Origin of the sequence: Akkermansia massiliensis, from assembly GCF_018847375.1 — a bacterium.
GTDB classification, from domain to species: Bacteria; Verrucomicrobiota; Verrucomicrobiia; order Verrucomicrobiales; family Akkermansiaceae; genus Akkermansia; species Akkermansia massiliensis.
This window is the reverse complement of the sequence record NZ_CP072036.1, coordinates 2,360,261-2,417,931: the sequence shown is the minus strand read 5'-3', so window position 1 is coordinate 2,417,931 and position 57,671 is coordinate 2,360,261. Positions and strand designations below refer to the sequence as shown.

At 59.9% G+C, this 57,671-nt stretch carries 44 protein-coding genes (2 of these 44 running past the window's edge); 26 read left to right on the top strand and 18 right to left on the bottom strand.

The features are described 5' to 3' along the window. Positions 1 to 455, top strand: partial view of a YggS family pyridoxal phosphate-dependent enzyme gene (locus J5W70_RS10035; RefSeq protein ID WP_022398063.1) — the 3' portion only. It extends 241 nt beyond the left edge of the window; only the last 455 of its 696 coding nucleotides appear in the window; its start codon lies beyond the left edge, outside the window; it ends in the stop codon at positions 453 to 455. An 86-nt stretch (positions 456 to 541) separates the two neighbouring features. Further along, complete coding sequence (locus J5W70_RS10030) at positions 542 to 2,209, top strand: GTPase family protein (protein ID WP_022398064.1); 1,668 nt, start codon at positions 542 to 544, stop codon at positions 2,207 to 2,209. Between the two features lie 73 nt (positions 2,210 to 2,282). Here the strand turns inward: J5W70_RS10030 and J5W70_RS10025 are convergent, their stop codons facing one another. The 3 genes from J5W70_RS10025 to J5W70_RS10015 are packed head-to-tail and all read right to left on the bottom strand — an operon-like array spanning position 2,283 to position 5,069. Then, the gene (locus J5W70_RS10025; RefSeq protein ID WP_180975182.1) at positions 2,283 to 2,843 is read right to left on the bottom strand and encodes a 5-formyltetrahydrofolate cyclo-ligase; all 561 of its coding nucleotides are present in this window, start codon (positions 2,841 to 2,843) and stop codon (positions 2,283 to 2,285) included. Beyond that, positions 2,840 to 3,718 carry an ABC transporter ATP-binding protein gene (locus J5W70_RS10020; protein ID WP_022398066.1) on the bottom strand — a complete coding sequence of 293 codons (879 nt, stop codon included), beginning with the start codon at positions 3,716 to 3,718 and terminating at the stop codon, positions 2,840 to 2,842. Before J5W70_RS10020 ends, J5W70_RS10025 begins: the two co-directional genes overlap by 4 nt. 10 nt (positions 3,719 to 3,728) lie before the next feature. Then, positions 3,729 to 5,069: a dipeptidase gene (locus J5W70_RS10015; protein ID WP_022398067.1), complete on the bottom strand. Its 1,341-nt coding sequence runs from the start codon at positions 5,067 to 5,069 to the stop codon at positions 3,729 to 3,731. Positions 5,070 to 5,225: 156 nt separating this feature from the next. On the opposite strand from J5W70_RS10015, the gene hprK reads away from it, so the two are divergent. The 7 genes from hprK to J5W70_RS09980 all read left to right on the top strand — a co-directional run bounded on the left by hprK (position 5,226) and on the right by J5W70_RS09980 (position 12,055). After that, the gene (hprK, locus tag J5W70_RS10010; protein WP_022398068.1) at positions 5,226 to 6,194 is read left to right on the top strand and encodes an HPr(Ser) kinase/phosphatase; all 969 of its coding nucleotides are present in this window, start codon (positions 5,226 to 5,228) and stop codon (positions 6,192 to 6,194) included. 78 nt (positions 6,195 to 6,272) lie between these two features. Next, complete coding sequence (locus J5W70_RS10005; RefSeq protein ID WP_022197994.1) at positions 6,273 to 6,539, top strand: HPr family phosphocarrier protein; 267 nt, start codon at positions 6,273 to 6,275, stop codon at positions 6,537 to 6,539. Positions 6,540 to 6,585: 46 nt separating this feature from the next. After that, on the top strand, positions 6,586 to 8,364 hold the full coding sequence (ptsP, locus tag J5W70_RS10000) for a phosphoenolpyruvate--protein phosphotransferase (protein WP_022398069.1): 1,779 nt from the start codon (positions 6,586 to 6,588) through the stop codon (positions 8,362 to 8,364). A 127-nt stretch (positions 8,365 to 8,491) separates the two neighbouring features. Beyond that, positions 8,492 to 10,180, top strand: a complete 1,689-nt coding sequence (locus J5W70_RS09995) for a sulfatase (RefSeq protein ID WP_022398070.1) — start codon at positions 8,492 to 8,494, stop codon at positions 10,178 to 10,180. A gap of 115 nt (positions 10,181 to 10,295) precedes the next feature. Further along, complete coding sequence (argF, locus tag J5W70_RS09990) at positions 10,296 to 11,213, top strand: ornithine carbamoyltransferase (RefSeq protein ID WP_022398071.1); 918 nt, start codon at positions 10,296 to 10,298, stop codon at positions 11,211 to 11,213. Positions 11,214 to 11,241: 28 nt separating this feature from the next. Continuing rightward, positions 11,242 to 11,661, top strand: coding sequence for a SufE family protein (locus J5W70_RS09985; RefSeq protein WP_022398072.1), 420 nt, complete (start codon positions 11,242 to 11,244; stop codon positions 11,659 to 11,661). A gap of 13 nt (positions 11,662 to 11,674) precedes the next feature. Then, the gene (locus J5W70_RS09980) at positions 11,675 to 12,055 is read left to right on the top strand and encodes a PEGA domain-containing protein (RefSeq protein WP_022398073.1); all 381 of its coding nucleotides are present in this window, start codon (positions 11,675 to 11,677) and stop codon (positions 12,053 to 12,055) included. A 129-nt stretch (positions 12,056 to 12,184) separates the two neighbouring features. Here the strand turns inward: J5W70_RS09980 and J5W70_RS09975 are convergent, their stop codons facing one another. The 3 genes from J5W70_RS09975 to J5W70_RS09965 all read right to left on the bottom strand — a co-directional run bounded on the left by J5W70_RS09975 (position 12,185) and on the right by J5W70_RS09965 (position 15,354). Continuing rightward, the gene (locus tag J5W70_RS09975) at positions 12,185 to 14,224 is read right to left on the bottom strand and encodes an alpha amylase C-terminal domain-containing protein (protein WP_215832790.1); all 2,040 of its coding nucleotides are present in this window, start codon (positions 14,222 to 14,224) and stop codon (positions 12,185 to 12,187) included. A gap of 159 nt (positions 14,225 to 14,383) precedes the next feature. Beyond that, positions 14,384 to 15,103, bottom strand: coding sequence for a LicD family protein (locus J5W70_RS09970; protein ID WP_022398075.1), 720 nt, complete (start codon positions 15,101 to 15,103; stop codon positions 14,384 to 14,386). A 5-nt stretch (positions 15,104 to 15,108) separates the two neighbouring features. Next, entirely contained in the window at positions 15,109 to 15,354 is a 246-nt protein-coding gene (locus tag J5W70_RS09965; protein ID WP_022398076.1) for a hypothetical protein, read from the bottom strand. A 491-nt stretch (positions 15,355 to 15,845) separates the two neighbouring features. Here J5W70_RS09965 and J5W70_RS09960 point away from each other — a divergent pair, with 491 nt between their 5' ends. Beyond that, positions 15,846 to 17,681 (top strand): aminotransferase class I/II-fold pyridoxal phosphate-dependent enzyme, encoded by a 1,836-nt coding sequence (locus tag J5W70_RS09960; RefSeq protein ID WP_022398077.1) that lies wholly within the window; start codon positions 15,846 to 15,848, stop codon positions 17,679 to 17,681. 49 nt (positions 17,682 to 17,730) lie between these two features. Then, entirely contained in the window at positions 17,731 to 18,690 is a 960-nt protein-coding gene (locus J5W70_RS09955; RefSeq protein WP_022398078.1) for an ornithine cyclodeaminase/mu-crystallin family protein, read from the top strand. On the opposite strand, the gene J5W70_RS09950 is transcribed toward J5W70_RS09955, so the two are convergent. From J5W70_RS09950 to J5W70_RS09935, 4 genes are all read right to left on the bottom strand, one after another. Beyond that, complete coding sequence (locus J5W70_RS09950; protein ID WP_022398079.1) at positions 18,691 to 20,046, bottom strand: Gfo/Idh/MocA family oxidoreductase; 1,356 nt, start codon at positions 20,044 to 20,046, stop codon at positions 18,691 to 18,693. Further along, on the bottom strand, positions 20,043 to 20,924 hold the full coding sequence (locus J5W70_RS09945) for a LicD family protein (protein WP_215832789.1): 882 nt from the start codon (positions 20,922 to 20,924) through the stop codon (positions 20,043 to 20,045). Before J5W70_RS09945 ends, J5W70_RS09950 begins: the two co-directional genes overlap by 4 nt. Positions 20,925 to 21,393: 469 nt before the next feature. Beyond that, positions 21,394 to 21,984 (bottom strand): tetratricopeptide repeat protein, encoded by a 591-nt coding sequence (locus J5W70_RS09940; RefSeq protein ID WP_022398081.1) that lies wholly within the window; start codon positions 21,982 to 21,984, stop codon positions 21,394 to 21,396. Between the two features lie 102 nt (positions 21,985 to 22,086). Beyond that, positions 22,087 to 22,935: a hypothetical protein gene (locus J5W70_RS09935; RefSeq protein ID WP_102721730.1), complete on the bottom strand. Its 849-nt coding sequence runs from the start codon at positions 22,933 to 22,935 to the stop codon at positions 22,087 to 22,089. Positions 22,936 to 23,091: 156 nt separating this feature from the next. Here J5W70_RS09935 and J5W70_RS09930 point away from each other — a divergent pair, with 156 nt between their 5' ends. The 4 genes from J5W70_RS09930 to J5W70_RS09915 all read left to right on the top strand — a co-directional run bounded on the left by J5W70_RS09930 (position 23,092) and on the right by J5W70_RS09915 (position 26,205). Next, the gene (locus tag J5W70_RS09930; protein WP_022398083.1) at positions 23,092 to 23,835 is read left to right on the top strand and encodes a methyltransferase domain-containing protein; all 744 of its coding nucleotides are present in this window, start codon (positions 23,092 to 23,094) and stop codon (positions 23,833 to 23,835) included. A gap of 100 nt (positions 23,836 to 23,935) precedes the next feature. Further along, positions 23,936 to 25,315: a UTP--glucose-1-phosphate uridylyltransferase gene (locus J5W70_RS09925; protein ID WP_022398084.1), complete on the top strand. Its 1,380-nt coding sequence runs from the start codon at positions 23,936 to 23,938 to the stop codon at positions 25,313 to 25,315. Next, positions 25,302 to 25,856 carry a hypothetical protein gene (locus tag J5W70_RS09920; RefSeq protein WP_102728404.1) on the top strand — a complete coding sequence of 185 codons (555 nt, stop codon included), beginning with the start codon at positions 25,302 to 25,304 and terminating at the stop codon, positions 25,854 to 25,856. Before J5W70_RS09925 ends, J5W70_RS09920 begins: the two co-directional genes overlap by 14 nt. After that, a complete protein-coding gene (locus J5W70_RS09915) occupies positions 25,843 to 26,205 on the top strand; it encodes a peptide chain release factor family protein (protein WP_022398086.1) in 363 nt (120 codons plus the stop codon). Before J5W70_RS09920 ends, J5W70_RS09915 begins: the two co-directional genes overlap by 14 nt. Before the next feature lie 15 nt (positions 26,206 to 26,220). Here J5W70_RS09915 and coaD read toward each other — a convergent pair whose 3' ends face one another. Next, positions 26,221 to 26,730, bottom strand: a complete 510-nt coding sequence (gene coaD / locus J5W70_RS09910) for a pantetheine-phosphate adenylyltransferase (protein WP_102721836.1) — start codon at positions 26,728 to 26,730, stop codon at positions 26,221 to 26,223. Positions 26,731 to 26,923: 193 nt separating this feature from the next. Between coaD and J5W70_RS09905 the strand changes: the two genes are divergently transcribed. The 3 genes from J5W70_RS09905 to J5W70_RS09895 all read left to right on the top strand — a co-directional run bounded on the left by J5W70_RS09905 (position 26,924) and on the right by J5W70_RS09895 (position 31,020). Then, complete coding sequence (locus J5W70_RS09905) at positions 26,924 to 28,528, top strand: DUF4153 domain-containing protein (protein ID WP_022398088.1); 1,605 nt, start codon at positions 26,924 to 26,926, stop codon at positions 28,526 to 28,528. A gap of 88 nt (positions 28,529 to 28,616) precedes the next feature. After that, positions 28,617 to 29,792, top strand: a complete 1,176-nt coding sequence (locus tag J5W70_RS09900) for a 1-deoxy-D-xylulose-5-phosphate reductoisomerase (RefSeq protein WP_022398089.1) — start codon at positions 28,617 to 28,619, stop codon at positions 29,790 to 29,792. 4 nt (positions 29,793 to 29,796) lie between these two features. Then, a complete protein-coding gene (locus J5W70_RS09895; RefSeq protein WP_022398090.1) occupies positions 29,797 to 31,020 on the top strand; it encodes a DUF418 domain-containing protein in 1,224 nt (407 codons plus the stop codon). Positions 31,021 to 31,051: 31 nt separating this feature from the next. Here J5W70_RS09895 and J5W70_RS12850 read toward each other — a convergent pair whose 3' ends face one another. The 4 genes from J5W70_RS12850 to J5W70_RS09875 all read right to left on the bottom strand — a co-directional run bounded on the left by J5W70_RS12850 (position 31,052) and on the right by J5W70_RS09875 (position 34,599). After that, entirely contained in the window at positions 31,052 to 31,471 is a 420-nt protein-coding gene (locus J5W70_RS12850; protein ID WP_022398091.1) for a GNAT family N-acetyltransferase, read from the bottom strand. A gap of 76 nt (positions 31,472 to 31,547) precedes the next feature. Continuing rightward, the gene (gene infC / locus J5W70_RS09885; RefSeq protein WP_240454308.1) at positions 31,548 to 32,120 is read right to left on the bottom strand and encodes a translation initiation factor IF-3; all 573 of its coding nucleotides are present in this window, start codon (positions 32,118 to 32,120) and stop codon (positions 31,548 to 31,550) included. A gap of 105 nt (positions 32,121 to 32,225) precedes the next feature. Beyond that, positions 32,226 to 34,118, bottom strand: coding sequence for a threonine--tRNA ligase (gene thrS / locus J5W70_RS09880; protein WP_022398093.1), 1,893 nt, complete (start codon positions 34,116 to 34,118; stop codon positions 32,226 to 32,228). 127 nt (positions 34,119 to 34,245) lie between these two features. Beyond that, on the bottom strand, positions 34,246 to 34,599 hold the full coding sequence (locus J5W70_RS09875) for a hypothetical protein (RefSeq protein WP_102749234.1): 354 nt from the start codon (positions 34,597 to 34,599) through the stop codon (positions 34,246 to 34,248). A gap of 124 nt (positions 34,600 to 34,723) precedes the next feature. Between J5W70_RS09875 and J5W70_RS09870 the strand changes: the two genes are divergently transcribed. From J5W70_RS09870 to J5W70_RS09840, 8 genes are all read left to right on the top strand, one after another. Next, on the top strand, positions 34,724 to 36,346 hold the full coding sequence (locus tag J5W70_RS09870) for a hypothetical protein (protein ID WP_022398094.1): 1,623 nt from the start codon (positions 34,724 to 34,726) through the stop codon (positions 36,344 to 36,346). Positions 36,347 to 36,405: 59 nt separating this feature from the next. Beyond that, on the top strand, positions 36,406 to 37,398 hold the full coding sequence (hemB, locus tag J5W70_RS09865) for a porphobilinogen synthase (RefSeq protein ID WP_180971058.1): 993 nt from the start codon (positions 36,406 to 36,408) through the stop codon (positions 37,396 to 37,398). 56 nt (positions 37,399 to 37,454) lie between these two features. Continuing rightward, complete coding sequence (locus J5W70_RS09860; RefSeq protein ID WP_022398096.1) at positions 37,455 to 37,826, top strand: hypothetical protein; 372 nt, start codon at positions 37,455 to 37,457, stop codon at positions 37,824 to 37,826. 123 nt (positions 37,827 to 37,949) lie between these two features. After that, complete coding sequence (locus J5W70_RS09855) at positions 37,950 to 38,654, top strand: response regulator transcription factor (RefSeq protein WP_022398097.1); 705 nt, start codon at positions 37,950 to 37,952, stop codon at positions 38,652 to 38,654. 3 nt (positions 38,655 to 38,657) lie between these two features. Next, complete coding sequence (locus tag J5W70_RS12845; RefSeq protein WP_257228522.1) at positions 38,658 to 39,647, top strand: hypothetical protein; 990 nt, start codon at positions 38,658 to 38,660, stop codon at positions 39,645 to 39,647. Next, a complete protein-coding gene (locus J5W70_RS09850) occupies positions 39,550 to 40,296 on the top strand; it encodes a sensor histidine kinase (protein ID WP_343206946.1) in 747 nt (248 codons plus the stop codon). Before J5W70_RS12845 ends, J5W70_RS09850 begins: the two co-directional genes overlap by 98 nt. Positions 40,297 to 40,622: 326 nt before the next feature. Next, positions 40,623 to 41,555, top strand: coding sequence for a UDP-glucuronic acid decarboxylase family protein (locus J5W70_RS09845; RefSeq protein ID WP_022398099.1), 933 nt, complete (start codon positions 40,623 to 40,625; stop codon positions 41,553 to 41,555). Between the two features lie 241 nt (positions 41,556 to 41,796). Beyond that, entirely contained in the window at positions 41,797 to 42,546 is a 750-nt protein-coding gene (locus J5W70_RS09840) for an acyl-[acyl-carrier-protein] thioesterase (protein WP_022398100.1), read from the top strand. A 340-nt stretch (positions 42,547 to 42,886) separates the two neighbouring features. Here J5W70_RS09840 and J5W70_RS09835 read toward each other — a convergent pair whose 3' ends face one another. The 3 genes from J5W70_RS09835 to J5W70_RS09825 all read right to left on the bottom strand — a co-directional run. Then, positions 42,887 to 48,793: an autotransporter domain-containing protein gene (locus J5W70_RS09835; RefSeq protein ID WP_215832787.1), complete on the bottom strand. Its 5,907-nt coding sequence runs from the start codon at positions 48,791 to 48,793 to the stop codon at positions 42,887 to 42,889. Between the two features lie 769 nt (positions 48,794 to 49,562). Next, on the bottom strand, positions 49,563 to 50,030 hold the full coding sequence (locus tag J5W70_RS09830) for an autotransporter outer membrane beta-barrel domain-containing protein (protein WP_257228536.1): 468 nt from the start codon (positions 50,028 to 50,030) through the stop codon (positions 49,563 to 49,565). A 40-nt stretch (positions 50,031 to 50,070) separates the two neighbouring features. Beyond that, on the bottom strand, positions 50,071 to 57,671 hold the 3' portion of the coding sequence (locus J5W70_RS09825; RefSeq protein WP_215841914.1) for a beta strand repeat-containing protein. It continues 1,135 nt past the right edge of the window; only the last 7,601 of its 8,736 coding nucleotides appear in the window; its start codon lies off the right edge, out of view — the gene reads right to left on this strand; the stop codon is at positions 50,071 to 50,073.

Below are 57,671 nucleotides of genomic sequence, written 5' to 3'. Positions count from 1 at the left end.
AGCGCAACAAGGTGCGCAAGGCCCTGGAACATTTCACGCTGATCCACGCTGTGGACTCCCTGCGCCTGGCGCAGTTCATGGACGCCGTAGCGCAGGAGACGGGCAAACGCCCCCGCATCCTGCTGGAAGTGAACGTAGGGGATGAAGACAGCAAATTCGGCTTTTCCCCGGAGACTCTGGAACGGGAATGGCCGGAGCTGGCCGCGCTGGACCACCTTGAAATAGCCGGCCTCATGTGCATCCCTCCCCCGGTGGAAAATCCGGACGAAGCGCGCCCTTATTTCCGCCGCCTCCGGGAGCTGAAGGAAACCCTGTCCGGCAAGGGGGGAGCCCCGCTGAGGGAGCTTTCCATGGGCATGAGCCATGACTTTGAAACGGCTGTGGAGGAGGGCGCCACCCTCGTCCGCGTAGGCACCGCCATTTTCGGCGGCCGCTCCTATGCTCCGGCCCCGTGATTTTAGTTGGACAGAAGGAAAAGCGGCGTGTACGTTTGTTCCGGAATAACGGAACGGCCCGGACGGAGCCTTGATTTCAACACCCCATGCTGACAGGAGGAAAAAACGTGATTCCGCATGCGGTGCGGGACGTAGCGGATGCCGCCGCGGCATTTTCCGCCCGCATTGGTCCGGACCGTCATTTTGACTCCCAGGAAAACGTGGAGGAAGCCCTGGCGGAATGCTGCTCTCCGCAGAACGTCACCGTGATCGGCATGACGGGTTCCGGCAAGTCTTCCACGCTGGATGCCCTGGCCGGAGAACGGTTCTGTTCCCGCGTTTCCAGTGAAGCCACACTGGTCCGCTGGCAGTACAGGCCCCACCCCGCGCCCCACACCCATGAATGGGTGCTGGACCTTTTTTACCCGTCGGACGCCCTGCTGAACCTTGAGTTCTGGGACACCATCGGCCTGGAACAAGAGGACGCCCCCCGGAAGCTGAAGCACATCGTCCCCAAATCGGACGCCATTCTTGTGGTCATTTCCGCCAGGGACGGCAACCAGCTCCCTTTATGGGACTACCTCCGGACGCTGGAGGAACGGCTCCATTCCCGCATGGTGCTCGTCATCACCCACGCGGAGCTGCTATCCTTTGACCAGCTCCAGTCCCTGAAAGAGGAATTGCGCTCCACCTCCCGCGAACGCCTGGGCGTGCAGCTTCCCCTGTACCCCGTCACGACCGCCGGGGAGCAGGCTGGGGAAGGCGTGGAAGCGCTGAGAACATGCGTGCAGGAGGTGCTGAAACGCAGCCCGCTGACGGACAAGCGCGTGGAACGCCTGCTGCTGGCTACGGACCGCCTGCTGGAAGAACAGGGAAAGGTGCTCAATGAACTGCACCGCCTTTCCAAGATGGATTCCGGCTTCCTGACTTCCATTGACCGGGAGATAGACCGCATCCAGCTCCAGATGGAGGATGAAATGCCCGCACGGCTCAAGGCATACGCCCAGTACGTGCAGGACTGCGTGCCGCGGCTGGGGAAAAAATCGGCCCGGCAGATGGGGCGCTTCCTTTCCATCCGGCGCACGATGATCCTGCACAAGCTTCCTCCCGTCATTGACGAATGGTTTTATGAGCTGGTCAAGTCCGGCATTGAGGAACGGCACGCGTATTACAACAAGGAATTCCTGAACATCTGCCAGACGCACTGGAACCATGTGCGCCCCCGCGTGAAGGAACAGTGGGACTGCGACATAGGCGATTTTCCCGCCGCGCGGCTCCAGGCGGACCTGGAGGTGTACAAGGAGCGCCTGGGCCGTTCCATTTACATGCCCCTGAAGGATTTCGGCATCAAGCCGTGCCTCAGCAAGCTGTTTCTGGACCAGGAGGACGTGATGAGAACGGAAATCAAGCTGATGCTCATCCTGGTGATTCTGGGAGCCCTGCTGGGGTGCTTCGGAGAACATGCGGCGGGGTTTGCCTGCGTAGCCGCGGCCCTGGCCGTCTGGGTGGGCGGCAACCTGGGGCTGGCCTGGATGCAGTTCCGGCTGTCGCGCCAGATTGTAGCCGCGGCGGCGGAAATGCACATTGCCGTGGAATGCGGCCTGCGGACGCCCCTGTATGAAGCCATGGTCAGCGGCCTTTCCGATTACCGCAAACTGTACGCGGACATCCGCGGCCAGGTGGCCGGCGGCGTGGAACATCTCCAGCCCCTGCTGAATGCCCGCTACGACCTGTTCTATAAACTGACCGTGCAGAAACACCGGTTCCGCATCTAGCCCCTTTCCTTTTCGTCCGGAGACGCGGCTTCCTGTTCCCTGCCGCAGAAACGCACCCGCTTTCCATCAAGCATCACTCCGCGTCCGGCGTAATCACCATGTCCACATGCCTGTCATGGGCTTCCATGGGCAGGTCGTCCAGAAGCTGGCAGGGGAAGCAGACTCCCGCCAGGGAAACTCCCGCAGCCGGACCGGCCAGCAGGGTATCATAAAATCCGCCGCCGTACCCCAGCCGCTTGCCGTCCCGCGTAAACGCGGCTCCCGGCAGAACAATCAAATCCATTTCTCCCGCATGCAGTTCCGGGCAACCCGGGCCGGGTTCGCGAATGTCCCAGCAGCCCGTCACAAACTCCCCGTGGTGGCATACGCGGTGGAAGCTCAGCGTCCTTCCCTCATGCACCAGCGGGAAGTACCATTCCCGGTCCGGCAGCATGTCCAGCAGGGGCAGCAAATCCACTTCCCCCGGCCTGGCGGCAAAAACAGCCACGCGCCGGAAATTCTTTTCCCGTACCAGCGCCGCCACATGGCGGCAGATGGAACGGGACATGGCTTCCCGGGCGGCGGCGTCCAATCCGCCTATCCTTTCACGTATCATGCGGCGCACTTCCCTCTTGGAAGCCGCCGGACCGCTCACGGTTCCGGATTGGGGTGCTTTTCCTTCCATTCCAACAGGCTCTTTAAAAATACGCTTTCCAATGAGTTGCGCGGGTGTCCGGCTTCCAGCCATGCGGCGCGGCCGTCTTCCCTCACCAGCTCCTGCAACTGTTCCAGCAGCTCCGGGGAGGCATGCTCCAGCAGGATTTCCTGCTTGTCGGAATCCCGTGTCAGCTCGTTCATGGAACCCTCCGCAATGAGCAGCCCTTTAAAGATGACGCCCACCCGGTCGCAAACCTCCTGAACCTGTTCCAGCAGGTGGGAGCACAGGAAAACGGTTAGGCCGCGCGCCTTCAGGTTCTCAATAATGTTCCGGATGTCGCGGGAACCGAGGGGGTCTACGCCGGCGGTCGGTTCGTCCAGCACCAGCAGGCGCGGAGACTGAACCAGAGCCTGCGCCATGCCGACGCGCTGGAGCATTCCCTTGGAATAGCCGCCCAGCCGCCTGTCCGCCGCGTCGGCCAGCCCCACCAGGTCCAGCAGTTCACGGACTTTCTCTTTCAGGGATTTGCCGCTCAGGCCGCACAGCTTGCCGTAAAAGGAGACGGTTTCCGCCCCTGTCAGGAATTTGTAGAAGTAGGGGTTTTCCGGCAGAAAGCCTACCTCCTCCTTGCTGTCCGGGGACAGGCTGGATTTGCCGAAGATGGCGCACGACCCCTCCGTGGGCCTCACCAGCCCCAGCAGGGCCTTCATCAGGGTGGACTTGCCGGAGCCGTTCGGGCCAATGAGGCCGTATACCTCTCCCTGCCGGATGCTCATGTCTATCCCCCGCACGGCATGCACCACGGGCTTGCCAAGACCTGTCTTGAAGGTCTTGTGCAGGTTGACGATTTCAGCGGCGGCAGGCTGGTCCATAAGAACGCGGTCAATGCTTGATCTGCCCCAGGCGGCGCAGAAGAATCTGGCTCATGTCTATTCCCTTGGAGAACAGGTCCACCGGGAAGTTTTCATTGGGGGAGTGGATGCGCGCATCCGGCAGGCACATGCCCAGCATCAGGGCGTCCGCTCCCAGCACGCGCTTCATTTCCTCAATGATCGGGATGCTGCCGCCCTCCCTCACCAGCACGGGCTTGCGGCCAAAGGCCTCTTCCAGCGCCTGCTGGGCAGCCAGGCCGAACTCGGAATTCGGGTCGCACACGTAGGCGTTTCCGCCGTGGCCCCGCTTGAATTCCACCGTGACGCCCCTGGGGACATGGCTCTTCACATGTTCTTCCAGCAGCGTTTCAATCTTTTCCGGCTGCTGGCCGGGAACCAGGCGGCAGGAAATCTTGGCAAAGGCATGGCTGGGAATGATCGTCTTGCTTCCCTCTCCCTGGTAGCCGCCTCCGATGCCGTTGATTTCCAGCGTAGGACGGGCGAAAATGCATTCCGCCCCGGTGAAGCCCGATTCCGTCACCACGGTTTCCACGCCCGTCAGCTTCGCCAGCTCTTCATTGCTCATGCCGGGCACGGTGGCCCACATGCTGCGCTCCCACGTGGCGATGGGTTCCACGCCATCGTAAAAACCTCTCACGGCCACGCGGCCGTCCTCGTCATGGAAGGAAGTGATTATTTCCGCCAGGGCCGCAATGGGGTTGGCTACCGCGCCGCCGAACACGCCGGAATGAAGGTCCGCGGAAGGGCCCTTCACGATAATTTCCGCCCCGGCCAGGCCGCGCAGGCCATAGGAAAACGTCGGTGTGTCCGGAGCGGCCATCCCGGTATCGGAAACCACAATCACGTCGCAGGCCAGTTCGTCCCTGTGGTCCTTGATGAATTGGGAAAGACTTCCGCTGCCCACTTCCTCCTCCCCTTCCAGCAGGAAGATCACGTTCACCGGAAGGTGGCCGCCGTTCTGGCGGAGCAATTCCTCCACGCCCAGAATATGGGCGAACAACTGCCCCTTGTTATCCGTGGCGCCGCGGGCGTAAATCTTCCCGTCCCGCACTTCCGGTTCAAACGGGTCGGACTCCCACAGCTCAACCGGGTCCACGGGCTGCACATCATAATGGCCGTAAATCAGCACGGTTGGCTTGCCTTCCTCCCGCGGGCTGCGGGCCATCACAATGGGATGGAGGCGCGTCTTGTGGGCCGCGGCTTCCAGCCCCATGCCGGACAGCTTGTCCACCAGCCAGTCCGCGCAGTCGCTCACGTCCTGGGCGTGCTCCTTCTGGGCGGAAATGCTGGGGAATCTCAACAAGGTTGCCAATTGATCCAGTCTGTTCATGGCACCATCAGACCACGCCTGAGGCTTCAAATCAACCGGTAAAGTGTGGCATTCCGCGCCGGAACGGGCCTTTTTTCAAAAAAATGAGGCTTGCCCGCGGGTCTGGGAACAATATTTGATTGCCCTCGCGCGAGATTTGTTCCTTTATATAGGATTATGTTCAGCAAATCCAAAGTGAAGAAAGTGGATTTCGTCACCCTGTCCAAATTTTACGGCAAATACAAGGAAGCCCTCCAACTGGAGCTCATCAACAGCCCCGCCGGCCTCAGCCGCCACATTTGCGAACCCGCCCTCAACCGCCCCGGGCTGGCGATCGCCGGCTTTTACTCCTACTTTGCCAACAAGCGCATCCAGGTCTTCGGCTCCGCGGAGCTGGCCTACCTTCAAAAACTGCCGGAGGGCATGCGCAAATCCCGCATCCAGCGCATGTTCCGGTGCGAGGTGCCGGGCATCGTCTTCTCCCGTGACCAGGACCCGCCCCAGGAAATCGTGGAGCTGGCGGATGAGGCCGGCGTCTGCGTCTTCCGCACGAGCCTGGTGACCATGAAATTCGTCAACTCCGCCACCATCATTCTGGAAAACGAATTCGCGGAAAGCCTCACCCTGCACGGCTGCATGGTGGACGTGCGCGGCGTGGGCGTCCTCATCCGCGGCAAGAGCGGCGTGGGCAAGAGTGAAACGGCCCTGGGCCTGATTGAACGCGGGGCGGCCCTGGTGGCGGACGACATGGTGTACGTGCGCAACGTGGGCGGAGAACTGGTGGCCAGCGCGCCGGAGATGAGCCGCGGCTTCATGGAAGTGCGCGGGCTGGGCATCGTCAACATCACCACCCTCTTCGGCCTCAAATCCATCCGCCACAACAAGCGGCTGGACCTCATCGTCACCCTCATTCCCGCCAAGGACCAGGAAGCGCTGGACAGGCTGGGGCTGGAAAGGGAGGGCCTGGACGTTCTCGGGGAAAAAGTGCTCCATGTGCAGCTCTCCGTAGCCCCCGGCAGGGACATCGCCCGCCTGGTGGAAGTGGCCGCCATGGACTACCATCTCAAGGACATGGGCATCGACATGGCCGGGGAGTTCAACCGCCGCCTCATGTCAAACTTCCAGCCGCCTGAAAACCAGGACTGACAAAAAACTCTTGGAAAAAAACTTCAATTAGTGTACTTACCGTTCTAGCAACCGTTATCACCCCTTACTTCAAATTCCATGGTTACCAAGGAACTCACCATCATCAACAAACTCGGCATTCACGCGCGTCCGGCTGCTCAATTCGTCAAACTGGCCAGTAAATTTGATGCAGACATTGTCGTGGAGAAGGATGGCGAGGAAGTTGATGGAAAGAGTATTCTGGGCTTGATGATGCTGGCGGTAGGCCACGGCTCCAAGATCACCATCACGGCGGAAGGAAAGGATGAGCAGGAAGCGTTGAACGCGCTGGAAGACCTGATTTCCCGCAAGTTTGAAGAAGATTGAACACTCCGGCTCACGGCCATATGAGACCGGGCCATCAAGCCCGCAGATGATTCAGGAACCCATTTCCACGGAAGAAACCTGGCTTCAGGGCATTCCCGTTTCCCCCGGCATCGCCCTGGGCAAGATCAAAATTCAGATCAGCGGTTCCAAGGAACCCGTGGCGTATGAAATTTCCCCGGAGGAGGTGGATGCCGAATTGGTGCGCTTCCACCAGGCGCTGCAAACCACCGCGGATCAGATCCGGACGCTGCGTGAGCGCATGATCCAGATATCCGGGGAAAAGGACGCCTCCATCTTTGACGCCCACATCCTTCTTCTTCAGGACAAGGTCATCCTCCAGCAGGTTCAGACGGAGCTGCTCAAGCGCCTCCAGAACGTGGAGCACATCTTTTATGTGGTCATGCAGAACTACATGGAAGTCCTGCGCCGCGTGGACGATCCCTACCTGCGCGCCAAGACCGCGGACATGGAGGACGTCATGCAGCGGGTCATCAACAACCTCCGCAGCACGGAACCCCTGGAAGACGAGGAAGAAGCGGAGGAAGCCCAGGTGCTGGTGGCCTATGACCTGACCCCTTCCGACACGGCGGCCATGGACGCCAGCCTGATTCACGGCTTTGCCACGGAAATAGGCTCCTCCGTTTCCCACACCGCCATCCTCGCCCGCTCCATGGGCATTCCCGCCGTGGTGGGGCTGGACCAGGCCCTCCTGCGGGTGGAAAGCCACGCCCCCGCCATCCTGGACGGCTACAAGGGAGTGCTCATCCTGAAGCCCACGCAGGAGACGGTGGAGTACTACAACCGCCTCCAGGTGGAAAAGGAAAAGGCCTACAAGGCGCTGGAAGCGCTGCGGGACCTGCCTACCATCACCAGGGACGGCCGCAACATCCGCCTTTCCGTCAACGTGGAATTCCCCCATGAATACTCCGGCATCAAGGAGGTGGGGGCGGAAGGCGTGGGACTCTTCCGCACGGAATTCTTCCTGCTGGGCAATCCAGCCGGCATGCCGGACGAGGAGGAACAGACACGCTACTACAAGAAGCTGGCGGAAGGCTGCGCGCCCCACGGCGTCATCTTCCGCACGCTGGACTCCGGCGGCGACAAGCTGCCGTGCGAACGGCTCTGCACGCCGGAACCTAATCCCTTCCTGGGCTGGCGCGGCATCCGCGTCTCCCTCAGCCGTCCGGAGCTCTTCAAGCAGCAGCTCCGCGCCATTCTCCGCGCCTGCGCGGACACGCCCGGCTGCGGCATCATGTTCCCGATGATCTCCGGCTATACGGAGGTGGTCACCGCCAAGCACATCCTTCAGGAATGCCGGGAGGAACTGGAAAAGAAAAACGTTCCCTACGCGCGGGACCTGAAGGTGGGCATCATGATTGAAGTGCCCAGCGCCGCCATCATGACGGACGTGCTCGCCCGGGAGGTGGACTTCTTCTCCGTAGGCACGAACGACCTCACGCAGTACACCATCGCCGTGGACAGGGTCAACAACCGCGTCGCCAACATGTTCCGCCCCACGCACCCCGCCGTGGTGCGCATCATCGGCATGACGATCACTGCCGGAGAACGGGAAAACGTCCCCACGGCCATCTGCGGGGAAATGGCGGGGGACATCACCCTGCTTCCCCTGCTGATCGGGCTGGGCGCCACCTCCATGTCCGTGGGCGTGCATCTGGTCCCCATCATCCGGTACGCCATCCGCAACCTGGACTACGGCCAGTGCCGGGACATGGCGCAGAAGGCGCTTCAGGCGCCCAACAGCAGGACCATCGTGGACCTGAGCACGGCTCTGGCACGGAAATCCTATCCGGCCCTGTTTGAATAAGGCCTTCCCTTCCGGCGCATGCCGTACCGGAAAAAACGGCTCTTATCTCCGGCAAACTGCCGCGGGAACACGAATCCTTGACAGAATAGCCCGTTTCATGCGTTATATGAGTACTGGTCTTTTTATCATGAAAACTTTCAGCATTGCATTTTCTCTCATCCCGTTCCTGCTGGGAAGCGCCCTGCCCGCTTCCGCAGCACCCTCAAACACGCCCCGCGCGGCAGCCCAGAAACGCCCCAACATCATCCTTTTCCTGGTGGACGACATGGGCTGGCAGGATACATCCCTGCCCTTCTGGAGGGAAGCGGACGGCACGCCCAAGCCCACCTTCCTGAACAAGCGCTACCGCACGCCCAACATGGAGGCCCTGGGCAAGCAGGGCATGGTCTTCACGAACGCCTATGCGCAGCCCATCTGTTCCCCCAGCCGGTGCAGCCTCATCTCCGGCATGAACTCCGCCCGGCACCGCGTCACCAACTGGACGCTCCTGCGGGACCAGACCACGGATGCCGGCCACAAGGCGCTCAAAGCTCCTGCGGACTGGAGCATCAACGGCGTGCAGCCACTGGGCACCAAATCTTCCGGCACCACCCTTCTCCCCCTGACGGAAGAGAAAATCCAGTACAAGATGGAAAAGCCCTTTACCCCGGTGCTGGGGCTGCCCGCCCTGCTCAAAAAACAGGGCTATACCACCATCCACTGCGGGAAGGCCCACTTTGGCTCCAAAAATACCCCGGGGGCCAATCCCAAACTCTTCGGCTTTGACTACAACATCGCCGGCACGGAAATCGGCGGCCCGGCGGACTACCGGGGCTCCCAGAAATACGGCACGGGGAACTTCCACGTCCGCGGCCTGGATGAGAACAACTATTATGAAAACGACGTCTTCCTGACAGAGGCCCTGACGCAGGAGGTGCTGAAACGCCTGGACGCCATCAGGAACAACCCCAAGGAGGCGGACAAGCCCTTCTACCTGTACATGTCCCATTACGCCATCCACGCCCCCTTCGACATGCGCGGCTATGACAAGCGGTTTGCGGAAGACTACTCCAACCCCAACGACGGCCACAACTGGTCCGACAACGAAAAACGCTACTCCGCCCTGATCCAGGGGATGGACAAGAGCCTGGGCGACATCCGGCAGTACCTGGAAAAGAACAATCTGGATAAAAACACCGTCATCATCTTCATGGCGGACAACGGCGGCCTCGCCATCAGCGGGCGCATGGGCAACAAGGAATCCAACTACCCGCTGAGCTTCGGCAAGGGCTCCAACCGGGAAGGCGGCATCCGGGAGCCGATGATCGTTTACTGGCCCGGAGTCACCAAGCCGGAAAGCGTCTGCACCACTCCCGTCATCATTGAAGACTTCTTCCCGACCATTCTGGAAATGGCGGGAGCCAAAAAAATCCAGGCTCCGCAGGTCGTGGATGGCAAAAGCTTCGTCACCCTGCTGAAGGGCGGCAAAATGAACCCCAACCGCCCCCTGCTCTTCCATACGCCCAACGTCTGGGGGGAGGGGAACGGCAACAACTCGCTTTATTCCCCCAGCACGGCCATGCGCCAGGGGGACTGGAAGCTGATTTACTGGCACCCCACCCAGAAGTTTGAACTCTTCAACATCAAGGAAGACATCAGCGAGGAGCACAACCTGGCGGAACGGCATCCGGACCGCGTGAAAGCCATGGCAAAAACCATGACCGCCCTGCTCAAGGACCGCAAGGCCCAGATGCCCACCTACAAGAAAGACAACCCCGCCGGAGCCCGGGAAGGCTCCCCCGTGCCGTGGCCGGACCAGGCGGCGGCCAGGCTGTAAAGGCATCTCCACCCCTCCCCGGAAAGCCGCATTATTCCCTTTTCTTTTAAGGAAACAGGGAGTATGGTGCGGCTTTCCTGTTTTTATTCCCTTTCTCCATTCTCTTTACAATATCATGAAAAACCTTCTTTCCATCGAACAGCTTACCGGAGACGAAATCAAGGACCTGCTCGCGCTGGGCCACAAGCTCAAGGCGGAACGCGGCCATCACGAACGCCTGCCCCTGAAAGGCCAGACCTGGGCGCTTATTTTCTCCAAATCCTCCACCCGCACCCGCGTTTCCTTTGAAGTGGGCATCAGCGAACTGGGCGGACGCCCCATGTTCCTTTCCGTCCATGACATCCAGCTCGGGCGCGGAGAACCCATCAAGGACACGGCCCGCGTGCTGGGCCGCATGATCCACGGGGCCGCCATCCGGACTTACGGCCAGCAGGAAGTGGAGGAATTCGCCGGCTTCTCCGGCATTCCCACCATCAATGCCCTGACGGACGAGGAACACCCCTGCCAGATCCTGGCGGACCTGCTCACCATTGAGGAAATCTACGGCCCCGGCTCCTGGAAGGACATGAAGATCGCCTTTGTGGGGGACGGGGACAACAACATGTCCCGCTCCTGGATGTGGGCGGCCAAGAGGCTGGGCTTCACCCTCGCCATCGGCGCCCCGACCAACTACCTGCCGCTGGAGGACTTCCGCAGGCACCTGGACTGCGAGAACGTCATCTTCACCACGGACCCCGTGGAAGCCGTCAGGGGGGCCTCCGTCATCAACACGGACGTCTGGCTCTCCATGGGCCAGGAAGCGGAAGGCCTGTCCAAGGAAAAACACTTCTACCCCTACCAGGTGAACAGGGAGCTGCTGGAACACGCCGCCCCCAACCACTCCGCCTTCCACTGCCTGCCCGCCTACCGCGGCAAGGAAATCACGGAAGACGTGCTGGAACACTTCGCCCCCGTCATCTTCCGTGAAGCGGAAAACAGGGTCCACGCCCAGAAAGCCGTTCTCGCCACGCTGGCGGACGCCAACCGGGCATAACCGGCCTTTCCCACCAAAAATCCGAGCCATGAACTACGAAGAACGCCTGCAAGACCTGCTGGATGAACTGGACCTGTTCCAGGACTGGACGGAACGCTACGAATACATCATCAGCCTGGGCAAGAAGCTTCCAAAGCTGGACGAAGCCCACAAGACGGAGGACTCCCTCATCAAGGGCTGCCAGTCCCGCGTGTGGCTGTACACGGAGCCGGACAAGGGAGTGCTGAAGCTCTACGCGGACAGCGACTCCCTCATCACCAAGGGCCTCATTGCCGTCTTCATCCGGCTGCTCTCCGGCCTTCCCCCGGAAGAAATCCTGAAAGCGGACATGTCCAAGCTGGACAGGACCGGCCTGAAGGACCATCTGGCGCCCACCAGGGCGAACGCCCTCAACTCCATGGCCGCCCAGATCAAGCAGGCCGCCATGAACATGGTGGAACACCATTAATTTTTCCGGTACGATGACCCACGGCCTTCTCCCGCATCTCTTCCTTCTCTCCGCAGCCTGCTGCGCGTGCCTCTCATGCAGCAGCTCTTCCAGGGACATCACTATCCGCAGCGTCCCTTCCGGGGCCAGCCTGCGCGTGAACGGAGACTATGCGGGGCAGGCACCCGTCACGCTCTCTCTGAACAGGCACAAGCCCGTGCACGTGGCGGCGGACAAGCCCGGCTTCCTTTCCACGGAAAAAACCTTTTATCCGGAGATGACCACGCAGGGGGCCATCCTGTGGGGCCGCAACAACGAAAAGTCAAAAGACTTCAAGACGGACACCCTGACCATTCGCCTGAAAAAGGCGGACTCCGGAGCGCCGCCCCTGAGGGAACTGCCCGCACAGTGGTAACGGCCTCCCGGCCATGCCTCTCCCCGGGCACGGCTCCATTCCTTCCCTGACGCGCACGGCACGTGCCGCGCGCCCCCTTTGGGTCCTCTCCGCGTCCGGCCTTGATACGCCGGTTTTTCGCGGTAATGGCTATCCTTCCTCCTGCCCCAGGTGCCGGACCATGACGGCGGAACCCACCCTTTTCAGGACCAGGGCCGTACGCGGCAGCAGGTACAGGGAAAGATTCCCGTCTTCATCCGTAAAATGCGGCATGGAATCGTCCTGCCTTCCAAAGCCGCCGAAGCGGGCGCCGTCCGTATCCAGCACGACCCTCCATTCCCCCTTCTGGGGAGCGGGCAGCACGTAATCCATGATCGCCCTGTCTCCGGACCAGTTGAACACAAACAGCAGGCCGCCGCGGTGGAACGCCATGACCTGGTTGTTTTCGTCAATATTCAGCGGGAACGGCGGCGGATTGTTCAGCAGCCGTGCGTCCAGGGCCAGGCGGACCATGGCCTGGTCAAAGGCATTCAGGAACTTGAACCTGAGGGACGGATTATCCACCAGGGACCACTGGCGGCGGCAGTGCTCGTAAGACCAGCCGTTGCCTTCACGCGGAAAATCAATCCATTCCGGATGCCCGAACTCGTTGCCCATGAAATTCAGCCAGCCTTCCCCCCCGGTAGCCAGCGTCACCAGGCGGATCATCTTGTGCAGCGCCATGCCGCGGTCAACAACAAGGCTCTGCTGGTCCACGGCCATCTTCCAGTACATCTCCGCATCCATCAGGCGGAACGCCAGGGTCTTGTCCCCCACCAGGGCTTGGTCATGGCTCTCGCAGTAAGCCACGTGCGGCTCGCCGTAACGCCTGTTGGTCAGCGTATGCCACATGTCGCCCATGCTCCATTCCTCGTCCTTCTTCTCCTTGAGCAGCTTGATCCAGTAATCGGGAATGCCCATGGCCAGCCGATGGGAAAAGCCCAGGCCCCCTTCATCCACCGGGCGGCACAGCCCCGGCATGCCGGACATGTCCTCCGCAATCGCGACGGCGCCCGGTCTTACCCGCTGGATCAGCGTGGAGGCCAGCTGCAAATAAGCCACGGCATCCAGGTCCACGGACGGCCCGAAGTACGCGCCCAAATCCCCGAACGGCTCGTGGCCCCGGTGGAAATACAGCATGGACGTCACGCCGTCAAAACGGAACCCGTCAAAGCGGAACTCCTCCAGCCACCAGCGGACATTGGACAGCAGGAACTCAATCACCTCGTCCCGCCCATAGTCAAAGCAGCAGGAATCCCAGTCCGGATGATGGCCGCGCTCCCCGGGCAGGAAATACATGCCGCCGGAACCGTCAAAATTATTCAGACCTTCCGCCTCATTCTTCACGGCATGGGAATGCACCACATCCAGCAGCACGGCGATGTTCAGGCCGTGCGCCTGGTCAATCAGGTACTTCAGATCCTCCGGCGTGCCGAAACGGGAGGAAGGAGCGAAAAAGGAGGAAACGTGATAGCCGAAGGAGCCATAATAGGGATGCTCCTGGACGGCCATCAACTGGACGGTATTGTAGCCCAGTTTGGAAATGCGGGGGAGAACTTCATCCGCAAACTCCCGGTACGTATGCACGCGCTGCTCTTCCCCGCCCATGCCCACATGCGCCTCGTAAACGAACGGCACCTCTATCCGGGCAGGGTCAAAGCCGTTGTTCCTCCATTCATAGGGGTGCTCCGGCATCCATATCTCCCCTGCAAAATCATAAGTGGCGGGGTCCTGCACGGCCCTGGTGATCCACGCGGGAATACGGTCCTTCCCCGTGCCGTCCGCGCCGATCACGTGCACCTTCACCTTCTGCCCGTGGGCCAGCGCGTCAGGCGGCAGCGTTATCTCCCACACGCCGCGCTCATTCCGCACCAGCGGGTGGCTCTCCCGGTCCCAGCCGTTGAAATCCCCCGCCAGGAACAGTCCGCGGGCGGCGGGCGCCCATTCCCGGTACGTCCACGCCCCCGTCTCCGGATCACGGTTAAAGCCGTAATAGCGGTACCCCTGCGCATACCCCTCCAGAGAACCGGAACGCTGGCTGATCCTTTTCATTTTCAGGTCAAACAAACGCTGGCGGTCGCGTATCTGGCGGGAATACGGCTGGAGCCAGCCGTCCGCCATCACCAAACCGGGAATCGGGGGTCTTCTCATTATCCGATGATACTCCGCCCCAATCAGCAGGGTCAAGGAGAAAGACGTTCTTCCGGCCCTCCCCACGCATGGCCTGCGTCCGCAGCGTCAGGAACACCTCCTTTCCGGAGAATACGGCGCGGCGGAACGCCGGAACCACGCACCTCCTCCCATGCGCCCCTAGTCACATTCCGGCAAACGCCCGGTATCCCGCATGTACAGCATCCTGAGCAGCACTTCCTTGGAAATCCGGTTCAGGTCAAAATGCACAGGCGGAGAATCAGGAAGGACACCCCAGTCTCCATATTGCCCGTATAAAACCATTTCAGGCACCCGGGGCCCGGGAAAAGTCTTTCCTTCAAACAGGACGCTGGACAGGGGAAACATCCATTCATGACGGAAGGAATGGCGGCACGGTCCGGCAAAGGGAATTTCAAAACCCAGGCAGACGTTTCCATCCTCCACAGGATCCTTCCCTTCCATCACCAACTCATCCCTGATCCTCATTTTATCCTCATAAGAACACAGCGTTTGGTAACGGCGCGACGTGTTAGCTTCATAATCAATCAGCTTAGAAGCCTTGTAATTACGCAGCAGCCATTCCCGCTCCTCCGGATCATCCGGAGACCAGGAGCCGGGAGCAACATCGTACGGGAAAATGTCCACATTGCACAAGGTGCCCGGCAGCCCAATCTGGATAAACGGCTCCAGGCTGACGGAAAAGCCGCGGGAACCAAACAACTCGGCAGCACCCGCTCTCAGTCGTTCATAGTCGCTTCGCAGCATGGAAATATCCAGATCATCATCCCAGGGAATAAACCCCTTATGCCTGACCGCCCCCAGAAGGGTCCCGAAATCCAGCCAGTACTGGTAACCGTTTTCTTCAAGAATACTGCCCACTTCCTTTAAAAAAATGCCATGGCCTGCTGCACAACCCTCAGCACGCCGGACGCCGCCGGAACTTCCTCCGCCCGGACGGTGGACTTCACCAGCTTTCTCATCTGTGCATGCTCATTTTCCTTCCCCACCCTGAACCGGGCGCAGGGAATGCCGAACAACCTGATGGTACGCTTCTTTCTATCCGTGATTGAAGAAAGCACCGTCAGGCCGCAGCAGCGTACTTCCGTCACCCACAGATGTTTATTTTTCATTAGCTTTCCGGTTCTTCCGGCAGTGATGAACGAAGGCAATCTCATGGTGGGCAAATCTAGGCAGTGAATACGGGAAAATATCAATCTTTCCGTAAGCGAACAACGGGGGAGTCCTGAAACGGACCTTATCCACCGGATACCATAAGTCAATGAAAAACAATGCGGCTTTTTAATGAAAAACAACCATTTCCGTATATTAAAACCATTTTCTCCAAGATGCAGCTTTTGAAAAAATCCTCAATTCTCTTTTCCCCAACTTCCATAGCATGCGGATTGATCATCCGTTAAACGGATCGCTATCTCCATTTGAAGTTAAATCAATGAAAAGCGGGAAAATAGGGAAGGAAAATGAATTACGTACTTTTCCTTTTTCACCAATGTACTTTCCATTAACATGTTTTTGCAGAAATTTTTACTTTGACGGCGGATGATCAATCCGTTAAACATTGTTCTTGGTTCTTTTTAAGTTCTGAAGACAAATTAGAGTATTTATGCAGGCAATCATTTTAGCGGCCGGAATGGGAAAAAGACTGGGGCATCTCACCCAGGACAACACCAAATGCATGATTCAAGTGAACGGGGTAACGCTGATTGAGCGAATGCTGAGGCAACTGGACAACCTTTCCCCTTCCCTGGAGAAAATCGTCGTCGTCACGGGATACAAGGGAGCAAAACTTAAATCCTTCATCTCTCTTCTGGACATTTCCACGCCCGTGGAATACGTGGACAATCCCCTTTATGCCGCCACCAATAACATTTATTCCCTTTACCTGGCCAAGGAGCACCTGCTTCAGGACGATACGCTGCTCTTTGAATCCGACCTGATTTTTGAAGACTCCGTCATTGACGCCCTGCTCCACCATCCCTACCCCAGCCTGGCCCTCGTCGCCAAATTTGAAAGCTGGATGGACGGCACTGTCGTCACGCTGGATGAAGACGACAACATCAAGCAATTCATTCCCGGCAGCAAATTCTCCTATAAGAAAAAAACGGAATACTTCAAGACCGTCAACATTTACAAATTCAACAGGGATTTCTCCCGTACCCACTACGTCCCCTTCCTCACCGCTTACAGCAAAGCCCTGGGCAACAACGAATATTACGAGCAGGTGCTGCGGGTCATCGCCCTGCTGGACAAACCGGAAATCAAGGCCCTGCGTCTCGGCAGCGAAGCATGGTATGAAATAGACGACATCCAGGATCTGGACATAGCGGCTTCCATGTTCACACCAGACCGGGAGGAACACCTGCGCCTGATGGAGTCCCGGTACGGCGGCTACTGGCGCTACCCACGCATCAGGGATTTCTGCTACCTGGTCAATCCATACTTCCCCAACAAGCGCCTCATGTCCGAACTCAAGGCGAACTTTGAGCACCTGGTGCGGGAATACCCGTCCGGCATGAGGGTCAACAGCCTGCTGGCCGCAAAATACTTCGGCGTCAGCCAGGAATACATCTGCATCGGCAATGGCGCGGCGGAACTCATCAAGGCGCTCATGTCCCGCATGGAAGGGAAAATGGGCGTCGTCTACCCCACCTTTGAGGAATATCCCAACCGGGCGGCCCCGGATATGGTGGTGCCCTTCCATCCCGCTTCCTGGAATTTCAGCTACACGGCGGACGACCTGATGGAATTCTTTTCCGGCAAGGACATCAGCACCCTGCTCCTTGTCAATCCGGGCAATCCTTCCGGCTTCTTCCTCCCGAAGGCCGACGTGCTGCGCCTCTGCCTGTGGACGAAGGAGCGCGGCATTCGCCTGATCGTGGATGAATCCTTTGTGGATTTCTCTGAAGGCATGCCGGACAACACGTTGCTCCGGGACACCCTCCTTGAGGAGTACCCCCATTTGGCGGTGGTTAAAAGCATTTCAAAGTCCTACGGCGTTCCAGGCCTCCGCCTGGGGGTTCTGGCCTCTGCAGACAAAAAGCTGATTGCATGGATAAAAAAGGACGTTTCCATCTGGAACATTAATTCCATTGCCGAATTTTACATGCAGATCTTCGGGAAATATGAACAATCCTACGTGCGCGCATGCCGCCGGTTCATGGAGGAAAGAGACCGCTTCATGCAGGAACTCTCCCGCGTTCCCTTCCTGAACGTCCTCCCCTCCCAGGCCAACTACTTCATGTGCGAGGTAATGCCGCCCATGAAAGCCCGTACCCTCACGGGCCTCCTGTTGAAAAACCACTCCATCCTGATCAAGGATTGCAGCCGGAAAAAGGGCTTTGAGGGTAGGGAATTCATCCGCATCGCCGTCAGGAACAAGGCAGATAACGACGCCCTGGTACGCGCCATGCACGAGATATGTTCAATGCGTTCAAACTAGTCATTAACACCCTTTTCCCAAACGCCGCTTTTACCTTACTCCTCCTACTATGCTGACAATTCCTCACGAAATTATTTCCTCCCTCAATATTTCTCCTCGGCAGGCACTCCAATGGGTAAAAGAGTCCTTCCGTATCAAGGATGAAGAATCTGTCTTCCTTCCCCATAAAATAAGCATCGCCTTTGAAGAAGGAAAATTCATGAATACGATGCCCTGCATCGTCCCCGGCCTGAACGCCATGGGGGTAAAAATTGTAACACGTTATCCGGAACGTACCAAAACCATTAATGGGGAAATACTCCTTTATGATTATCATACCGGAGAGCTTCTGGCTCTTATGGACGCCTTTTGGGTCACGAACGCCCGTACCGGAGCAGTGGCCGCCCTCGCCCTTCAAACATTCGCCAGACAGGATTTCCAGACAATTTCCCTGATGGGGTTGGGAAATACGGCCCGCGCCACCATGGCATGTATTCTGGCATTATATCCTGAGAAAAACTTTACGGTGCGTCTTCTTTCCTACAAAACGCATGTTTCCCAATTCATTGAAGAATTCCAATGCCATAGCAACGTCCGTTTTGAAGAAGTGGAAAACATCAATAGTCTCATTGATGGAACAGACGCCGTTATTTCCTGCATTACTAATGCGGAGGGCCTCCTTGCCGAAAATAGCTGTTTCAAACCAGGCATTACTGTTATCCCCGTACATACAAAGGGGTTCCAGAATTGTGATTTGTTTTTCGACAAGGTATTTGCCGATGATCGTGACCATGTTAAGAATTTCCGGCACTTTGAGTGCTTTCGTCAATTTGGGGAAATAGCTCCGGTGCTGGCCGGAAAAGCAGCGGGAAGAACTTCCCCGGAAGAACGCATCCTCAGCTATAATATCGGGCTGGGACTCCACGATATCGTCTTCGCCAAGCACATTTATGACCGCCTGATCAATATTGAGGAGCAGAAGGAAAAATCCCCCTCCTTTCACTTCCGGCAAACGGCATGCCTGTCCTGATCAGCTGATTTCATCAACATATTCCCCTCGCCTGAAGCGGGAGGTAACGTCAGCCATGAAGATGGAATCCCCACGGGTCAAAAGACGGTTGTCATGACGGCAGCCGTGAATCAGGCGCAAAAACGCGGCCAGCTCATAGCGAAGGCCGTCGCCCTCAAACCTGATAAAATATTTCCTGTTCTGCCGGGGGTCTTCAAAACGCACCTCAAACATCTCCGTCTTCCACCACGGGGAGGGCACGTAAATATAGCCGCGCGTTCCCGTGACGCACAGGTCCCCCTCCCGCTTGGCTCCGATGGCGACCGTGGCGGAGGCTGCCGCATTGGGATAAAGGAAATCCGCCCGCGTAAAAAGGTCCACGCCCGTTTCCGGCTTCCTGCAAGTCGTGAAGCGGATGCGGCGGCTTTCCGTCCCCAGCAGCTTTCCGATGACGAAAACGGGATAAGCCCCCAGCTCCGTCCACGCCCCCCCGGCCTGCATGGGATCGAACTCCCTGCTTGAATCATCCTCAATCAATTTGGTGAACGCGGCGTCCACCGCCTTGATGGAACCGATAACTCCGCTTTCCGCCACGCCTATCAACTGCTGGAAAGCCGGGAAAAAGGCCGTTTTCAGCGCTTCCAGTAAAACGCATCCCCTCTCCGCGGCCAGCAGGAACAGCTCTTCCACCTCTTCCCGGGAAAGGGCAAGCGGCTTTTCGCACAGCACATGCTTTCCTTTCAGGAGGGCTCTTTTGACCAGTTCATAATGTAGATGATGCGGAACGGCCACGTAAACGGCATGGACCTTGTCCAGGAACCGTTCATACTCCGTGTAATATTCCAGCAGTTCATACGATTCCGCAAACCGGCGCACCTTCTCCTCGTCGCGTCCGTAAACGGCCGTTATTTCAATGCCGCTGACGTACTTGGACTCCTGGAGAAAACGGCCCGCTATGCGCCCGTGGCCGGCAATTCCCATGTGGACAATGAAATTCCGGGCGGAACGGAGGTCGGTTGAAGAAACGCCCTTCGTGCGCTCCAGGTAAACCACCTCGCAATGTTCGCGCAGATAATCGAACTTGCCCGTCCAGTCGGAACCGATCACGAAAATATCCGCCCCATACTTCTGGATGTCGTGCAGCTTCTGCCCTTCCAGCTCCTCCGTGATAATAAGGTCCGCCAATCCGGTCTTCCGGACATTTTCCACGCGTTCCTCCAGGCTTTCCAGCACATTCAGCTTGCCCCGGCTCTGGTCGTAGCTGTCTGTGGTCACGCCGACGATGAGGCGGTCCCCCAGCGCCCGGGCTCTTTTCAGAAGATTGACGTGCCCCGTATGAAGCAGGTCGAAAGTGCCGTAGGTGATAACCGTTTTCATGACTGGGACATGTCAATCTGCTTTCCGTAGACGTCAATGAAACGGTTCACCGCCGTCTCAAAGGGGACATGTTCCATCATGCGCTTTACGGAAGGGTGCTTGAACTGGATGCGGTCCGGATAGGACAGGTAATCGCCATAAAAAAATTGCAGGTACTGGCGCGCATGGTTGGGCACGGAGAATTTCATCCCCTCAAACTCCATGGATCCCAGGGGAAAGAACGTCTCATAGGGCAGATGAGTGTTTTTAGTAAATGTGATGGCCGGGGAAAGGAAAATTCCGGGGGTGTCCTCCTCCGCCGCCGGGTCCTTGCCTTCCAGAATCTCCCGGCGGATTTTCTGCTGGATCTGGTCATCGGTCATGTTCATCCGGCCATCCACCAGAACCACGTCTTTTTTAAACGCAGTAAGCCGCCTGTCCAGGCTGCCGTGCTGTTCCGGGGACACGAGGCTTTCCGAATAAAAATGATAAGGGTATACGTCAATGTTGAGAGGAGTGCCCTCATACCCTATTTGCAGGAAGGCATGCCTTTTCCAGGTAAATCCCTCCTCCCGCGGAAAGAGGGAGGGCAGCAGTTCCAGAAGGCGGTCGTACTCCGGCCTCATCATGCTTGCGTCCAGATCATCGTCCCACGGAATAAAGCCCCTGTGCCGCACCGCGCCCAGCAACGTTCCGTAATCCAGCCAGTACCGGAGGCCGTTTTCCCGGCACTTCCGCGCAAAAAGAGCCAGCAAAACGGTATTGCCTTCCTGAAGCAGCCTCAGCTTGCCCGTAGCCGGAGGAACCTGGGAAACGGGATGGTTGTAAATGAGAAGATTGCGGATATCTTCCAGCTTTGACGCCAAAGATTCGTTTCTTCTTCTCCTGAAACCATTCATAAACCGATTGATGATTTTCCGCCCATAATAAGGGAACTTACAGAGAACCATATATTTTATATGGTTTAATTCCATCATATTCAATCAGTTTTAAAAAATTCAAACCATCCGCCGAAATCGAACGGCCTTTAATCATTGAAGAGAAATCAGTATAATGCAACCTTTCAGCTATGCAACGTTTATTATATTGATTTTCATCAATAAAAAGCTTCTTTCACTCTGGCTAGAAGCTTGAAAATACAACTTTTACCTGAAAAGAAAAAAAAGAGGGAAGCTTTCCTGAAATTCTTTTTCCTTTTTTCTGGAACGCATTAAAAAATTACTGGAGCAACCGCTCCGTGAAAAATAACAGGCCGCATGAACAAAGACACTCCGCCAGCCGGGAAAAACCATGCGCTGCCGGTCAGCTACACAGCCCTAACCAGGCAAACTTTCCATAGCAAATGCCGCTACTTCAGCACGGGTTTATTTACAGCTTGTCCAGGGCGGAACGGCCGTAAGCCGTGTTGGGATACCTGTCCGCGGCTTCCTCCCAGTATTTCCGGGCCTTGTCCGGATTGTTGAGCTGGGAATCGTAAATCACTCCTATCTTGTACAGGAACAGCGCCCGGTCCTCCTTGCGCCATCTTCTGGACTCCAGGCCTTCCTGAAGGACTTCAACGGAATCCGCATACCGGCGCATATCGTTCAGCAGGCTGGATTCCATGAGCCAGGAACGCACCAGCCCCGAATTTTCCTTCCGGTAGCGCTCCAGCAGTTCCAGGGCTCCCTGCGGATCCCCGGAATTCAGCATGCGCCGGGCGGCGTCCACCAGCACTTCCTCATCCGTGGTGATGTTGGAGGAATACAGCGTCTTGGTCACCAGATCGCCCATCACGGGCAGCAGGTACTTGATCACGAGCCACACTTCAAAGGCAATCACCGGAATCAGGACGACCAGGGATTGCAGCGGGGAAAGGGGAATGGCCTGCGCCAGGAACGCAAAGAGGCCCAGGGGAAGCAGCACCAGCAGCAGCCGTATAAACGTGCGCCGGGCCAGCAGCAGAATCATTTTCAACATGGCGGGATTGTTCAAGGGAGTTAGAGGCAGTCCGGGCGGCTCCGGAGAAAAAGGAACGCCTCCGCGGCCCCGCCCGGAGGAAAGGGCCGCGGAGGCTTCCGTTTAAAAGCGGTAAACGGCTTCCACGCCCACGCGGATGCGGAAGTCCTCAATCGTGCTCATGCCGGTGTAGCGGCGGATTTCGGAACGGGTGTTTCCGGCCCAGTCCAGCTGGATGAAGGGAATGACGCGGAACCCGCGGCTGGCATCCACGCCCGTTACGCGCACGGGAGCCGCCAGCTTGATGTTCACCTGGTCAAATCCGGCCACGCCGGAGCCCCAGTAGCTGGAAGAATAGCCGGTTCCGGCGCTCAATTCCAGGTCCACCTTCTCATGAATCAGGCCGCTCCAGCGCTTGCCCGCGTTCAGGTCGATACGCCAGCCAATCATGCCGTAAAAGCCGTACTGCACGTCCAGGGAGCCAAAATAGCCGTGGCCCGGATCGTCATACGCCAGGCCTGCCGTCACGGACTGGGCCACGGAATGGGGGGCCTTCCCCATGTACTTGCTCAAATAGCCCGGCAGGCCGCCGTAATTGAATTCGTACCCCCCCCGGAAAGACAGGTTGGGGAACAGCTCCTTGACGGCCTTCCAGTTGGCGTCAAAGGCATCCTTGTCGCTCAGCAGGCCGTCGCAGAAGGCCATGTATTCCGCGCCGATTTCCTGCTTCCAGTCCCGGGCCAGGTTGAGATTCAGCTCACCGCCGATGTTGAACACGCCGCTGCGGTTCAGCAGGGAGGATGCCACCACGTCCTTGTAGGCATACCGGGAATCATAACCGATGTGGGCCGCGCCGCTGACCGTATCATTGTAGGAACTTGCGGGACGGGGGTCATAACCATATCCGTCATAGGCGCCGGCGGAAACCGCGGCCAGGGCTGAGGCCGCCATGAACAGGGCTGTTGCTTTCATAGTAAGCTTATCTTAATCATTTCAACCCCTCCAACGCAAGCAGAATCCCGGAACGGCACGGAGAAACGGACCTTGGCGGCAACAGCGGGAAAATCCCTTGAAAAAAGACAGGGTCTTTCTTGTAAAGAATCCCTTTCCTCCTATGATGGGGCAGTGATGGACTGGAACGCTGATTTGTACGAAAACAAGCATGATTTTGTCGCGGAATATGGCAGGGACCTGCTCTCCAACGTGCCGGAAAACCCCGGCCAGGCCATTCTGGACCTGGGCTGCGGAACCGGTACGCTGACGCACGCCCTGCTGGAAAAATCGACCTCCGTCGTCGGGCTGGACGCCTCCCCGGAAATGATTGGAAAGGCACGGCAGCTTTATCCCGGCATGGACTTCCGCGTGCTGGACGCCTGCCTCATGCCCTGGAACAACTGGTTTGACGTCATTTTTTCCAATGCCGCCTTCCATTGGATACCGGACCACGGGGCTCTTTTGAAAGCCGTCTCCCGCGCCTTGAAACCGCAGGGAAAACTGATCTGCGAATTTGGGGCCCACCGCAACATCCTCCGCATCAGGGAGGCCTTCCGGCCCAGCCTGGAGCGGATGAACCTCCCGTACAAGACACGTTTTTACTTCCCCACCGTGGAAGAATACCGCAGCATGCTGGAACAGGCAGGACTGCGCCCGGAAGTGGTGATGGACTTTGACCGCCCCACGCCGCTGAAGGACGGGCCGGACGGCTTGCGCAACTGGGCGCGCCAGTTCTTCTGGGCGGACCTGAAGTGCCTCCACGAAAAACGGCGCGTCCGGATTTTCGAGGAAATGGAAAAGGCCCTGCGGGACGAGCTGTGGGACGGCACCCAATGGGTGGCGGACTACCGGCGCATCCGGGTGATCGCTTCCAAATAAGCCGAAGGCCCCCACAGGGGAAAAGGCGCGCGGGCGTGCCGGATACGCTGATAATGCTTGAGCCTCCAACGGGCATTTTGTACAAAAGCCGCCAATGAGTATGTTCACTCCTTTTGAAGAAAAGATGGAATCCGCCGGCGTTCCGGCCGCAGCCGTCAAAGCTTTCTCCCGCTGTTACGAAGCTCTCGTCTCCAACCACTCCGGCATGATTCCGGAAACGGACATCCAGCCCGCCGACCAGGTGGTGGACTGGCAGGACATCACGGCCTCCACCCCCGCGGCGGACAAGGGCCTGATCTCCCAGTGCGTGTGCATCAAGCTCAACGGCGGCCTCGGCACGAGCATGGGACTCCAGAAGGCGAAAAGCCTGCTGAAGGTAAAGGGTGAAGACACGTTCCTGGACTTGATCGTCCGGCAGGTGAAGCACCTGCGCTCCATCTCCGGCACGCCCGTGCGCCTTCTGCTGATGAACTCCTTCTCCACCAGCGCGGATACGCTGGCCTACCTGGAAAAATACGCGTCTGACGGCTTTGCGGACCCCGCCCAGGTGGAGCTGATGCAGAACCGCGTTCCCAAAATCCTGGTGGACGGGCTCGCCCCGGCCAGTTGCCCGGAACAGCCGGAACTGGAATGGTGCCCGCCCGGCCACGGTGACCTGTACCCGGCCCTGCTGGGTTCCGGCTGGCTGGACCGCCTGCTGGCGGACGGCGTCAAATACGCCTTCGTCTCCAACTCCGACAATCTGGGCGCACAGCTTGACATGAACTTCCTGCGCTGGTTTGCGGAGAGCGGCGCCCCCTTCGTCATGGAAGTCACCCGCCGCACGGAGGCGGACAAGAAAGGCGGCCACCTGGCCGTCAGGAAGGCGGACGGCCACTTGATCCTGCGGGAAGTTGCCCAGTGCCCGGATGCGGACATTCCCGAATTCCAGAACATCTCCAAGCACCGCTATTTCAATACCAACACGCTCTGGATACGCCTGGACGCCCTCAAGGAAATCCTGGACGCCAACGGCGGCGTGCTCCCTCTGCCCATGATCCGGAACAGCAAGACGCTCAACCCCCGCGACCCGGAATCCGCCCCGGTGTACCAGCTGGAAACGGCCATGGGCGCGGGCATCGAGTGCTTCCCCGGCGCAAGGGCCGTCAACGTTCCGCGTTCCCGGTTCTTCCCCGTCAAGACCACGTCCGACCTGCTCCTGCTGCGTTCGGACGCCATCGCCGTGGATGAAGACGGCAAGGTGGCCCTGGCTCCGGAACGGGAAGGAAAAACTCCCGTTGTGGACCTGGACTCCAAGCTGTACAAGCTGGTGGACTCCCTGGACAGCCTGGGCCTGCCTTCCCTGATCGGGCTGGACAAGCTGACCCTGCGCGGCCGCTTCCACTTCCAGGACGGAGCCGTTCTCCAGGGCACGCTGCTGATGGAAAACGATTCCGAAGAAACGAAGGAAATCCTCCCGGGCGTTTATGCCGGAGCCTGAACTCCATTCTTCCGCCTCCGCTCCCCGCCCGGTCAAAGCCGGGCTGGGCGTGGAGGACATCCGGCACATTCCCGCCCGGGAAAGGGAGCTGCGCTTCACCCGCAACCGCGCGGGCTCCGTCCTGCTGGCGGCGGGATTCCTGCTGATCGCCACCGCCGCCTTCCTCCAGCTCACGGGTTACGATACAATCACCCCGTACCTGCCCGCCCCCCTGTGGGCCATGCAGGCTGCGGCGCTTGTTCCCGCCGTCCTCTGCCTGATTGCGGGGAGCCGCTGCCTGAAGCACGCGGCCGTCATCGTCACCCCGGTAGGCGTGGAAATCCTGCCCTTCCTGCGGGCGCGCCGCGCCATGCAATGGTGCTTCTGGCAGCAGATACGTTCTGCGGACCGGAAAGGCGGACGCCTGAACCTCCGCCTGACGGACGGCTCAACCGTCGCGGTCAGCCTGCGCTCCATGACAGCCGCCAGCCGGGAAATGCTGGTCCATGCGGTCCGGCAGCGCGTCAACACCCTGCAATGCTCCGGTTATGGTAAGGCCTGAAAAACTGGCCGCTCTCCAGGAGCGGATGGAAGCCCTGGGCATCCGTGAACAGGATCTGGAGGAAAGCTTTGTCCGCGGAAGCGGGCGCGGCGGCCAGAAGGTGAATAAAACCAACAACTGCGTTTATCTCAAGCACATCCCCACGGGAATCGCCGTCAAATGCCACGTGGACAGATCCCGCGAGCTCAACCGCTTTCTGGCGCGCAGGGAACTGTGCGACGCGGTGGAACAAATGCAAACGGGCCGATGCGCCGCGAGAGCCCGCGTCATCCAGCGCATGCGCCGGCAGAAGGACCGTAGAAGACGCAGGCGTTCCAGTCCTCCGGCTCCCTCTCCGGACAACGAATAACGGCTCCAAAAGCCGCTAGGAACGCGGGAAAACCTCCCGGTACTTCTCCTTCAGCATGGCGAATACATTGTGGGGGACATAGCGGCTCACCTGGCTTTCCCAGCCTTCCGGGCCAATCAGCCCCTTGATCATGCTGGAGGACAGTTCCGCCGTATCCCGCGGAGGCATCAGGAACACCGTGCAGACCTTGGGAGCCATGTCCGCATTAATATGGCGCATCACGCGTTCATATTCATAATCCTGCGTGGAACGGATGCCGCGCAGCATGAACGTGGCCCCGTGTTCGTTGGCAAAATCCACCAGAAAGCGGTTGTGGAACTCGGCAATGCGCACGTCCGGCATGTCGGAAAGCGCCACCCGCAGCATGGTCATGCGTTCCTCATGGGAAAACGTGTAGTGCTTGTCCGGATTGTCGCCTATGGCCACAATCAGCTCATCAAACATCCTCGCCCCCTGCTTGATCATCCATAAGTGACCATTGGTCAGAGGGTCAAAACTACCGGCATACACGGCGATGCGCTTCATTCGTGCCATGCTATACGCCCTCCTGCGGAAAATACAATCCTTTTCCATGCGGCGGACCCGCCCTCTCCATTCAGGCCCGCTCTTTTCCGGACATCCCTGCTTGACACTCCTGCAATAACGGCTAAACATTAACGGACAGCGCCTCACTTCCCGCGTGCGGGCGGCTGTTCCGCAACTATCCGACCTTTCTCCCATGACAGAACCTTCCTCTTCCTTTCCGGAGCGTCCATCCCTTCCGCCTTCCTGCCCCACCTCCGTCCGCAGAGATCCGCAGTCCCTGCTTTCCCCTTCCTGGTGGAGGCATGGGCACATCCCGCTGCTTGTCCTGATTGCCAGCGGCTTTGCCGCGGATTTCATGTTCGGTACATTGGAGGGCCTGGGCATCGGTACTGCGCTGGGCCTTCTGCTGTACACGGCGGCCTTTCTGGCACTGAGAACGGACCTCAGCCGGAAGGAGCAGGTGTTCCTTGTTTTCATGGCCGTGCTGAACGCTGCTGCGGCAGGCGCCAACCTAACTTCCTTTACCCAGTTCAATCTGCTCATCGGCCTGGGGCTTCCCGTGGTGATAACGTTCCTGCCGCGGAAAGAGGGCAACAGCTTTGACCCTGCCAAACGGTACGTCACCTGGTGGGGCTATAAATTTTTCCGGGTGACCCAGGCAAAAGAGGCGGCCGCAAACGTCCTGGGGAAAATTCCGCTTGCAGGCAGCGTCGCCATCGGAGTCATTCTGTTCCTGGTCTTCCTGTCCATCTTTGCGGACGGGAACCCTGTGGTCGCCGCCGTCAGAACAGCCATGAACAAATGGTTCTGGAGCTATTGCTCCTGGCTGGTTCCGGATATGGGAACGGTAGCGGACATCCTCCTGTGGTGCCTGGGAGCCCTGGCATTCGGCATTGCAGCCATGCCGCGCTCCCGCTCTTCCTTCCCGGAACAACACCCCGTGCGTCCGGGCAGCCCCTGGCTCCCGCACCTCCCCGCCGTTTCCCTGCTGTTCATCAACCTGGCTTTTCTGGTCAACAACGGCACGGACGTAGCGTTTTTATGGCGGGGAAGCGTTCCTGACGGCATCTCCCAGACCGCCTATCTGCACGACGGGGCGGACTCCATCATGCTGGCGGCCTTTCTTTCCGCCCTGGTGCTGCTGGTCCTGTTCCGTCCGGAAGGCTCCGTGCGGGCGTCAAAAACGGGAATCGTCCTGGGCTTCATCCTGGCGGCGCAGACGGGACTGCTCGCCGCCAGCGTGGGCATGAGGCTGTATTTCCAGATAAAAGATTTCGGCTTCTCTCCCAACCGCGTCACGGCCGGCATCTATTTGCTGATGGGAGCCTGCTTCCTGTACCTTCTCTTCCGCTACATGGCCGGCCATGGAAACTGGCTGCGTTATGGAAAACTCTGCGGCGCCATAGCCCTTGTTTTCCTGGCCCTGACCGGGCTCCGCAGTCCGTCCCAACTGAGCGGCGACCTGAACCTGATGACGATGGACAGACAGTCGGACTGGTATTTCAGCGATGGAGACCTGCCGCGCTTTGAACTCCGGGACAACATCCCCTTCGCCATGGCCGTCTACCGCCGGCTGGGAGGGGATACGGAAGCCGGAGCCAACGTTTACGCCATGACCCGGGAAGCCCTCCATGCCGAAAGCCGCATTTGGAACTGGCGTTCCCGCAACCTGCGGAAATGGAGACGGGACCGGCAGAGGATGCAGTTCCGGCAGCTTCCCGAACCCACGGCACAAGCCACCTACGGCACGGATGCGTGGCGTCCTTCCTCCCGGCCCACTGGAATGAGGCCTAACTGACGGAGGGGCCGGTTCCTGCGGCGCGGGGAAGATTTTCATCCCCCCGGCTTGTCAAGGAGCCGTATTTTTTGCATCATGCTTCTCCGTTATGCAGAAACGACGCGTCGTCATCCTGGGTTCCACCGGTTCCATCGGAACCAGCGCCCTGAAAGTCGCCCGGGACATTCCGGACAGAATGGAAATCGTGGGGCTGGCCGCCGGAACCAGCGTGGAGGCCCTGGCCCGCCAGGCGAGCGAATTCAACGTCCGCAACGTATGCATTTTTGACCCGTCCGGGGCGGACAAGCTGGCGCGCGCCCTTCCCGGCGCCCAGGTGGAAACGGGAGAGGAAGGCCTGTGCCGCCTGGCGCAGCTTCCGGAGGCGGACATGGTGCTGATCTCCATCGTGGGGACTGCCGGCCTCAAGCCCGCACTGGCCGCCATTGAAGCAGGCAAGGACCTCGCCATCGCCAGCAAGGAAATTCTGGTCATGGCCGGCCAGATTGTCATGGAAAAGGCGCGCCAAGCAGGTGTGCAGGTGCTTCCGGTGGACAGCGAACATAACGCCATCTTCCAGTGCCTGAACGGCAACCACGGCGGACCGGATGCCGTTTCCCGCCTGATTCTGACGGCGTCCGGCGGCCCCTTCCGCACCTGGAAGAAGGAAGACCTGGAGCACGTCACGCTGGAACAGGCCCTCAAGCACCCCACCTGGAGCATGGGCCGGAAAATCACCATAGACTCCGCCACCCTGTTCAACAAGGGGCTGGAAATGATTGAGGCCCGCTGGCTGTTTGATGTTCCCATGGAAAAGGTGGACGTCATCGTTCACCCGCAGAGCATCGTGCATTCCATGGTGGAATACCGGGACGGCACGGTGCTGGCCCAGATGAGCAGCTCGGACATGTGCTTCCCCATCCAGTACGCCGTCACGTGGCCGGACCGCGTTCCCAACTCCCTCAGGCAGCTCAACTTTGCGGAGATAGGCCAGCTGGTGTTCGAGGCGCCCCGTCCGGACGCCTTCCCAGCCCTGGACCTGGCGCGCAGGGCCGGCGCCAGCAGCAGCACCCTGGCCGCCGTCTACAACGCCGCCAATGAAGTGGCGGTGGACGCCTTCATTCAGGGAAAACTCACCTTCCCCGGCATCTGGAAACTGGTGGAAGCCGTCATGAACGACCACACCCCGGCAGATCCCCGCGGAGAGCTGGCCCCCATCCTGGAAGCGGACCAGTGGGCCAGGCGACGCGCGGCGGAACTGATTCCTTCCCTTTCCCGCCCTTCCTGACGCCATGACCGCCCGGACTCCCGCCGGAGCGCCCCCCCGGGCGGCGCGTATCACCATCCTGGACATCCTCCGGGCGCTGGCCCTGCTGGGCATCGTCATCGTCCACGCGCACGACCACTTCAACCTGTACCTCCCCATGCCCCCGGCGGAGGGATGGCAGGCCGCGGCCAACAGCGCGGCGGACTGGGCCTACGAACACCTTTTCGTCAGCAAATCCTTCCTTCTCTTCTCCTTCCTGTTCGGCCTCAGCTTCTTCATCCAGCTGGACAGGCAGGAACAGAAAGGCATCGACTTCCGGAAGCGCTTCATGTGGCGGCTGGCGCTCCTGTTCCTGCTTGGGTTGGCGCACACCCTTTTTTATGACGGGGACATCCTCACCATCTTCGGCGTGCTGGGTTTTGCCCTGGTAGCCCTGTACAAACGCGGCACGCCTCTTCTCGTCATCCTCTGCCTGCTGTGCCTGATGCAGCCCGTCGCCTTCATGGACACGCTGTCCCGCGCCGTACTGGCGGACCTGTGGCCGCATTCCTCCGGCTGGTTCCACCCGGCCTCCCCGGCGGCAGGCCCTTCGCGTGAATTCCTGTACGCCCACGGCAGCTGGGGGGAAGCGGCTCTGTGGAACCTGACGCAGGGCCAGGCGGGCAAATGGCAGTTCTTCCTGCTCAGCGGCCGCATCTGGCAGACGCTGGGCCTCTTCATCCTGGGCATGCTGGCGGGGAGATGGCAGGTCTTTGTGGACGCTCCGAACAAGCGCCGCCTGTTTCTGCGGATGCTTGGAATCTCCGGAACCCTGTTTCTGGCTCTGCTGGCGGCGCGCCTGCTCCTCACCTCCCGGCTGGACTCCGCGCTGGGAACGGACGCTGGACACCTTCTGCACCAATGGGAAAACCTCGCCTATACCGCGGCCTTCGTCTCCGCCGCCGTCCTGCTGTTCACCCATCCCGGCCTTCCCCTGCCATCCAGGCTGCTCAGCAGCGCCGGAAAATGCACGCTGACGTGCTACGTCTCCCAAACGCTGGTGTTCACCTTCCTGTTCTTCGGGTGGGGCCTGGGGCTGGCGCAAGGCATGGGGCCGTGGGCGTGCCTCTGTGCGGCGGTAGCCGTCTTCCTGCTTCAAGCCTGGGCGTGCCGCCTCTGGCTAGCCCTCTTCCTGTACGGCCCCCTGGAATGGCTGTGGCGCACCGCCACCATGTGCCGCATGCAGCCGTTCCGCAAGCGCATGCCATAGGAAGGGCGGCCCTTCTTCCTCCCTGCGTCTGTCAAAGCCCGGTTTCCCCGGAAGAAGGGGGAATAAAGCGCATGGCCTCCTGCGTCCGGTCCGCGATAAAGCCGTTCCTTTCGTAAAAAGGCACTCCTTCGCGGTAGGAGGTGAGCACCACGTTCAAATACCCGGCATAGCGCTTTTTGCACAGCTCCAGCAGGCGGGAGCCGACGCCGCACCCCTGGTACAGCGGATGCACCAGCAGGTAATGGACATACGCCGTCATGGTTCCGTCATCCATGGCGGCGATCAGTCCCGCCAGCCTGCCGCCGTCCCAGGCGGAAAACACGGTCCCGTAATGGAGCAATGCTTCCGCCAGGCGTTCCGGATGCCGCCCGGATTCCCATTGGACGGAAAGGAACAATTCCTCCAGCGCCGCCGGGGAAAATTCTTTGGTGTCAGTGTAGGAAAGAACCATGGAAAAAGGCATTTGTCCGTAAAAAAGGCTTTCCGCCCTGCAGGGCGGAAAGCCTGAAAAAAGAGGGAAAAGTGCTTCACTCGTCGTCTTCCGCGTCAAAGGCGGAATCTTCCGAATCAAAGTCCTCATCCAAGTGGGCGGTGAATTTCTTCACGCGCTGCTGGACGGGAAGCGGGGAGAGCACCATGTGCATGGTGTTGCCGGCCAGGCGCGGAGCCTGGTCCACCTGCGCCATGGTCTTCAAGTCCGCAATGACCTTGTTGAACATGTCATAGCCAAGTTCCTGGTGGGCGTTCTCACGGCCGCGGAAGCGGAGCTGGAAACGGACCTTGTGGCCGTGGTCCAGGAAGCTTTCCGCACGGGCCAGCTTCACGTTGTAGTCGTTCGTGTCCGTCCCGATGCGGAGCTTGACTTCCTTAAGCTTGATCGTGCGGCTCTTGTTGTTTTTCTGGAGCTTGGACTGCTGGTACTTGTACCGTCCATAGTCCACCACGCGGCACACGGGCGGATCGGCATTGCCCGCCACTTCCACCAGGTCCAGGCCCAGGGCCTTGGCCTTTTCCAGCGCGTCGCGCGTATTCATGACGCCGAGCTGGTCGCCGTTGGCGGTCACCACGCGCACGCGGGGGGCGCGGATGCGTTCATTCACACGGGTTTGATCACCGCGCTCACGGCGGCGATTACCATCATTATTCTTCGTTGGCTTGATTGGCACGTCCGGATACTACTAAACTAAATAAAATAACTTGGCAACTCAAATCATGGGGGAAATATGACGCTCCGCAATTTCCCTGACCACAACGTCCGCAAACTGTTCAAAGGGCATCGCCCCCAGGTCTCCCTTGTCCCGGTGGCGGACGGAAACGGTGCCTTCCTCCGCCTCACGCTGGCCCAGCACCAGCATGTAGGGAACGCGGTCCAGGCGGGCGTTGCGGATCTTCGCGCCGATCTTGTCCGGCGTTTCATCCACCGTCACGCGCACTCCCCTGGCGGCCAGGGCGGCGCGGTGCGCGGCGGCCACGTCCATCACCTTGTCGGAGATGGGGAGCACGCGCACCTGTTCCGGTGAAAGCCAGGTGGGGAATTTCCCTTCAAAATGCTCAATCAGCAGGCCCGTGAAACGCTCCATGGAGCCGAACGGCGCGCGGTGCACCATCACGGGGCGGTGCGGCTTGTTGTCCGCTCCGGTGTAATGTAGGTCAAACCGTTCCGGCAGGTTGTAGTCCACCTGCACGGTGCCCAGCTGCCATTCGCGCCCGATGGCGTCGCGCACGATGAAGTCGATCTTGGGGCCGTAAAAGGCGGCTTCCCCGGCTTCCTCGCTGTAGTCCGCGCCCAGCCATTCCGCGGCTTCCCTCAGGGCCTGTTCCGCCTTGTCCCAGTTTTCCGGAGAACCCACGTACTTGTCGCTTTCCGGGTCGCGCATGGAAAGGCGCACGCGGTAGTCCGTCATGCCCAGCGTGCCGAAGATGGTCTTCACGATGCCGAGGCACTGGCGGATTTCCCCGGCAAGCTGGTCAGGCGTGCAGAAAATGTGGGCGTCGTCCTGCGTAAAGCCGCGCACGCGGGTCATGCCGCCCAGCTCACCGCTCTGTTCCCAGCGGTACACGGTTCCGAATTCCGCCAGCCTCACGGGCAGGTCCCGGTAGGAATGGGCGTCATTCGCGTAAATCTTGATGTGGTGCGGGCAGTTCATCGGCTTGAGCATGTAGCCCTCAATGGTGCCGTCAGCCAGCCCGTTGAACAGTTCCGCGCAGGAAGCTCCTTCCTGGCTCAGCTTTTCCATGGCGTCCCGTTCCGGGATGGGCGCGTACTGGCTTTCCTGATAATACGGGAAGTGGCCGGACGTGCGGTACAGGTCCAGCTTGCCGATGTTGGGGGTGTACACCTGGGAATAGCCCAGCTTGTCCAGCTCCTGCGTGATGAAATCCTGAAGGGAGCGGCGGATGAGAGCCCCTTTGGGCTTCCAGAGGATCAGGCCCTGGCCCACGGCCTCGTCAATGCAGAAGAGACCCAGTTCACGGCCCAGCTTGCGGTGGTCCCGGCGGCGCGCTTCCTCCAGCCGTTCCAGGTGCTCGTCAAGCTGGATGCGGTTCGGGAAGCAGGTGCCGTAAATGCGCTGGAGCATAGGGCGGTTCTTGTCCCCCTTGTAGAAGGCGCTCGCCACGCTCATGATTTTGAACGCCTTGCAGTTGCCCGTACGGCCCACGTGCGGGCCGGCGCACAGGTCCGTAAAATCTCCGTTGCGGTACAGGGAAATCTCCTCGTCTTCCGGGATGTCATTTAGCAGATCAATTTTAAACTGGGAAGACGTATTGCGCGGCCCCAGGGCGCCCAATTCCCCGGATTCCGCCATCTTCATGGCCTCCGCGCGGGAAATAACTTCCTTCTGGAAAGGCTGGTTTTCCTTCACCACCTTCTTCATCTCCTCCTCAATGCGCTCAAAATCCTCTGTGCTGATGCGGTGGTCCAGCTCCACGTCGTAATAAAAACCGTTATCCACGGCGGGGCCGCCGGCCAGCTGGGCATCCGGCCAGAGGCGGCAAATGGCCGTAGCCAGAACGTGCGCGCAGGAGTGGCGCAGCCGTTCCAGATCAGACATCTGATGGCGTTCTTCAAGAGTCTTTCTTTCCTTGTGTTCGGACATACGCGCATTAGTTAACCTCCCCTAGGCACTGTTGGCAAATGCAAAAAACCCTCCTCTCCAAAAATTCAAGGCATGAACGCCGCGGAGACTTTCCGGAAGAGAACGAACACTCTCCCCTTTTTCTTCTTTACGGTTGCCGCACTGGAAAATCCGGTATAACAAGAAATTCATGCTGAATGTCATCTGCCATACCTTGGGAGCCGCTCTTCTTCTGCTTGGCATATGGATCATTCTGCTGGACTGGTACGTTTTCATCTCCCTTCATTTCACCAAGTCTGAACGATGGAACAGCTTTTCCTTCACACCATTCGCAGGAGGAATCCTCAGTTGCGCCGCTCTCCGGCTTCTTCCTCCTACCCGAGAAATGGGCATCCGATGGCTTCCCATCCTTCCGGATTCCGGTGTCATCCTGTACAGCGTCCATCTGGTTAAACAATTCTTCAAGTTTCTTTTTCGTCGTTCCCCATAAGCATTTTCTCATTTTGCACCATCGCGGGGAGAACTGGAAAAAACAGAATGCAACCATTTACCTTCCATCCGCTATCCCTCCCTCAACGAGTGATTTACACCTGCGGCCGTTTATGCCATAGTGGCGGCCAGCGGTTATGAAAATCCTCCCCCTCTCCCTTCTCTGCCTCTGCCTGCCCTGCGGCCTCTCCCGGGGCGACCAGCCGCCGGACGGCTCCCCCGTCCGCTTCCAGATCAGCATGGACCAGGCCGCGGAACACAAGGCTCCGGAACCGGACCCTGTTCCGGACCAGAGCACGCCGTTCAATGCGGCCAGGCTGCTGCTCCGCGCCCTTCAGGAAAAAACTGACTGGAAAAACGAACCGTACAAATCCCTGCCCGCCACCTCCCCCTTTGTAGGCCAGCTCAAGCTGAAAAGCATCCTTTCCCGCATGGAGGCGGTCCAGGCGTATGTAACCGGAGCGGCCCCGGAACGCCCCCCTTTTGTGGATGAAGCCTCCATCATCACCCAGGGAGACCTGGCGATGGCCTACATCCTGTTGCCGGACAAGACAAACCCGTACGTCTATGCAGCCACTGCGGTGGCCCTGGTGAAAAAGGGCGGCCAGTGGAAGGCCTCCCTGACCCCAGGGAGCTTTGACAATACGTTCCTTCCCTTTGACGACCAAATCCGGGAGGAAGCGAAAAAAATATCAGCGGAAGCCAAGAAGAAAATCTTCGGCCTCGCCCACCAGTACTCCGTGGCCGCCGTCAAAGCCGCCCTGGAGCACATCAAGCGGTTCCGTGTGGAAGCCGTAAAGGGGAAATCGGACGACGAACTCAAGACCCTGCTCATCCGCACCGTGAAAGGGGATGACCCGGCACGCATTGCCGCCCTGCTCGTTTCCCCGTACTACATGGAATCCGCCATCACCCAGAGCGCCCGGCTCACCCCCGTGGTCAAGGCCATGCGCCTTCAGGACAGGAGGGAGGAAAGCCGATACATCCAGCCCACCAACCTCAGCTTCATGACCTTTCCGAACACCATCCTGGTTCCCCTGCGCCCCCATCCGGATGACCAGATAGACCCGAACAAAACGGATGAGGACCAGCAGGAAGCCGCCAATAAGAACAATGCGAAGAAGAGCGGCAAGGACATTCACAGCATTGCGGCCATGACCATCCTGCCCCCGCGCATGAGCATGCCGGACACGGACAAGCCCGCTCTCATTTACCGCTATGCGCTGGAGAAAATCAAGGACCCCACGGATGGCTTCCCCGTCTTCAAAATGTATCTGACGGACGCCTTCACTTCATGGAACCTGAAAGCGGACGAATCCACCACCGCCCGCATCATGGCGGATTTCCACCGGACCTACCCCCCCCTGGCCTTTCCCACGCCGGAAGAGGCCGTGACCGCCGCCGGGCGCGCCCTGGCGAACCGGGACAGCCTGGCCATGATACGCATGCTGGCTCCGGCCAAATTCGCCTCCGTGAAGGAATTTGAAGACGCGCTCTCCCAGTTGAAAACGGTCATGGGCAGGATCCCCGCCCCCCGGACCGAGGTGAAGGAAAAAGGCGCTCCCGTCGTCAAGGCTGCCTACGTTCCCGTCACCAGGGACGGCGCCCCCGGCATCAAGGCCACCATCGGCGTGCGGCCCGCTTCCAGAAACGGATTCTCCGTCAACAACCTGTACCTTACCAAAACAGACAGCGGCTGGATGATCACCGGAGCTGATGTGGAGAACCCGCTGGCGCTGGACGAACAAAAAAAACCCTGAAAACCGCCCGGGGAACGCCCGCCCCTCTATCACACAACCTTTTCCATTATCACACCATGATGAATCTACCGATACGGCCGCGCCGCAACAGAAAATCCGCCAACATCCGGGGTCTCATCCGGGAAACCTCCCTCTCCCCGGAACACCTCATTTACCCGGTCTTCGTCCATGAAGGAACCGGGAACCAGCCCATTTCCTCCCTGCCCGGCTGCACGCGCTGGAGCGTCAAGGGCCTGGTGGAGGAAGCCAAGCGCCTGATGGACCTGGGCATCCGCACGCTGGACCTTTTCCCGGCCATCCCGGACGGAAAGAAAACCCCGGACGCCTGTGAGGCCTGCAACCCTGACGGCCTCATTCCGCGCACCATTTACGCGCTCAAGAGCGAGGTGCCCGGCATCACCGTCATGACGGACGTGGCGCTGGACCCCTACAATTCAGACGGTCACGACGGCCTGGTGGAATTCCGCTCCGACGGCACGATGGAAATCCTCAATGACGACTCCGTGGAGGTTCTCTGCCGCCAGGCTCTGTGCCACGCGGACGCCGGGGCGGACATCGTCTCCCCCAGCGACATGATGGACGGCCGCGTGGCCGCCATCCGCGCCACCCTGGATTCCGAGGCCTTGGACGACGTCTCCATCATGGCCTATACCGCCAAGTACGCCAGCGCCCTGTACGGGCCGTTCCGCGGCGCGCTGGAAAGCGCGCCGAAGGAGGGGGACAAGAAAACGTACCAGATGGACCCCGGCAACATCCGGGAAGCCCTCAGGGAAGCGCAGCTGGATGAAGCGGAAGGCGCGGACATCCTGATGGTGAAACCCGCCACGCTGTATCTGGACGTAATGGCCGCCATGCGGAAGCACGTGACGCTGCCGATAGCCGCCTACCACGTCAGCGGGGAGTACCTGATGATCAAATCCGCCGTGGCTTCCGGCTGGCTGGATGAACGGGAAACCGTTCTGGAGACTCTAACCTCCATCCGGCGCGCCGGGGCGGACATGATCCTCACGTATTACGCCCCCCAGGCCGCCGAATGGCTTAAACAACGCTGACGCCGCACGGCCTCCGCACAGGAGGTGGACGTACGGTCCAGAATACCGCTCTCCGCATGTCTACCTCCACAAAAATATTTGTCGGCATCGTGATCGTCGTCGTCATGGCGCTCACCTCCCTCTGGGGCGTCTATGCCCCCACCTTCTCGGAAGCCTACGTACTGCCCGTACAGATGACGACGGCGGACGGCGCCCCGCTGGGCAACTTCCAGTGCCGCCCGGTGGCCGCGGAAAACGGGAAGACGCTCCTGGTCTTCCGGGATACGGACTTCCTGCGCCAGACCACGGGGAACATGGTCCATTCCAAGATCATCCTTTCCTACAAGGGCACGCCGTTCTTTGAAGGCATCGTCCCCGGCCCCATGGAGGCCATAGAAATTCCCTCCGGGAACCTTCCGCCCCAGTTCCAGGCGCTCCAGCAGAACTGACCTGGGCTGCTCCGGAAAAGAAAACCTCCGGACCGGGAACCGCCCTGTTATGGCATTGTTACTGAAAGGGCGCAGGTTTCTCTATACAAACAGGGAAACATTGTGGTTTTATAGAATCAAACGATGAGTGATTCAGCCTATACCATTCTGATTGCGGAGGATGACGACAGCATCAGGCACGCCCTGACGGACGTGCTGACCGCATCCGGCTACGAGGTGCTGGCGCTGGAAGAGGGCCTGGCCGCCATCCGCGCCGTGCGGGAACGCAACTTTGACCTGGCCCTGCTGGACGTAGCCATGCCGGGAGCTGACGGCTTCCAGGTGCTCCAGGTCATGTCTGCGGAGCGCCCCGGCACGCCCGTCATCATGCTCACGGCGCGCGGGGAGGAGGAGGACCGCGTGCAGGGTCTCAAGCTGGGGGCGGACGACTACATCGTCAAGCCGTTCAGCATCCGGGAGCTGCTCGCCCGCATCGAGGCCGTGCTGCGCAGATCCCCGGAACGGCCGCGCCAGCTCCGGGAAATCCGGATCCCCGGCGCATCCCTGGACAGCGCCAACCGCCTGCTCACCTTTGAGGACGGAAAGGAAACCTCCCTGACCGCACGGGAATTCGAATTCCTCACGTACATGGCCACCCACCCCAACCGCGTCATCACGCGGGACGAACTGCTCCGGCGCGTGTGGGACGTGGACCCGCGCCTGACGGATACGCGCTCCGTGGAAATGACCGTCATGCGCCTCCGGGACAAGCTGGGGACCGTCGCGGCCGCCCCGCTGGAAACGCTCAGAAGCCAGGGCTACCGCTGGAACTCATCCTTCGTCTCCTGACCCGTGAACCGGCGCATACGCATCACTCTGCTGGCAATCAGCCTGCTGCTGGTCATCGGCACGCTCGGATGGCTCACCCACGTTCTGCTGGTGCAGGCGGAGGAAACTGGCCGCTCCGAACAGCGCATCAGGGTGGAGGCCCTGGCTCATGAAGCCAAGCTGGAAATGGACCGCCTCCTGACCTCCTTCATCACCTTTGAACAGGCCCGCGGCTACTTTGAATACCAGCCCTTTTACGCCTACAAGCGCCCTTATGACCAGCGCATGGGCTCCCCGGAACCCGGAGAGGCCGCCCGCGGCTCCAACCTCTCCTCCTACCTGCCGGACTACGTCACGGCCTATATCCAGATTTCCCCCTCCGGCCATGTAACCGGACCCGCGCTGAACCCGCAGCTTGCCGAACATCTGAATGAGCAGAAGGACCTCTACCAGCGGCTGAACGGCAAGGTCTCCGCCCTCACCTCCGTGCCGTCCAGCGGCAACCTCTGGACGGACATCCGGAATGAAATCCTGCATGAAGCCCCGGAACCTGAGCCGACGGCATCCGGCACGCCGGCCCAGGTGGAAACCGTCACCTCCTTCGTCCCAGTGGAAGACGGGGGGAACCTCTATATCCTGCGCCAGGTGCACACCAGCCGCGGCGTCTATTTGCAGGGGGCCCTGATGAACATGGACAACCTGAACCGGCGGCTGCCCGGCCAGGTAAAGCTGTTGCTTCCCCACAGCCGCCTGGCTACCTTCGATCCCTCCGCCCCGCCTCCCGCAGAAGCGCGGCAAACGGGCACGCTCCCCTTTGCCAACGCCCCCCCTGGTCTTTCTGCCGGGAGACACCGGAGCCGTCCCCCTCCAGGACCACAAGAAAATGCTGACCTGGACGCTCACGCTCATCTGGAGCATGGTACTGCTGGGCGCGGCAGGCGTCATCTGGCTCATGCTGGGCACCTTCCGCCTGGAGCAGCGCCGCGGGGACTTCGTCTCCGCCGTCACCCATGAACTCAGGACGCCGCTCACCTCCTTCTCCCTGTATACGGAAATGCTGGAGGACGGCATGGTGCCGGAGCAGAAAAAGCCGGAATACTACGCCAACATGCAGCGGGAATGCCGCCGCCTGGAACACCTGATTGAAAACGTGCTCTCCTACTCCCGGCTCCAGCGGAACGCCATCCGCCGCACGCGGGATACGCTCACCTGCCAGGAACTCTTTGAACCCATTGCGGAAAAAATAGACCGACGGCTCCGGGAGGCGGGCATCAGCTTCTCCTTTGCCCTGGCGCAGCCCATCCGCATCCTACCCATTCATACGGATGCCGTCTCCGTGGAGCAGATCATGGACAACCTGACCTCCAACGCCATTAAATACGCCAAGGGGGAAAACGCCAAAGTCCAGCTCACCGTCCAGGCGGACCGCCACAACATCGTCATCCGCTTCCGGGACAACGGCCCGGGCATCTCCCCGAAAAACCGCAAGCTGGTGTTCAAGCCCTTCCGGCGCACGAAGGACGCCTCCGACAGCCGCAAGCCCGGCGTAGGCCTGGGGCTGGCGCTGGCCAAGGATACGGCACGCTCCCTGGGGGGGGACCTGAAACTGGAATTCGGCACCTTGGGGGGAGCCAGCTTCCTGCTGACACTTCCCAAATCCTGACCCCGCCAAGGGGCCTGCACGCCTCCATCTGCTTCCCGGCCCGCACGGAACCATCTTTCCTCTTCCATCTTTCCTCTTCCATCTTTCCTCTTCCATCTTTCCTCTTCCATCTTTCCTCTTCCATCTTTCCTCTTCCATCGCATCCCCTTCCCTTGCAACATCCGGCCCAGGAAAATCCCGTCCGGCATGCTATGCGCTTGCCTTCACGTGACGGATATGTGACATTGAACCGCAACGCACGGCGGGACGAAAAATTCCCGTTCCACGCAGGAATATCCGCCTTCCCTTCCGGCGCGGCGGAGCGCAAAACGCATGGACATGCTATCATGAGTAAAAGGATTTTGATCACCGGAGGAGCCGGCTTCATCGGCTCCCACCTCAGCGAACGGCTTCTGAAAGAAGGCCATGAAGTCATCTGCATGGACAACTTCTTCACGGGCAGCAAGCAAAACCTCCTTCACCTGGCGGACTATCCCGGATTTGAAATAATCCGCCATGACGTCACCGTTCCCTGCGTGATGGAAGTGGACCAAATCTACAACCTGGCCTGCCCTGCCTCCCCTCCCCATTACCAGTTTGACCCCATCCACACGGTTAAAACCTCCGTGCTGGGCGCGCTGAACATGCTGGGCCTCGCCAAACGGTGCAAGGCCAGAATCCTCCAGGCTTCCACCAGCGAGGTATACGGCGACCCCGTGGTCCATCCCCAGCCGGAAACCTACTGGGGCAACGTCAATCCCGTGGGCGTCCGCTCCTGTTACGATGAAGGCAAAAGATGCGCGGAAACCCTGTTCATGGACTACCGCCGCATGAACGGGGTGGACATCCGCATCATCCGCATCTTCAACACCTACGGACCGCGCATGAACCCGAACGACGGCCGCGTGGTCTCCAACTTCATCGTGCAGGCGCTGAAAGGGGAAGACATCACCATTTACGGAACGGGCAGGCAGACCCGCAGTTTCCAGTACGTGGACGACCTGGTGGAAGGCATGGTCCGCATGATGAACACGGAAGGCTTTTCAGGCCCTGTGAACCTGGGAAATCCCGTGGAATTCACCATGCTGGAACTGGCGGAAAAAGTCATTGAAATGACGGGTTCTTCTTCCAAAACGGTCTTCCGTCCCCTGCCCCTGGACGACCCGGCCCAGCGCAAGCCGGACATTCGGCTGGCGGGAGAAAAACTGGGTTGGAAGCCCAATATTCCGCTGGAAAAAGGCCTTGAAAAAACCATCGCCTACTTCCGGAGCATTCTGTAGCGTTTCCGAGGCGCCGCATGCTTATGCGGCAACTTAATCATTATTGGCGAACTGATTTCATTAAAAGGCGTGGCTTACAGCCGCGTTCCTTTCGGTTGCCGCATAGGCAAGCGGCGCTCCAAGGAAGCAATCCGGAAATTCCGGGAAGCTTCCCATGCGGTCCATGAACTCCGGCATGCCGAGCGGCTCATTACCCGTTTTTGGCTGGTGCGGTAAAACGGTTCGGCTAAAATGAATTGTTATGAAACATGCCGACGCCCACGGAATCTATTCCACTCAAGCCACTGTCCGCACTTATGAAAGCGGTGCGGACGGCCTCATGAAACCGGAAACGGTTCTGCACTGGTTTCAGGAAATAGCGGAGGCCCACGCCTCCTCCCTCGGCTTCGGCTATGACTTTGTGATATCCCGCGGCCTGGCCTGGGTGGAAGTGCGCCTGAACACGGCCATCAGCCGCCTCCCCCGGTGGAAGGAAACGGTGGAACTCCGCACCTGGACCGCGCAGGAAACGCCGCTGCTGGCGCGCCGCAATCTGGAAATAAGGGACGCCCTGGGAAACCAAATCGTCACGGCAAGCTGCCTGTGGGCCGTCATTGACGTACGCCGCAGACGCCCGGTGCCGTTGAACAGGCACATTGATGCCTTCCCGGATACTCCGTGTGAAGAAACGGTGGCTCCGGCAGCCATGGATACCTCGGGCCTTCTGCCGACCATCCGGGAATGGATGGCGGAACGCCGCGATACGGACTTCAACCGCCACATCAACAATGCCGCCTACCTGGTCTGGGCGCTGGAATCCCTGCCGGATTCCTGGCTGGAGAACCATGAATTGACGGGAATCCACCTGCATTTCAAGAAGGAAACCCATGCGGGAGAATCCATGAAATCCCTGCTGTTCCGCCAGGACTCCCTCACCTCCCACCACATCATGCACGGAGACGAACTGCGGGCGGAAGCAGTGCTGGAATGGAAAGCCGCCGCAATCGCATAAAAAAGGCCCTATTCCTCGCCTTCCGGATTTTTCTGACATCAGACAGCGGACGAGGGCATGCAAGAGTATTCTGCGCCGTTTTATAGAATCGGAAGGGGCGTGCCGTGTGAAGGGCGGCGAGCGGCGCGGGGAGAGTAGTGGACAAAATGGACTTGATGGACAGGATGGACACCATTTTCTTTTTTCTATTCTGTCCTTTCAGCCCACACGGCCTATTACTCCGGAGGACGCTATTTCCTTACACAAGCAGGGCCGCCCCGGCTCTTGTCCGCAACGGCCCTGCTGGCTTGGAGAGTGGAACGTCTCCGCTCCACTCTCCTCTCTCAACTTTCAACTCTCCTTAAAAGTCATAACGGTAGCCCACGCTCCCGTTCACCGAGTTGGCTCCGTCACGGAAGTCCGCGTTCCCGTTGATGAAGACCGTTCCCTGCGTTCCTACCGGCACGCTCAGCCCCGCTCCTATTTGCAGCGCCGTCGTTCCAACCTTGGCCCCACGCACGCTCTGCATGAAGCCGGGGTTGCCCAGCAGCGCCACATTGGTTTCTCCGCGGCGGTCGCCCATGTCCTGGGCCGCGTTCACCCGGAACTCAGCCAGCGCTTCTCGCCCGAAGATGTTGCTGCCTACAAGGCCCATCCACCGACCGCCAAGTGCTACCGTTCCCGTCGTCCATTCCTGCTTGCCTACATTCAGGCCCGCGTTCCCCGCTCCCGTTTCCGTGTAGCCGTCCATGTGCGTCGTCACTACCGAGGCGTTGGCCAGGGGCTGCAGGATGCTGCTCTTGTCTTCGTTGAGGTACACGTCGTAGGTCAGTTCATACATCGCTCCAAAGCCCCACCCGTTGGTGTTGCCCTGCGTCCTGTAGCTGCCTTCCCCGTAGTTGACCGTGCGGTTGAGCTTCGCGTCGTTCCACCCTCCCGTCAGGATCAATGTGTGCGCCCAGCGCTTGCTCTGGTAGCGGCCGAAGAGGTTGGCGTAGTAGCTGTCCAGGTGGCCGTCCGCGCTGTCCGCCGCGCTGGCCGTCAGGTCGCCGTAGTTGGCCGTGAAGGCCGCTCCCATGGTAAAATGGTCGCTGAGGTCCACGTCCATGCCCACGGTGCCGCCCCAGGTGGTGAGCTGGTAGCCGCTTTCATCCCCCCTGGTGTCCAGTTTGGCGTAGGAGCCCGTGCCTTCCATCCACATGTGGAAGTAGGGGAGGTCATCGTTGACGTAGGCGGGGTTGACGCCCATGAGGGTGGTGCGGTTGCGGATCCATCCCATCTGGTCGCGCAGGGCGTCCTTCTGGGCCGTTCCCAGCGCGTTGACCGTGCTGCCCGCTACGGCTGCCAATGCCCTGGATGCTCCCGCCAAATCAGGATTGCTCCCCGTAACCATGGTGCTGATGGCATTCATGACCTGCCCGAGCTGGGAAGTGGCGTCCAGGTTGTTCCTGGCTCCCCACAGAAGTTCGGAACCTGCTCCGGAATTATGGGAATTCACCGCAGGCTTAAAAATATTATCCTGCTGTACCGTGGCGTTCAGCACAATATTGTTTCCTTCCCGGACCATGGTCGCATCCTTGTAATACACGGCAAAGAGTCCGGAAGTACCCACGGACATGGATTCCCCTTCCGCCATGCCGTCAATCGCGTCCGCGGTCATCAGCACCACTCCGTCCAGGTTGTCATACGTTCCCAGGCCCGTGTTGCCGGTCATGTTGGCAAGCGTAAAGCCGGCGCCGTTCCCGATGGTAATGGAATCCGCCGTCAGCATGGCGGAGCCGAAAGGATCGGCCGCGCTCAGGTTATACACGAATTCCGTCATGGAACCGCTCTGGAAGTCAACGCTGCCGACGTTCAAGGTGGTATTGGGGTCCCCTGCTCCATTCCCGATGGCCTCAATGCGCAGGGTGCCGGAAGCGCCTACCGTAACGTTGCGGTAGTCAAGCGCGGGAGCGGCGGACGTGCCTTTCAGCACCAGGGTGCCCCCTCCGTGCACGCCCAGGTCATACGTAGAGCTTCCGGTCTGCATCACCTGGGTTACCTTGCCGGAGACGTCAATGCTCCCTTCCCCGTCCAGTGTGCCGGAGAAAGAGCCGTTCACGGCGGATGCGGAGGTGACGGACAGTGCATTGCCATTCAGGGCCAGCGTTCCAGCGCCGGAGAGGGCCAGAATGGACTTCTCCCCGGTCCCGGACAGGCTCAGCGTTCCGTTCAGCGTCACGGAGGTTCCGAACAGGCCGGCTTCCCCTGCCAGGGTGAGGGAAGAACCTTCCTGAACGTTCAGGCGGCCTGCTCCGGAAATGGTGGTCGCCTGGTCCAGGGTGGAATCCCCGGCAGTCTTGAGCGTTCCGCCCGCAGAGATTTGCAGGGAGCCGCCCTCCGCGTCATCTGCCAGGGTGGCCGTCGTGGTCCCTCCGATCACGACGCGGACGGGTTCATCCGCAGAGGCGGAGGACAAAGTCAGCGTGCCGATATTATTGGCGCTCCCGTTCAGGGCCAGCGTGCCTTCCCTGGCAACCACCGCATTGGAGGTATTAACATTGCCATTCAGCATCAGGGTCTTTTCTCCCGTCTTGATCAGGTCCGCGCCGTCACCGTTCACGGTAAGATTGCCGTTGAACACGGAGTCGTCCAGATCGTTCGCAAGTTCGATATCCAGCGAACCGTCCCCGGCGGCATTCACCACCAGGTTGCCCGTGCTGCCGGTGCCGGAGGAAAGATGCCGGATGATGGTCTTGTCCGTATTGGCCGCAGGCACGTCAAAATTCAGGGTGAGGTTTGTGTCCACAATCACCTGCGCATAGGAATTAAGGGCCGGAATTTCCGTCACCGTGGAACCGTCCACGGACGAAATGTAAATCTGGTCCGTTCTGCCGGAAATGATGATGCTGCCGCCTTCCACCCCCTTGATGCCGAATCCCAGGCTTTCCAGCGTGGCATTGAACGTAAGGTGCTGGTTGAGCCACGCCACCAGGTCGCTGGAAGGCAGGCCGGTGATCGTTCCGTCGGTCAGCAGAATGCCTACGGATTCCAGTTCGCGCATGGCGATCAGGATATCCGTATCAATGTCCATGTGCAGCGTGAGGTCGGAAGCGTCCCCGCCGAAGGAAACGGTGCCCGTGGCCGTGTCATTGAACTGGAGCAGGCTCTTCTGGTCCCCGGCAGCGGCATACGTGGTATTGTTCGCACCCACATGCAGGGAATTATTCCCCGTCAGCGTCAGATTTCCCGTCAGGCCGGTAATGGCCGTTCCCGCCGTGGCGGTATTGATGCCGCCCACCTTGTCCCCGGACAGGCCGCCCAGGTCAATATCCCCGGAATTGGCCTCCGCATTCACGGTTACGCCGCCGGCAGTGGCGTAGGCTCCTGCATGTTGCAGCCCTCCCTTGGTAATGGTGATGTTGTTGGCAATCGCCTGGTTGTTCATGTCCAGAACGGAACCGCCGTTAACGGAAACATTCCCGGTCCCCAGGGAACCGGCGCCCAGCGCCTTCACCGTGCCGCCGTTCAGGGTGGTTCCTCCCTGGTAATTGTTAGCGGCGTTCAGTTCCAGGACCGGGGACCCGCCGGCCCTGTTCACGATCAGAGCTCCTGCCCCGGTAATCTGCCCGACCCAGGAGCCTGTGCCCTCTCCATTGCCCAGCTGAACCGTGCCGCTGGTAATGGTGAGCGTCCCCGTAGCGGTATTGTCCTGCGTCAGCACCAGCGTTCCGGTTCCGGCCTGTTCCACCCTGGCGTTCAGGGCGCCTTCCGCTCCTACGGTGGCGTTCATCAGAACGAGGTCATTGGTGTAGGAGAATTTGAACAAGCTTGTTCCGCCATCAGCCTTTAACACCACACCATCCCCGAAAAGCTTGCCATCATTCAGGGTCGCCGCCGTATTGTTGCCGAATGCCCAGGTAAACAGGGCATTGCCAGTGCGGGTGAACGCCCCGTGGAACCCGGTCATGTCTCCCGTCAAGTAGGCGAAGGCATCCCCCAGTGCGGTGGTCACCGTACCTGAACCGGTGAATGCCCCGCCAAAGTAATAGGACTTGCCGCTCCCTCCGTTCAAGTAGGTTCCTTTCTCCAGCACATTGATCGTTGCCATGACGGCGGTATCCGCCGTGTTGACGGCATCCATCCAGAAACCGCGTCCATTCAGGGTTAACGTCCCCCTCCCCATGCTGGCGGCGGTGGCAAACTGGAGGTCGCGGGCATCATTTGTACTGCCCGGATTATTATTCAACCCGGATGCGACCAGTTCCCCGGTAAAGGATGAATTGTCTCCTGAAATGTAAAAACGGGATTTGGCCGCCTGGTTGTCCAGCTCAATCCGGCCCGCTCCGCTCATGCCGTTGATGACGATGTTGGCGCTGTTTCCGGAAGGCATTCCATCGATGGCGCTGGAAATGGCGAGGGTTCCTCCCGCATTCACCGTGACTCCCGCGGAAAACCTCGTTTGAACATTTCCGGAGGCAATGGACACGGAACCTCCGTCCACCGTCAGAGCGCCCGCATACACGGCGGCGCCAAGATTCAAGGTGCCGTCTCCGGATTTTTCCATGGCCATCGCCTTGTAATTATCCACGGAAGCCCACGTTACGGCGTTCCCGTTGGTATCCACTTTAATGGAGTTCTTGCTCGTGGAGGAAATCTGTCCGGAAATATCCGCCGTCACGCCAGCGCCATACTGGAGGATACCGCCGTCAAACGACAGACTGCCGGCGCCGAGGGCGGCGTCATCTCCCATTTCAAGCGTGCCGCCGCCCAGGATCACCTTTCCGGTATAGTTGGTATTGGCCGTATTGATGGTCAGCTTGGCGTTGCCGGTCTTTTCCAGATTACCGTTGCCTTCCAGAGAGCCGCCCCCTGCCGCGGCATCCCATACATAATCCGTCGTATCCGCCTGCACCATGATAATCGTGGGAGAGACGGCGCCATCAATGGTCACCGTCTGCGGGGCGCTGCCGCCAATGTCTCCCATGACGACTCCGGAATTATCATTGTAAACGCCGTCGTCCTTCCACGGGGAAGCGGCGGGAGCAGTGACGGACCAGATTCCGTCGCCCCCCTTCCATTCAAGCAAAGCCACCTGCGCCACCACCAGGGTAAGCTTGCCGTTCCCCGTGCTCCAGGAACCCAGAAGATTGTCGCCCAGGACAAAGGAACTGGCAGAAACTCCGGTGACGGTGCCCGCGCTGATCAGGTCATAGGAACCCTCCGCCCAGGCCACGCCGTCTATCGTTCCCTGCCCCAGAAGCAGTTCGCTGTTCACGGTCAGCGTTCCGGTCACATTGAGCAGAGACGCGCCGGAAGCCGGAAGATTGGAAAAATTTAAAAAGGAGGATTCCCCCAGCGTCAGATTGCCTGTGATCGTGCCGGACGCGCCCAGCGTCAGACTGCCAGCAGCGGCAATACCAAGAGTTCCACCATTCATGTTCAGGGAACCCGCGGCGGCAAGAGTCACATTGGAAAACTGCGTGGCGGCGTTTACCGTCAGGCCAGATGAACCACTCACGGTCAGCGTATTATTGTAGGTAGCATCATGCTGCGCTTTCAAATTGCCTCCATTCAGGTTCACCATTCCCGAACCCAGAGCAGTAGCATTATTCAACTGCAATGTTGCCCCTCCCGTAACCATCCAGTTCGCTGTCATGGCTTGACGGTTCCTGTTGACGGATTGATCAGTTACATTCGTCGTCTGTGCGGCCGAATTCAAAATCAGCGTACCAGAATACCCCACACCTCCCACAGTAATTGTGGGGGGATCAGTAATCCCTTCCCCAACCGCAAGCGCTCCATAAACGTTCATGGTCTTGCCTGCAGCGATCTGGAACAAGGTATTCGCATAAAATGAAACGCCCTCCCAGGCCGTACCCGTTGATCCTAACGAAAAATCCTCCCCGATGTTGAAAACCGTCGCCTGCCCTTCTCCCGGAGCACGGAAATTGACGACGCGGGAACCGCCGTCGCTGGAGGATACACTGAATCCTGAAGCACCTGCCGCCACATTAATGCCACCCAGCGACAAGCTATTGAACTGGGCCTTGACGGCCTTTTGAACATTATCTCCATATGGTCCGCTGAATTGCATAATATTGGCACTGGTTCCGGCCCACACGTTTGCATAATTGGTCGGCGCCGGATTCCAGTTGGCATTTGTATGGATCCAGCCATCCGTTCCGCCAAGCCATGTATAGGTTTCCGCCAAGGCATGCGGTGAGGAAACGGCGGCCATGCAGGCAATCAGAGAGGACAGGAGACCCAAGGGAAGGTGCAGCTTCATAATTTTTAATGAAAATGAACGTGAAAATACCTCCTGAACCTGACAGGAGGCTTTTTATCATCATTAACGGATTAAAAATCCTCCTACAAGCTTAAACGTTGATTCCGTAGGCGTTGCAACTCTCCTGGAAGACCGTTTTCATGCTATATCTGGTCCGCAATCAGGTATGTTCGTGGTGGTATCCTTATCAGTATAAACATGCAAGCAGGTTCATTCTGGTATATTGGCGGCTTTTCCGTTCCCTAGCGGATTTTTAATCCGCCTTGCGAATCATTCCGGATGGAATCAATAATCCATTTTAACATCATTTATTCCACTATATGATATCAACTGCGCTACTGCACCATGCCGGCAGAAGCGCCGCACAGCATGCAATGTTCCGTGACGCAGCAGGGCCGTCCCCGGCTCTTGTCCGCAACGGCCCTGCTGGCTCGGAGAGTGGAACGTCTCCGCTCAACTCTCCTCTCTCAAACTTCAACTCTCCTTAGAAAGTCATACCGGTAGCCCACGCTTCCCGTTCACCGAGTTGGCTCCGTCACGGAAGTCCGCGTTCCCGTTGATGAAGACCGTTCCCTGCGTTCCTACCGGCACGCTCAGCCCCGCTCCGATTTGCAGCGCCGTCGTTCCAACCTTCGCCCCACGCACCGCTCTGCATGAAGCCGGGGTTGCCCAGCAGCCTACATGCCCGTTTCTCCGCGGCGGTCGCCCATGTCCTGGGCCGCGTTCACCCGGAACTCAGCCAGCGCTTCTCGCCCGAAGATGTTGCTGCCTACAAGGCCCCATCCACCGACCGCCAAGTGCTACCGTTCCCGTCGTCCATTCCTGCTTGCCTACATTCAGGCCCGCGTTCCCCGCTCCCGTTTCCGTGTAGCCGTCCATGTGTCGTCGTCACTACCGAGGCGTTGGCCAGGGGCTGCAGGATGCTGCTCTTGTCTTCATTGAGGTACACGTCGTAGGTCAGTTCATACATCGCTCCAAAGCCCCACCCGTTGGTGTTGCCCTGCGTCCTGTAGCTGCCTTCCCCGTAGTTGACCGTGCGGTTGAGCTTCGCGTCGTTCCACCCACCCGTCAGGATCAATGTGTGCGCCCAGCGCTTGCTCTGGTAGCGCCCGAAGAGGTTGGCGTAGTAGCTGTCCAGGTGGCCGTCCGCAGAGTCCGCCGCGCTGGCCGTCAGGTCGCCGTAGTTGGCCGTGAAGGCCGCTCCCATCGTGAAGTGGTCGCTGAGGTCCACGTCCATGCCCACGGTGCCGCCCCAGGTGGTGAGCTGGTAGCCGCTTTCATCTCCCCTTGGTGTCCAGTTTGGCGTAGGAGCCCGTGCCTTCCATCCACATGTGGAAGTAGGGGAGGTCTTCGTTGACGTAGGCGGGGTTGACGCCCATGAGGGTGGTGCGGTTGCGGATCCATCCCATCTGGTCGCGCAGGGCGTCCTTCTGGGCCGTTCCCAGCGCGTTGACCGTGCTGCCTGCCGCGGCTGCCATGGAACGTGCCGCCCGGGAGGTGTTGCCGGACTGGATGTCGTTTCTGACGGCTTCCCTCAGGTCACCGAGCTGCGTGCCTTTCGGCGCGTTGCCGCGGTTGTTCCAGAGCAGGTTGGCCCCCGCTTCCGAGTTGGCCGTGTTGGCCGCGTCCATAAAGGCGTTCTCCGTCTTGACCATGCCCGTCACCACAATCTTGCCGCCTTCCGTCCGGATGCCGAATTCCTGGTAGTAGAAGTCAAAGTAGCCGGAGGCGTCCACCGTGGCTCCGTTGGCCGAAACCGTTCCGGCTCCCGTCGCGTCCACCAGCGTGAAGTTGAGGTTGGCCGTCGGGTCCGCCGGATCGTCGTAGTCCCCCAGGCTTCCCAGGGAAACGGTAGTTCCGTCCAGATTGACGTCTCCGGCCTGCACGGTGATGACCGGGCTGGAGAAGAGGTCGTCACGGTTGGTGTTGATGACCAGGTCCAGATGGGAGTTTTGCAGGTTGAGTCCGTTGGCGACGGTGAGCGTCGTGTTGACCGCTCCGGTTCCCTCCCCTACCGGACTCAGGCGCACATGGGCGCCGCTTGCCGCCGTGAGGCTCTTATAGGTAACGGAGCCGTTGCCGCCTTCCGCTCCCGTCAGTTCCAGCGTGCCCTTGGTGACGCTGAGGGCCTGCCCGATCGCGCCGTTCCCCTTCAGAACCTGCGTGCCGGTGCCGTTCATGGTGATGCTGCCTTCCCCGCTGAGGGTGCCTTCATACAAGGCATTCCCGGCGGTGGTGATTTCCAGGGCAGACCCGTTGTTCAGCGCGCCGGTTCCCGTCAGGCCGGAGATGGTGTTGGCCGCGTTGCCGAGTTCCAGCATTCCGCTGCCGTCCAGGTCCACCTGCACGCCGTCAAGCTTGGAGGTGCCGTTGAGCGCGAGGGAGGCGGTGTCCGCCACATGGAGCACGCCGGTTCCGGAAACGGTGCTGTTGGAAAGTTCGGAGCCGGCTCCCGTAAGCGTGAGCGTGCCGTTTTTACCGATGGCGAGGTTGCCGCCGTTGCCTTCATCCGTGAGCGTTCCCGCTTGCGTTTTTCCAGTGATGTCCAGGGAGGAAAGGTCTCCGGAGTTGGTGGAGTTGAGCCTGATGGAGCCCAGGTCCGCCGTGCCGGAGAGGATAAGGCTGCCGTCCTGCATGTCCAGCGTGCCGCTGGTGTTCAGGGTTCCGGCGAGTTCCAGGGAGCCTTCTCCCGTTTTGGTAATGTTGGCCGTGCCGCCGTTGATGGTTCCGGAGTACTTCGTATCGGGACCGGACGTATTCGGATCTGTTCCCAGCAGCTCGTTGTTCAGGATGACGGATGCCGTCTTGTCGTTCGTGCTGGTGATGTTGATGACGCCGGAGGCCGCGCCGGAGAGGTTGTTAATCGTCAGGCCGTCAGCCGTATCGTCCACGCCCGGGAGGTTGAGTGCGAGGTTGCCGTCCACGATGACCGCGCGGTACGGGTCGAGTTCGGAGTTGCTGGAGACGGTTTTGTCTTCACTGCCTACCGCGTAGATTTGCGTGGCGTCACCGGTGATGCCGATGGAGCCGCCGTTGATGCCCGTGACGGCAAAGCCGAGGGTTTCCAGCAGCGGGTTGAAGACGGCCGTGCCGTAGCCCAGCGCTCCGTTCGTGAGGTTGAGCCACGCGGTGCGGTCGCCCGCTCCCCAGCCCTGCATGGCATTGATGAGGTCGGCGGAGAGGGTGAGGGTGAGGGTTTCAATTTCCAGCTGGGTGCCGTCCGCGTCAAATTGGATCATGGAGGTGCTTCCGGCCAGGTCCTGTGTTTTGGAGACGTTGCCCGTTCCCACCACCAGGCTGGCACTGTCCAGGCTGGCGGCGCCGTTGAGGCCGCTGATGACCGTTCCGGCGTCCGTCATGCCGATGGTTTTAAGCGAGGAGCCGGAGAGGCCGCCCAGCGAGATGGAAGTGACGCCGGAGGCCGCGTTGACGGTAACGTTTTTGGTTCCTTTGTGGTTGTTTCCTCCCGTGAGGGTGCCTCCGGTGATGTTGAGCGCTCCCTTGTAGCCGTCCGCCGTGAGGGCGAGCGTGCCGGAGGTGAGCGTGACCGTACCCGTGTAGCCTGCGCTGGCGTTGCCGAGCGTGAGTGTGCCCGTGCCGGTTTTCAGGAGGCTGCCAGTGCCGCTGAGCGCGCCGTTGAGGGTGATGCTGCCGCCCGTAGTGTCCACGGTGGCGGTTTTGCCGGAGGCGGCGTTGAGGAGGACGCTGAGGGAGGCGCTCCAGTCCGCCGTGGAGTTGAGCGTGCCTTCTCCCAGGGTGAGAGTGCCGGAGGCGCCGGTGATGTCACCGCCCAGCGTGAGGGTTCCGTTGCCGGCCAGCGTGATGCCGGAGTTGGAGTCGTTTTCCAGGTTGATGCCGCCCAGGACGGCCGTGCCGCCGTTGATGTTGAGGTTGCCGGCCAGGGCTCCCTGGCCGTTGGCCCCGCCCAGCTTGACGCTGGTGCTGGTGAGGGTGACGCCCGTGTTGACGTTGACCGCGGAGGCTTGCGTGTTGCTTCCCATGGTGCCGCCGCCGATTTGAAGCGTGGCGATATCAAGGTCTTTCTTCAAGTCCAGCGTCACGCCGTACGTGACGTCAATGAGGTCGGCATTCAGCGTGCCGTTCACCGTGACGGTGCGGTTGGCCGTGGCCGCTCCGTAGCCGGAGAGGACGATGCTGCCTCCGGCATTGGAGAGCGTGCCGTTGAGCGCGTCATGGCCGTTGGCCGCCTTGACGAGCAGGGAGCCCCCGTCCGTCTTGGCGAGCGTGCCGCTGATGTTTTTGAGTACGCCGGAGAGGGCGATTTCATTGCCTCCGGAGAGCTTGAGGGTGGAGCCGCTGGCCACCGTCACGGTTCCGGAGAGAATCTTGGTATTGGCGATGTTCCCCAGCGCCACGGCTCCATTCCCGGAGATGTTCCAGTTGAGGGACAGGAAGCTGTCCTGCCCGGCCGTGTCCACCGTCAGCGTGGTGCCGGTTCCGGAGGCAGCCAGCTTGACCGCGTCCCCGGCGTTTTTCTGCACCATGGTCTGCGTCAGCGTCACGTTCCCGGAGGCCTGCAGGGTGCCGCCGCCGAAGATGATGGAACCCGTTCCCAGCGCTCCGTCTCCGTTGATGTCCACAATGCCCCCTTCCAGGGACGTGGAGCCTCCGTAGGTGTTCGTGTTGCGGATTTGCAGGGTGCCGTCCCCCCTCTTGGTCAGGATGGTCGTGGCGCCCGTGATGTGCCCGTCTCCCTGGAAGGTGTAGGTGTTGTCCGCGCCGCTGTTGCTGACGACGATGGAGGAGGGAGCCACGTCTCCCGTAATCGTCACGGTTTTGTTGGCTGCCGTGTTGTCAAAGAGCAGGGGCTGCCCGTCCGTGGTCGCCGGCGCGGAGCCGCTTCCGCCGTAGGTCCAGTTGCTCACGTCGCCCGCGCTCCATGTTCCGGCGTCCGCCGTTCCGTTCCAGGTGAGCATGTTCGCGGAGGACTCAATCTTGAGCTGAAGCGTTTTGCCGTCCGCGGAAAGTCCCAGCGTGTAGGTCAGTTCCGGATGGGCGTCATTGATGAGATCTCCGATGTTGAAGGAGCCGAGCGTGAGCGTTCCGCTTCCCACCGTCAGCAGGGAATAGTCTCCCGCGTCGGTGAGCGTGTCGTAGTTGTTGAGGGTGACGTTGTGCGTTCCGGTGAGCGTCAGTCCGCCGGTGAGCGTCACCAGGGCGTTTCCTCCCGCCGTCAGTCCCGTCATGTCAAAGGTGAAGGAGGAGCCCGCAGCCATGGCCATGTCTCCGGTGACGTTGAGGCGCGAGTAGCTGCCCAGCGTCAGGCTGCCGATGGAGCCGCCGTTGCTGGTGATGGCGCCCGTGGAGAGCGCATCCGCCGTGCCGGCTTTCACGTTGACCGCGTTATTCACCGCATAATTGCCGATGTCCAGCGTCGCTCCGGAGGAGATGGAGACCGTGCTGGTCCCGAACGCCGTAGCGCTTCCCGCCGCCAGCGTTCCGGCTTCCGCATTGGTCGTGCCGGCATAGGTATTGGCGCCGCTGAGCGTCACCTTGCCCGGACCCTTCTGGGTGATGGAACCCGTTCCGCCGATGGCGTTGGCCACCGTCTGGTCCGCATCCACCGCATAGGTCAGGAAGGCGTCTCCATTGCCGCCGAGCGTCACCGCTCCGGAACCCAGGGAGCCGGCTCCCGTCAGCAGGATGGTCCCTTCCTTGATCAGGGTCTGGTTGGTATAATCGCTGGCCTTGGTCAGTTGAAGCACGCCGTTCCCCTGCTTTACGAGGTTGGCGCCGTTGCCTTCCTTGGCTACGATTACATCCAGCTTCAAATCTGCCGTATTAGTATCGTCCAGCGCAAAATTCCCGCGCGCTATGTCAAAGATGACCGTGCCGCCGCGGAGGGTCAGGGCATTCGCCTGACCGGTGGAGGGGGCTCCCTCCGCCACAGAGAAGACGCTCATTCCGGTAGCGGACTGCTGCGTCACAATGGTATTGGTGCCGCTGAACAAGTCGAAGCCGTTTAATCCCCCGCCGGGTATATTCAGAATGACCCGGCTGTTGTTGAACACCATTCTGGTATTGGCCATGGTCGTATTGCCGCCGCCGACATTCCAGGTGCCGTTGTTCAGGGTCAGCGTGCCGAAGTTCCCGCTATTATTGTAGCCGAACGGATCGCCCGCCGTAGTATTCAGCGTGCCGCCGTTCACCATCAGGTTGCCGTAAAGGATGGACTCTCCTCCGTTTCCATTCTTGCCGAGGTTCAGGACCGCGCCCTCGCCCACCGTGGTCAGCGCGGTTTTCGTCTGGGCGGTGGAAACCGTCAGGGCCGTTCCGGCTCCCGACACTTCCAGATTGATGCCGGAGCCGTTGGCCAGATTGGTTCCAAGCGTATTGGCGCCTCCGGAAGCAAAGGCGATCGTGCCTCCGTTAATCGTCGGCATCGTGGCTCCCAGAATATCCGCAATTCCGCCCGTTACGCCGATTTCCAGCCGTCCCGTCCTGTCCACGGTCACCGTTCCGGTCCCCAGGGCCATGTTCGCCTTCACGGCAACGGTTCCTTCCTTGATGTTGACCGCGCCGGAATAATCGTTATTGGAGCTGTTGAAGGTCACTTTTCCTTCACCCAGCTTGGTCATGGCGCCGTTTCCGGAAAGCTTGCCTCCGTTGTTGGTCAGCTCCAGGTCCTGCCCTGCCCCGTTGTTGAAATAAATGGCCTTGGCATTCACGTCCCCCGTCAGGGACGCCACTCCCGTGTGCGTACCGTCAAACAGGTAGGTTGTGGTGTTGTCCACGGCGCCGATCGGGTTGCCGTCCCAGACTACCACGCCGTCCGCCATGCTGACGGAAACGGTCACCGTCTTGTCCCCGGTGTTTACGTTGAAGGTTCCCTGGTACAGGCTGGCCAGCGCCCCGGTCAGGGTCATCGTCCCCGCATCCGCGAAGTTGCCGGCCGTCAGGTTGTCCCAGGAAACCAGCGTATAAGTCCCCGCGGTGATATTCCCGTTAATGTCCAGGCTGACGCCCGCATCCGCGCCCAGCGCCAGGTTGCTCACCGTCAGCGTCGCTCCGTCCGCGCTCAGGGCGCTTCCGTCAACGGCCAGTGAAGCGGCGTTCAGCGTTCCGGTCACGTTCTGCTTCCGCAGCGCCGTCACCTTGGCGGTGGAGGCGTTCAGCGTTCCGGCCAGCGCCGTATCCGCATTCAGGTAAAGGTTGGCTCCGGAAAGGTTCAGCGTTCCGGAAAAACCGGAGACGTCCCCGCCCAGCGTCAGGGCTCCCGCATTGTTGCGGGTATTGACAGCCAGCGTGCCCGTTCCGCCCAGGCCGCCGAGCATCTGGAGGCTGTCCCCGCTCGCGATGGCCGCCGTTCCCGTGCCGGACGTTTCCACGGATACCTTGCCGTTGAGGTTCACGTTCACGGTGGCTCCGTTAAAAATGCTCAGCGCCGTGGCCGCATTCGTCCCTTTCAGGGTGATGTCCCCGTCCAGGGAAACTCCCCCCGTGACGGTATTGGAATTCAAGTTGCTGAACGTCACGGTGACGTTTTTCTCACTGCCGCCCAGCGTTACGTTGCCCTGCCCCCACGGGGTCAGGGTCTGGCCGGAGACGATGGAGGCGTCCCCGATATTGTACGTCAGATTGACCAGGTTGCCCGTTCCGGCTATTTCCGTATCCCCGTCATAGGAATTCTTCACCCAGCCCGTTATAAAACCCCACCTGTTCCCCCCGGCATCGGAAATGATTTTAAGGCCGCCCGTTCCGGTGATGGTGGATGAAACCGCGGTGGCATTTCCATAAATGGCTCCATTCAGGAAAGCAAATCCTCCTGCGGCATCCAGGACGATTTTCATGTCGAAATTCGCGCCGGCGGCATTTCCGTTCCTCAGATGCAGGGTGGAGCCGTTCCCCATGGTAAGAGTACCCGTCCCCGTCACCTTGGTTCTGGCGCCCGCTACGTCCATCACGGTATTTTCCCCCAGCGTAATGTTCAGGTTGGAGCTCCATGTTCCGGTTTCGTCCGCAAGCATCACGGTGCCCTGTTCCACAACCAGCGTTCCTCCTCCTGAAGCGTTGAAGGAATTAAGGCCCAGCGTTAACGTTCCCGTACCCGTCTTGGTGATGGTGCCGTTGATTCCCCCGTTCAGGGTGGAGTCCCCCGCGCCAATGACCAGGGAACCGGGGCCGCTGTTGGTCAATTTGCCTCCATAAGTGCCGGCCCCCAGCAGGAGGCTGCCGCTTCCCGTACGGGTGACGGTCCCCGTCCAGCCGGCCAGTGAAGCCCACGTTACGGCATTCCCGTTCGTGTCCACCAGAATGGAGTTGGAAGCCAGCGCATCCGTCTTGATCTGGCCGGAGACGTCTGCCGTAATGCCCGTGCCGTACTTGAGCGCGCCTCCATTAAAGATGATGCTGCCGGTGCCCAGCGCGGAGGCATGCTGCATTTCCACCGTGCCGCCGCCCAGCAGGACTTCTCCGGAAAAACCGGCGTTGTCCGTGGCGATGGACAAGGTTCCGCTGCCGGTCTTCTGCAGCTTGGAGCTTCCCACCAGGGAACCGGACCCCGTCCACGTGTAACCGGTTGCCTCAGCATTGACGACGATCAGGCCTGGATTCACCTGTCCGGCGATGTTCACGGTCTGCGGTGCATTGCCTGCTACGTCGCCGAAGATGACTCCGTTGCCGTTGGCAAAAGACAATCCCGCATTCCAGGGGGAATTCCCCGTTCCTCCCACCGTCCACGTATTGTCTCCGCCGCCCGTCCAGGTCAGCGACGTGACCTGCGCCACGACGAATTTCAGGGTATTGTCCGTCGTGCTCCAGTTGCCGATGTATTCGGTCCCCAGCAGAATGGTATTGGCCAGATCCCCGGTGATGCCGCCCGTGGCATTAATCAGATTGTACGTGCCCGCGCTCCAGC

What these genes read in the sequence shown, in the direction of transcription:
- J5W70_RS09995 (WP_022398070.1), top strand. Translation starts at nt 8,492, where the DNA reads ATGAAAACTTTCAGCATTGCATTTTCTCTCATCCCGTTCCTGCTGGGA.
- coaD (WP_102721836.1), bottom strand. Translation starts at nt 26,730, where the DNA reads ATGAAGCGCATCGCCGTGTATGCCGGTAGTTTTGACCCTCTGACCAAT.
- J5W70_RS09875 (WP_102749234.1), bottom strand. Translation starts at nt 34,599, where the DNA reads ATGAGAAAATGCTTATGGGGAACGACGAAAAAGAAACTTGAAGAATTG.
- J5W70_RS09985 (WP_022398072.1), top strand. Translation starts at nt 11,242, where the DNA reads ATGAACTACGAAGAACGCCTGCAAGACCTGCTGGATGAACTGGACCTG.
- J5W70_RS09845 (WP_022398099.1), top strand. Translation starts at nt 40,623, where the DNA reads ATGAGTAAAAGGATTTTGATCACCGGAGGAGCCGGCTTCATCGGCTCC.
- J5W70_RS09870 (WP_022398094.1), top strand. Translation starts at nt 34,724, where the DNA reads ATGAAAATCCTCCCCCTCTCCCTTCTCTGCCTCTGCCTGCCCTGCGGC.
- hemB (WP_180971058.1), top strand. Translation starts at nt 36,406, where the DNA reads ATGAATCTACCGATACGGCCGCGCCGCAACAGAAAATCCGCCAACATC.
- J5W70_RS10020 (WP_022398066.1), bottom strand. Translation starts at nt 3,718, where the DNA reads ATGGACCAGCCTGCCGCCGCTGAAATCGTCAACCTGCACAAGACCTTC.
- J5W70_RS09900 (WP_022398089.1), top strand. Translation starts at nt 28,617, where the DNA reads ATGCAGAAACGACGCGTCGTCATCCTGGGTTCCACCGGTTCCATCGGA.
- J5W70_RS09925 (WP_022398084.1), top strand. Translation starts at nt 23,936, where the DNA reads ATGTTCACTCCTTTTGAAGAAAAGATGGAATCCGCCGGCGTTCCGGCC.
- J5W70_RS10030 (WP_022398064.1), top strand. Translation starts at nt 542, where the DNA reads ATGCTGACAGGAGGAAAAAACGTGATTCCGCATGCGGTGCGGGACGTA.
- J5W70_RS09905 (WP_022398088.1), top strand. Translation starts at nt 26,924, where the DNA reads ATGACAGAACCTTCCTCTTCCTTTCCGGAGCGTCCATCCCTTCCGCCT.
- J5W70_RS09835 (WP_215832787.1), bottom strand. Translation starts at nt 48,793, where the DNA reads ATGAAGCTGCACCTTCCCTTGGGTCTCCTGTCCTCTCTGATTGCCTGC.
- J5W70_RS09860 (WP_022398096.1), top strand. Translation starts at nt 37,455, where the DNA reads ATGTCTACCTCCACAAAAATATTTGTCGGCATCGTGATCGTCGTCGTC.
- J5W70_RS09945 (WP_215832789.1), bottom strand. Translation starts at nt 20,924, where the DNA reads ATGAATGGTTTCAGGAGAAGAAGAAACGAATCTTTGGCGTCAAAGCTG.
- J5W70_RS09930 (WP_022398083.1), top strand. Translation starts at nt 23,092, where the DNA reads ATGGACTGGAACGCTGATTTGTACGAAAACAAGCATGATTTTGTCGCG.
- J5W70_RS09850 (WP_343206946.1), top strand. Translation starts at nt 39,550, where the DNA reads ATGGTACTGCTGGGCGCGGCAGGCGTCATCTGGCTCATGCTGGGCACC.
- J5W70_RS09975 (WP_215832790.1), bottom strand. Translation starts at nt 14,224, where the DNA reads ATGAGAAGACCCCCGATTCCCGGTTTGGTGATGGCGGACGGCTGGCTC.
- J5W70_RS09915 (WP_022398086.1), top strand. Translation starts at nt 25,843, where the DNA reads ATGGTAAGGCCTGAAAAACTGGCCGCTCTCCAGGAGCGGATGGAAGCC.
- J5W70_RS09895 (WP_022398090.1), top strand. Translation starts at nt 29,797, where the DNA reads ATGACCGCCCGGACTCCCGCCGGAGCGCCCCCCCGGGCGGCGCGTATC.
- J5W70_RS09960 (WP_022398077.1), top strand. Translation starts at nt 15,846, where the DNA reads ATGCAGGCAATCATTTTAGCGGCCGGAATGGGAAAAAGACTGGGGCAT.
- J5W70_RS09920 (WP_102728404.1), top strand. Translation starts at nt 25,302, where the DNA reads ATGCCGGAGCCTGAACTCCATTCTTCCGCCTCCGCTCCCCGCCCGGTC.
- argF (WP_022398071.1), top strand. Translation starts at nt 10,296, where the DNA reads ATGAAAAACCTTCTTTCCATCGAACAGCTTACCGGAGACGAAATCAAG.
- J5W70_RS12850 (WP_022398091.1), bottom strand. Translation starts at nt 31,471, where the DNA reads ATGGTTCTTTCCTACACTGACACCAAAGAATTTTCCCCGGCGGCGCTG.
- J5W70_RS09980 (WP_022398073.1), top strand. Translation starts at nt 11,675, where the DNA reads ATGACCCACGGCCTTCTCCCGCATCTCTTCCTTCTCTCCGCAGCCTGC.
- J5W70_RS09940 (WP_022398081.1), bottom strand. Translation starts at nt 21,984, where the DNA reads ATGTTGAAAATGATTCTGCTGCTGGCCCGGCGCACGTTTATACGGCTG.
- thrS (WP_022398093.1), bottom strand. Translation starts at nt 34,118, where the DNA reads ATGTCCGAACACAAGGAAAGAAAGACTCTTGAAGAACGCCATCAGATG.
- J5W70_RS09955 (WP_022398078.1), top strand. Translation starts at nt 17,731, where the DNA reads ATGCTGACAATTCCTCACGAAATTATTTCCTCCCTCAATATTTCTCCT.
- J5W70_RS09840 (WP_022398100.1), top strand. Translation starts at nt 41,797, where the DNA reads ATGAAACATGCCGACGCCCACGGAATCTATTCCACTCAAGCCACTGTC.
- J5W70_RS10005 (WP_022197994.1), top strand. Translation starts at nt 6,273, where the DNA reads ATGGTTACCAAGGAACTCACCATCATCAACAAACTCGGCATTCACGCG.
- J5W70_RS10015 (WP_022398067.1), bottom strand. Translation starts at nt 5,069, where the DNA reads ATGAACAGACTGGATCAATTGGCAACCTTGTTGAGATTCCCCAGCATT.
- J5W70_RS09935 (WP_102721730.1), bottom strand. Translation starts at nt 22,935, where the DNA reads ATGAAAGCAACAGCCCTGTTCATGGCGGCCTCAGCCCTGGCCGCGGTT.
- J5W70_RS09855 (WP_022398097.1), top strand. Translation starts at nt 37,950, where the DNA reads ATGAGTGATTCAGCCTATACCATTCTGATTGCGGAGGATGACGACAGC.
- J5W70_RS09830 (WP_257228536.1), bottom strand. Translation starts at nt 50,030, where the DNA reads ATGGACGTGGACCTCAGCGACCACTTCACGATGGGAGCGGCCTTCACG.
- ptsP (WP_022398069.1), top strand. Translation starts at nt 6,586, where the DNA reads ATGATTCAGGAACCCATTTCCACGGAAGAAACCTGGCTTCAGGGCATT.
- J5W70_RS09950 (WP_022398079.1), bottom strand. Translation starts at nt 20,046, where the DNA reads ATGAAAACGGTTATCACCTACGGCACTTTCGACCTGCTTCATACGGGG.
- J5W70_RS09965 (WP_022398076.1), bottom strand. Translation starts at nt 15,354, where the DNA reads ATGAAAAATAAACATCTGTGGGTGACGGAAGTACGCTGCTGCGGCCTG.
- hprK (WP_022398068.1), top strand. Translation starts at nt 5,226, where the DNA reads ATGTTCAGCAAATCCAAAGTGAAGAAAGTGGATTTCGTCACCCTGTCC.